The following is a 57,671-nucleotide window of genomic DNA, read 5'->3' as shown; positions in this document are numbered from 1 at the left end:
ATGTCGGCGACGGGCATGTCCAGGACTCGCCGCATCAGGTCGTAGGCCTCGCCGATGAGTTGCATGTCGGCGTACTCGATGCCGTTGTGCACCATCTTGACGAAGTGTCCGCTGCCGTCGGGGCCGATGTGGGTACAGCAGGGCTCGCCGTCGACGTGGGCGGAGATCGACTCCAGCAGCGGGCCGAGCGACTTGTAGGACTCGACCGGGCCTCCGGGCATGATCGACGGTCCGTTGAGCGCGCCCTCCTCGCCGCCGGAGATCCCGGCGCCGACGAAATGTAGTCCGCGTTCGGCCATCGCCTTCTCGCGGCGGATGGTGTCGGTATAGAGCGAGTTGCCGCCGTCGATGATGATGTCGCCGGTCTCCATCGCGTCGGCGAGTTCGTTGATGACCGCGTCGGTGGCGTCGCCGGCTTTGACCATGATCAGCACTCGTCGAGGCTTCTCGAGTGCGTCGATGAACTCGGCGACGCTCTCGGTGCGGATGAAGGCACCCTCGCTGCCGTGGTCACGGATCAGCGCGTCGGTCTTGGCGATGCTGCGGTTGTGCAGGGCGACGGTGTACCCGTGGCGGGCGAAGTTGCGGGCGATGTTCGAGCCCATCACGGCCAGGCCGGTGACACCGATCTGGGCCTTGGTGGCAGGAGAGGACGAGGCGGAGTTGGTCATGTCCCCAGCCTATGGGTAATCGGGTCCGTCGCGCGTTGTCGGGTGACCCTGCCCGCCGATACCGATGTCGTGGATTAGTGATGGGCCGTGAGCAGCCGGCTGATCTCGGTCAGCCAGGGAATTGCGACCGCGAGGGTGGGTACCACGAGAATCGCCACAGCGGTGGCGTAGGCGGCCAGCGCGAGCAGGGGGGTGGGCCGGTCGTGACAGAGACGGTTGACCCGGGTGAGGGTGGTGGGACCGCCGACGGCCATCGCTCCACGCGGGGCGACCGCGTCGGCGCAAGCGACAAGGGCACGACCGAGTGTGGTGGGAGCGGTGGCACGGACGGCCTGGTCGTCGGCGAGGGCCTCGACAAGCAGCTTCACCGCGTCGAGAGCCGAACTGCTGCGGACGAACCGTGGGAATGCCTCATGGAGTGCGATGAATGCCTCAAGGACCAGATCGTGCCGTGCGCGTAGGTGGGCGCGTTCGTGGGTGATCACCGCGATCAGCTCGTCGCGGGTCAGTCGGGACACCACGCCTTCGGAGAGCACGACACGTTGACGCAGGCCGGGCAGGCAATACGCGAGGGGTTCACTGACGTCGAGCATGCGGATGTCACGTGCGAACAGCGGATGGGTGTGGTCGGAGCGATCGCAGGCGTCGAGGATGTCGATCAGTTGGCGGTGATTGGCCCGGCGGGCTCGGGTGCGCACCCCGACGCGGACCACGGTGAACAACAACCGCGCGCCGATCAGCAGGGTGAGGGCGAAGACCGAGATGTAGATCGACCACAGCGGAATGCCGAGGCGTTCGATCTCGTGCAGCGGGTGGGTGGTCGGGGTGCCGTCGGCACCGGGGGCGAGGAGATTCGCTGCGATCGCGAGTCCGCAACTGAACGCCGAGAGCACTGCCGCCAGCGCGATCGCCTGCCACAGTGTCATGGCCGCGCGTGGCGCGCGAATCGGCCACGCGGCGCGGGACAGGGCCTCGGGAACGGGACCGACCAACAGCAACGTCAGGATGCCGAAAAGAAGAGCGGTCATCGTTGGCGGTCCTCGCGGTTGGGCTGTGCGGGCTGTTTCAGGTGAATCTAGCCGGTTCCACGCGGCGCACGGGCGGCTTCGAGCTCATCGAGTGCGTGGCGCAGGGCGGCGGCCTCGTCGGCGCCGACCCGACCGACGAACGAGACCAGCGCCGCGTGGCGGGAGCCTGGGGCGTCGGCTTCACTCAGGGCGTCGACCATCAGCGACGCGACTAGATCTTCACGCGGATGTGTCGGCACGTACTTGTGGGCTCGGTCCTCACGGATCTGGGTCACCAGATTTTTCTTGGCCAGGCGCTGTAGAACCGTCATCACCGTCGTGTAGGCCAGTGACCTGTTCGCCGAGAGCGACTCGTGGACCTGTCGGACCGTCTGTGGGGTGGGAGTGGCCCACAGCGTATCCATGACTGCCCGCTCAAGGTCTCCCAATCCGTTCATCTTCCGCATTTTACTGCTGATTCTCCTCGATGCCGTATCCGACTCGTTTGCGTGCGATTGTGTCGGCTGCGGTGTGTGTGGTTATGGCGTGTGAGCTGGATCTTCACCCAGTGGCACCCCACCGCGCTTGACAGCCGAATAAGGCTAGCCTACATTAATTAATCGTTGGACCGCGCGAGAGTCCTGAGGGCTGCAGAGACCCCCGGTCCACGCCGCGGTAGGTCCCACATCTCCAACGAGATGTGGGACCTACCGGTTCCTCAGGAAGGCTTTCGCCTTACCCCGATTCCCTCGGACATGACACTCTTGTCGTTATGACGAGCAACGAGGAGTACGTGAAGTCGACCGGGTGGCGCGGGTTCGACAGCGAGTTGGGCACGGTCATCGACTCGGTGACGATCGACGGGCTGATCGCCACTGTCGAACTCGGCCCCAAACATCATCAGCCCTTCGGGATTGTGCACGGCGGCGTGTACTGCGCCGTGGCCGAGAGCGCGGCCAGCATGAGCGGCTTCTACTGGTTGCAAGAGACCGGCATCGGGGGCACCGCGGTCGGCGTGAACAACAACACCGACTTCCTCCGCTCGATCAGTACGGGCACGATCACCGCACGTACCAGTCCCATTCACCGCGGGCGGCGACAGCAGCTGTGGGCGGTGGAGATCTTCGACAACCAGGACCGGATGGTCAGTCGCAGCCAGGTGCGGCTGCAGAACATCGAGGTCGGCGAAGGTACGTTGCCACGATGACCGAGCCCACGTCCGCAGCGCGCAGCATCAGCGACCATGCCCGCGCGCGGATCGAGGAATTACTGGCACCGGTGGACGACGATCTCGGTCGGTGGTTTCCCGGGGATCGTGCGGAACCCCAACCCGTGCACACCGTGTACGTCAGTGCCGCCGATGTCGACGTCGACACCCCCCGCCGGTGGGGAACCGCCGCGCTCGCGCTCGAGTCGAGCGCGCCGACGGTGGCCGATCTCGCCGGCGATGAGGTGCGCGAGATCGTGCGAACCCGTTTGGCCGTCAACCCGATCGAAGACCTGCGCATCGACCTCGAGGACGGCTACGGCTGGCGTGGTGACGAGCGCGAGGATGCCGACGCCCGTCGTGCCGGTCAGATACTGACCAGATGGGTGGCCGATCGTCCGCACGCTCCTCGGGCGGCGGGTGTGCGGGCCAAGGGGCTCGGTGCGTACGAGCGGGCCCGCGGCATTCGCACCCTCGAACTCGTTCTCGATGGGGCGGGGGGAGTGCCCTCGGGCTTCGTCGTCACTGTGCCCAAGCTGCGTGACGTCCGGCAGGTTGACGCGATCACGGTCCTCTGCGAGGAGTTCGAGCGCGCGCATGGACTCACCGAGGCATCGGTGCGGGTGGAGTTGCAGATCGAGATCCCGCAGGCCGTGCTCGGCCCGGACGGCCGCGCCACCCTGGCGCAGGCCATACACCGTGGTGGCCGGCGCATCTGGGGACTGCACTACGGCACCTACGACTACAGCGCTGCGTGTGGGATCGTCTCGGCGCAGCAGTCGCTCGAGCATCCCGTCGCCGACCATGCCAAGGCCGTCATGCAGGTGGCCGCCGCGCAGACCGGGGTGTGGATCAGCGACGGATCCACCCAGGTGATGCCCACCGGGGAGCCCGAACAGATCGACGCGGCACTGCGTCGCCATCACCGGCTGGTCACGCGGTCGTTGGAGCGCGGCTTCTATCAGGGCTGGGACATGCACCCGGGGCATCTCGTCACCCGCTGGCTGGCGGTCGTCGGCTTCTATCGGTCGGCGATGCCGGCCGCCGCGAGCCGATTGCAGGCCTATTTCGAGCGGCGCTCCGGCGATGTGGTCGACGAGCCGGCGACCGCGATGTCGCTGGCACTGGTGATCCGCCGCGGCCTGGCCGCCGCGGCGTTCACCGTCGACGAGGTGACCCGGACGGCGCCGTTGTGCACCCTGTCGCGGCTCGACGAATTGTTGGCGGGCGGCGGTGCCCTGACATCCGACTGACTCCTCGATGCGCTCACCGCGCCGAGCGATGCGAGAAGTGGCAGGATGACGGAGCCGGAGTGCACCGCAGGTGCCCCGGAGATGAATTCGGACCCGAGGGCGTCGAATTCCAGCAGGTACCGACACGGGGAAGGACGGAATCGGTGCGACTGTCGCCGCATGAGCAGGAGCGTCTGCTCATCTCCTACGCCGCCGAGCTGGCCCGCCGCAGGCAGGGCCGCGGACTCAGGCTCAATTATCCGGAGGCGGTCGCCGTCATCACCGATCACGTCCTCGAAGGTGCGCGAGATGGGCGGACTGTCGCCGAACTCATGGCGAGCGGCCGCGAGGTACTCACCCGCGACGACGTAATGGACGGGATTCCGGAGATGCTGCACGACGTGCAGGTCGAGGCGACTTTCCCGGACGGTACCAAGTTGGTCACCGTTCATCATCCGATCGGCTGAGGTAGGGGAGTTATCCAGTGGCGCAGCAGAAATCGACGATCGTGCCCGGTGAAGTGATCACCGCCGACGGCGACATCGAACTCAATGAGGGAGCCCCGGCGATCACCCTGACCGTTACCAATACCGGTGATCGCCCGGTGCAGGTCGGCAGTCACGTTCACTTCCCGCAGGCCAATCCGGCGCTCGACGTCGATCGCGATCAGGCGCGGGGACGACGCCTGGACATCCCCGCCGGCACCGCGGTGCGCTTCGAACCGGGAATCGAGATGACGGTGAGACTGGTACCGCTCGGCGGGACCCGTGAGGTGCACGGGATCTCGCTGGATGCGCCCGGAAAGGTGGGCTGAGATGGCGATCCTCGGACGTGACCGTTACGCGCAACTGTTCGGCCCCACCACCGGCGATCTGATCCGTCTGGCCGACACCGAACTGCTCATCGAGGTCACTGAGGACCGTTGCGGCGGTCCGGGTCTGGCCGGCGACGAAGCGGTGTTCGGTGGCGGCAAGGTCATCCGGGAATCGATGGGGCAGAGTCGCGCCACCCGCGCCGAGGGCGCGCCCGACACCGTCATCACCGGCGTGGTCGTGCTCGACCATTGGGGAATCATCAAGGCAGACATCGGAATCCGCGACGGCCGCATCGTCGCCATGGGCAAGGCCGGCAATCCTGACACGATGGACGGGGTGCATCCCGACCTGGTGATCGGGGCGTCGACGGAAATCATCGCAGGCAACGGCAAGATCCTGACAGCCGGGGCTATCGACTGCCACGTGCACTTCATCTGCCCGCAGATCATGGAGGAGGCGCTCGGAAACGGCATCACCACACTGATCGGCGGCGGCACCGGACCCGCGGAGGGCTCCAAGGCCACCACCGTCACGCCCGGCGCGTGGCATCTGGCGTCGATGCTCGCCGCCACCGATCACTGGCCCATGAACATCGCACTACTGGGCAAGGGCAACACCGTCAGCGCCGAGGCCATGCGCGAGCAGATCCGGGCCGGCGCATCGGGATTCAAGCTCCACGAGGACTGGGGCAGCACCCCGGCCGCGATCGACGCCTGCCTGCGCGTGGCCGACGAGACGGGGGTTCAGGTGGCGCTGCACTCGGACACTCTCAACGAGGCAGGCTTCGTCGAATCGACCCTTGGCGCCATCGCCGGACGCAGCATCCACGCCTATCACACCGAGGGCGCAGGCGGCGGGCACGCACCCGACATCATCACCGTCGCCGCGGCGGCCAACGTGCTGCCGAGTTCGACTAATCCGACCCGACCGCACACCGTCAACACTCTCGACGAACACCTCGACATGCTGATGGTCTGCCATCACCTCAATCCGACCGTGCCCGAGGATCTCGCGTTCGCCGAGAGCCGCATCCGACCGTCGACCATCGCTGCCGAAGACCTGCTGCACGACCTGGGCGCGATCTCCATGATCGGATCGGACGCGCAGGCGATGGGTCGTATCGGCGAGGTGGTGTTGCGGACGTGGCAGACCGCGCATGTGATGAAGCGCAAACGTGGGGCGCTCGAGGGCGACAGCCGCGCCGACAACAACCGCGCGCAGCGCTATATCGCCAAATACACGATCTGTCCGGCGGTCGCCCACGGTTTCGACGACGAGATCGGTTCGGTCGAGATCGGTAAGCTCGCCGACCTCGTGCTGTGGGATCCGGCATTCTTCGGTGTGAAGCCGGACCTGGTGATCAAAGGCGGTGCGATCGCCTGGGCGCAGATGGGAGATGCCAACGCCTCCATCCCGACTCCGCAGCCGGTCCTGCCCCGACCCATGTTCGGTGCTGCGGCGCCGACCGCCGCCGACACCTCGCTGAGCTTTGTCGCGCCGGGCTGCGACGAGGATCTGGCCGATCGCATCGGCATCCGTCGCCGGCTGGTACCGGTGAAGAACACCCGCGGCATTGGTAAGGCCGACATGCCTCGCAACGCCGCCACGCCCACCATCGAGGTCGACCCCGACACTTTCACGGTGCGCATCGACGGGGCGGTGTGGGATGCCGAGCCGGTACCCGAACTTCCGATGGCTCAACGGTACTTCCTGTTCTGAGCCGCCGTGACCGATCTCGCTGCACCCGCCACGTCGTCGTTGGCGATGATGCTGACCCTGGCCGATTCGCGCCTGCCGGTGGGCGGCCACGTCCACTCCGGTGGTGTCGAACAGGCGATCACCGACGGATTTGTGCGCGGGGTCGCCGACCTCGCCGCCTTCCTGCACCGACGACTCACCACCAGCGGGCTCGTCGCGGCATCGATCGCCGCCGCGGTGGCCGAGGGCACCCTCGACATACCGGCCGCCCAGATCGAAACCGATGCCCGCACCCCGTCGGCCGCCGCGCGCAAAGCGTCTCTCGCACAGGGGCGTGGCATGGTCCGGCTGGCCCGCCGCATGTTCCCGGCCACTGATTTCTCGGCGCACCTGCCTAGCACCCATCTGCCGGTCATCAGCGGCTCGGTCGGCGCGGCGTCGGGCCTGTCGGGCATGGAGACCGCGCTGGTGTGCGTCTACACGACCGTCAGCGGCACGGCGACGGCTGGGCAGCGGCTCCTGGCCCTCGACCCGGCCGATGTTGCGGTGATGATCGCCGACCTCGGTGCCGCGTGCGAAGCTGTGGCGGCGCAGGCCGCACTCGGACTCGCGGATCTATCCGACCCGATCCTCGACGTGCTCGCCGAGCGTCACGAGACCCGGCCCATGCCCCTGTTCATGAGTTGACCCCCACGGCCCACGAGCCCCATCGACCACCAGCGCCCGACCACGATCCGATCCCCCCCGAGAGGAATGCATGCCCCCGCACCTGATCGACGGCGAACCCCACGATCACGGCCACGACCGGCCCCGCCGCCATCGCGAGCCCGGAGAACCGTTGCGCGTCGGCATCGGCGGGCCGGTCGGCTCTGGCAAGACCGCGCTCGTCGCGGCCCTGTGCCGTCAACTGCGCGATGAACTGTCGGTCGCCGTGTTGACCAACGACATCTACACCACCGAGGACGCCGACTTCCTGCGCCGCAATGCCGTCCTTCCCGACGAACGGATCACCGCTGTGCAGACCGGTGGCTGCCCGCACACCGCGATCCGCGACGACATCACCGCCAACCTTGATGCGATCGACGACCTGATCGCGGCCAATCCTCCGCTGGATCTGATCCTCGTCGAGTCCGGTGGTGACAACCTCACCGCCACCTTTTCCACCGGACTGATCGACGTGCAGATCTTCGTCATCGATGTCGCCGGCGGCGACAAGGTTCCCCGCAAGGGCGGCCCCGGGGTGATCTGGTCGGACCTGCTCGTCATCAACAAGACCGATCTCGCGCCGCAGGTGGGTGCCGATCTGGAGGTCATGCGTCGCGACGCCGCCAAGGTACGGGAGGGTCGCCCGACCGCGATGATCTCACTCACCGACGATCCGGCCGCTACTGATGTGCTGGCCTGGGTGCGTGGTCATCTCACGGCCAACGCCCCGGTGGGTGGCGGGGTGGCCGGGCGGTAGATGCGCACCGAGGTCGAGATCGTCGTCGAGGCCGGTCGCTCGCCGCGTGTGCGTGCCACCGGCGGGCTGGCCGTTCGCCGGACCGGGACGACGCGTGCACACCTGATCGGGACCGCGGCGACACCGCTGGGCGGCGACCACATCGAGGTCCTCGTGCACCTCGCGGAGGCGACCTCACTCGACCTCCGATCGGTGGCCGCGATGATCGCCCTGCCCGCCGCGGATCGGGTGGATTCGACGTCGCGCTGGCGTATCGAGGTCGGCGCGGGCGCCCGCCTGCGCCTCGACCCGCAGCCGACCGTGGTGGCCGGGGGAGCGCACCACGATTCGGTGATCGAGGTGCACGCCGACGCCGACGCGACGATCGATCTGCACGAGTACATCCAGATCGGCCGGTCTGCCGTCGACCACCCCGACGATAATGCCGGACGGTGGCGCGGACGACTCCACGTCGACGTTGAGCGGCGTCCCATCCTTCGTCACGGACTGGAGCTGGGCGCCAGATCTTTTTGTGCTGCAGCGGGTTTCAACGCACTCGCCAGCGTGTTCCGGTATCCCGACGCGAGCCCCGCCCATGTCGACACCGACCATTTCGCCGCGCGGCTCGCCCTCGTCGGTGACGCATCGCTGACCACCGCACTGGGTCGAGGGGTCACTCGGGCGCGAGCTTATTGCGAGGCTCTCGACGTGGCAGCTTGCGCTCAGACCTAAAGCTCAGCCCCTAACCAGCCTCGGCGGCGGAGGCCTTGTCGGCGTCGGTCGTGGTGGACTCGGCGTCGCCGGTGGGCTCCTTCGCGGATTCGGTCGCCGCCGCGCTATCGTCGGCACCGGCCGCCTCGGCCTCCACCTCGGGTACCGACTTGTTCTCCAGTGCCGACAACGCGCCGATGGCCGTGCGCGCATACACCTGCTGTTCGGTCACCGCGAGCTGCGAGCGCCCGCGCGTGCTGAACGCGAAGAACCAGTTGAGGAGCGTGTTCAATCGGTTGCGGAAGCCGACGAGGTATACCAGGTGCAGCGCGAGCCAGCCGAGCCAGGCGAAGTATCCCTCGGTCTCGAACTTCTTCGTGGTACCCGGGATCGGTACCTGCATCACCGCGCTGAAACGCGAGATGGTCGCCATCGAGCCCTTGTCGTAGTAGCTGAACGGCTTGCGCTGATCCGGCGTCTGGCCCTTCTGCTCGGCCTTGATCGCATCGGCGGCATAGCGCCCGCCTTGGATTGCGCCCTGTGCCACGCCCGGTACGCCGTCGACGGCCATCATGTCACCGACGACGAAGACTTCCGGGTGACCGGGGATGGTCAGATCGGACAGCACCTTCACGCGCCCCGCCCGGTCGAGTTCGACACCCGACTGCTCGGCGAGTTGCTTGCCGAGCGGGCTGGCCTGCACACCCGCCGACCACACCTTGCACTGCGACTCGATTCGTCGGGTGCTGCCGTCCTTCTCCTTGACGACGAGGCCGTCGTAGTCGAGGTCGACGACCATCGCGCCGAGTTGGATCTCCACGCCCATCTTCTCCAGGCGTGCGGCGGCCTTGCGGCCGAGCTTCTCGCCGAACGGCGGCAATACCGCGGGAGCCGCGTCGAGCAAGATCACCCGGGCCTCGGTGGGATCGATGTTGCGGAAGGTCCCCTTGAGGGTCTTGTCGCTCATCTCCGCGATCTGACCGGCCAACTCGACCCCGGTGGGGCCGGCGCCGACGACAACGAAGGTCAACAGCTTGGCGCGCTCGGCCGGGTCGTCGGACAGCTCGGCCTGTTCGAAGGCGCCGAGGATACGCCCGCGCAACTCGAGGGCGTGGTCGATGGTCTTCATCCCCGGCGCGTACTCGGCGAAGTGGTCGTTACCGAAGTAGGACTGGTCGGCGCCCGCGGCGATGATGAGCTTGTCGTAGGGCGTTACCGTGACGCGCTCGAGTAGCCGGGAGGTCACCGTCCTGGCGGTCAGGTCGATCTGGAACACATCGCCCATCAGTACCGTGACGTTGCGCTGTTTGCGCAGTACCACGCGGGTGGCCGGGGCGATCTCACCCTCGGCGACGATACCGGTGGCCACCTGGTAGAGCATCGGCTGGAACAGGTGGTGGGTGGTTTTGCCGATGAGCGTGACGTCCACATCGGCCTTGCCGAGCCGTTGGGCGGCGAAGAGACCACCGAAGCCGGAGCCGATGATGACGACGTGAGGGCGTGCCGAAGTCGGGGTGGGGCTGCTCATCGGAAGAACGTCTCCTCATCGATCGTGGTCGACATACCCGCTGGTGGGCATGCATGTTCGATTGTGTCGGGCCGATCTAGGTGCGACCTGATCGCGCCGCACGCCCCTTCACGGTAGTCCTCGTAGCGCGATCGGTCGCGGTGAGGCATCCGAGTCCCGACATCATCGTCGTCGTTGCGGCGAGCGCCGGATCACGCGGTCAGATCGGTCGAGGCGCCCCAACCCTGGTGACGTCGTTGCCAGTCCTCACGGAACAGGTCGTATTCGACCTCGCCGAATCCGCCCGGCGCGTTCTCGTCGCCGACGTGAATGCCGCAGATTCGCATACCCAGCTTCTCCATGACACGACGTGAGGCCGCGTGCGTGGAGGTGGCGCTGGCGAACACCCGCTGCGCGTCGAGGTCGGCGAACGCCAGGTCGGTGACGATCTGCGCGGCCTCGGTGGCCAAGCCCCGGCCCCAATACTCACGCCGCAACCGATACGTCAGTTCCAGCTCCGGGCGGCGGGAGTGTCTTGGCGCCCGTAACGACACCCAGCCCAGGAACACCCCGTAGCGACGATCGATCACCGTCCACAGGCCACCGCGGCCGGTGCGCAACTCGGCCTGAGCGCGGGGCACGACCCACTCCTCGACGAGACTGCGGGGTGTGGCGATGCCGCCACTGACGAAAGCCATCACATGTGGATCGCTGTCGAGGCGCACGAGATCGTCGACATCGCAACGCTCGACCGGCCGCAACAACATCCGCGACGTCTCGACGATCACCCGGCCCCCAATGCCCCTTATGTCCGCATGCGCCCGGATACTCCTGCCACGTCCGGCCCGGCCCGCTCGGGAGTTGAGTGTACGGACAACGCCAGACACATGCCGCCATTTGTGCGCGTGTCCCGGCCACGGGTCGCCGAGTGTGACCGTCGGTACGTGGCGCTAGGCTCCCACTCGTGGACCCCGACAACCAGCCGATCGCACCGACAACTGACGCCGGGGTACCGCCGCCGAATGCGCCCGTGGAGGTCGAGCTCCAATTGCGTTGGGGCGATATGGATATCAACGCCCATATCAACAACGTGCAGTTTGCCCGGCTGTTCGAGGAAGGCCGGGTGCGCGCGTTTTCCCGATGGTTTCCTGATGGAGCCGAACGACTTCCGATCCTGGTGGTGCGTCAGGACGTGGAGTTCCGGGCGACCCTGGACTACAGCCTCGATCCCGTCGTCATGCGATTGGCGATCACGCGTCTGGGCACGAGTTCCTACACGATCGGCGCCACGCTGTCGGCCGCCGACGGCACCCTGAGTGCCCTCGCCCGTACCACCATGGTCGTCGTCGACCCGTCCACCGGCCGGCCGACCCCGATCCCGCCATCGGCCCGTAAGATCCTCGAATCCCACCGGGCGCAACTCCCGGAGCTGCGGCCGAGGGACTGACCGGAGCGAGGCGATATGCTGCGATTACACCGCGCCGAGCGCACCGACGTCTTGGCCGACGCGCTGGCCGACGTACTGGTCAGCGGTGTTCCCGACCCCATGACGAGTGAGATCGTGGCCGTGCCCGCACGAGGAATCGAGCGGTGGTTGTCGCAGCGGCTGGCGACCCGTTTGGGATCGACGGCCACGCTCGGTGACGGAGTCGCCGCCAATATCGGGTTCTGCTCACCGGGCGAGCTGACCGACGCCGTGATCGACGCCCTCGACACCGACGCGCAGACCGCGAAGGCCTGGCGCGCCGATGCGCTGGTTTGGCCGGTGCTCGCGGTTCTCGACGACCTCGTCGACGACCCGCAGATGGCGATGCTGGCCCGGCACATCGGCTCGGCATCCACTGCGGCGGCCGTCGGCGCCGGCACGAACACCACCGAGGTGGACGGACCCGACCCGGCCCGGCTGGGTCGCCGGTACGCCACTGCACGTCACATCGCCGACCTCTTCGAGCGCTACGCGCGCCAGCGGCCGGGAATGCTCGCCGACTGGGCTGCCGGTGGGCAGCGCGACGGTGCCGGTGCGGCTCTGCCCGACGACATGGCGTGGCAGCCCCGGTTCTGGCTTGCCGTCCGCGAACGCATCGGGGCCGCGCACCCGGTGGAGCGACTCGATGCAGTGTGCGAAGCCGTGCGCGCCGACCCCGACGCTGTGGACCTCCCGCCGCGGTTGTCGGTATTCGGGCCGACCCGTATCACCCAGACGTTCCGGCAGGTGGCCTCGGCGCTCGGTGTCCACCGCGATGTGCACCTGTTCGTGCCGCACCCCGGTCCCGCATTGTGGCGTGCGGTGGCCACGACGGCGGCACCCGCTGATTCCCGGCGCACGGCGTGGCGTTCACCGTCGTTGCGAAATCCGTTGCTGGCGGGGCTGTCCCACGATGTGCAGGAATTACAGCTGTCCATCGCCGGGCACCTCGACACCGAGATGTACCACCGGACGGGTGACCGACCGCCGGCGACGGTGCTGCAGATGGTGCAGGCCGGCATCCGCGATGATTCCGATCCACGCGCGGACCGTGGCACATGTACCGCGGACGACTCGATCGAGATCCACGCCTGTCATGGCCCCGAACGGCAGGTCGAGGCGCTGCGGGACCGGCTTCTGCATCTGTTCGACGCCGACCCGACCCTGCAACCGCGCGACGTAATCGTAATGTGCCCGGACGTCGAGACGTTCGCGCCGTTGATCCGCGGCGGCTTCGGCCAGAGCGGTCTGGACCACCCGGCCGCCGCGTTGCGGGTCCGCCTCGCCGATCGCGGTCTGCGTCACCTCAATCCGGTCCTCGACGTGGTGGCCACCGTCGTCGAACTGGCCGTCGGTCGCATCACCGCGAGCCAGGTCACCGACCTGTTGACGCGTGATCCGGTGAGCCGTCGTTTCGCGATGAGTGACGACGACCTGGACTGGGTACGAGAATGGCTCTCGTGCAGCGGAATCCGGTGGGGAATCGATGAGACGCAACGAAAGCGGTTCGGCCTCTCGGGTTTCGGTCAGGGAACCTTCTCCGCCGGACTCGACCGGGTGGCGCTCGGCGTCGTCGCCGAGGAGGACGACGGTGAATGGCTCGGTGCCGCACTGCCACTGGAGGGAGTGGAGAGCACCCAGATCGACCTGGCGGGACGGCTGATCGAATTCGTCGACCGACTGGGCGCGCTCGTGGTGCGCCTGTCGGGGTCCGCGGCGGCGGCGGACTGGGCCGAGAGCCTGATCGCAGTCGTCGATGAGTTGACCGAGACCGCGCCCGGTGACGAATGGCAGACGGCGCAGGCGCACCGATCCATCACCGAGGCACTCGCATGTGAGTCCGAGGCGCTCGCATCTGCTGGTGGGCGTCTGTTGCGGCTCTCCGATGTGCGCGATCTCGTCGCGATGATGATCGCCGGGCGCCCGACGCGGGCCAACTTCCGCACGGGTGAATTGACGGTGTGCACGCTGGTGCCGATGCGCTCGGTACCGCACCGGGTCATCGTGCTGCTCGGCATCGACGCCGATGCCTTCCCGAGGGCGTTGCGCGTTGACGGTGACGACATCCTGGGTCGGGTTCCGCTGGTCGGTGAACGCAACCCCCGCGCCGAGGATCGCCAGTTGTTCCTCGACGCGCTGACCGCCGCGCAGGAACACTTCCTGGTCTTCTACACCGGCGCCGACCCGGTCTCGGGCAGTCGGGTGCCGCCGGCGGTGGTCGTCAGCGAACTCGCCGACACGGTTGCCACCCTCTGCGATATCCGGGCTGCCGAGGTGATCCGCCGGCACACCCTGCACGGCTTCGATGCCCGCAACTTCGAGTCCGGTGGCGTCGGTGGTGTGCCGGGTCCGTTCAGTTTCGATCGGGGACTGCTCGCCGGAGCACGTGCCTTACGGGGTGGGAAGCAGCCGGTACGGCCGATCGCCGGTGCCGACCTTGGGACCGCCGCCCCCGACACCGATTCCGACGTCGAATTGACTTCGCTCGTCTCATTTTTCGCCAATCCCATCGAGGGGTTCGTCCGACAGCGTCTCGGTGCCCGGATGCCTGATGAGGAGCACGACGATTCCGACCGACTCGAGGTCAGGGTTGCGGGTCTCGAGGAGTGGGCGATCGGTGACCGGCTGCTGGCACGTATGCTCGCCGGCGCCGATCTCCGGGACTGCCAGATGGCCGAGATGCGTCGTGGCACCCTGCCGCCCGCCGAATTCGGGCGACGCGAACTGATCCGCATCTCACGTCAGGTCGGTGCGGTGTACGACGCGGCAGTCGGTCTGCGGGACTCAGATGCCCTCACTCGTGACTTCGTGCTCGACCTCCCGGACGGCACCCGGGTGCATGGTAGCGTCGGCGATGTCTTCGGTACTGGCATCGTCGCCGCGACCTACTCGAAAGTGCGAGCCAAACACCGACTTTCGGCTTGGATTCGGCTCGTCACGCTCGCTGCGGCGCAACGATGCGGCGTGGTCGACGGTCCGATGATCGACTCGACGACGATGATCGGCCGCGCCGATCGCAAGGCACCGGGGGTCTCCGTGGTCCGCCTGGCCAGCCCTGACGATCCGCTAGCCTTGCTCGCCGAGCTCGTTGCGATCCGTCGGCTCGGTCTGCACACCGTAGTGCCGCTACCGCTGGATCCCGGTGCCGCCTATGGCATCACACGCGCGAGCGGGAGTTCGGAGAGGATCGCGCTGAATGCCGCGGCCACCGCGTTCGCCGGCAAGTTCGGCGCGCATACCGACCCTTATCTGCGGTTGGTGTACGGCGCCGACGTCACCGCGCCCGTCCAGTTCGACACGTTGACCGCGGTCTGCGCCGCCGATACCGCACCCTGGGCGCAGGTCGGCCTGGTGTCGGGTGAGCCGGTCTTCACCACGCTCGCGCGCCGGCTGTGGGGACCCGTCGTCGAACACGAGGTGATCAGATGACCTTCCCCGCAGCAGGTGTCGCCCACGGCCGGCTCGACGCCCCTCGTCCCTTCCGGCTCGACGAGCCCCTCGCCGAGCTGACCACCGTGCTCGAGGCCAGCGCGGGAACCGGGAAGACCTACGCGATCGTCGGGATCGCGGCCCGGCATATCGTCGAGGGAGTGCCGATCGACAAGCTGCTGCTGGTCACCTTCAGCAGATCGGCGACCGCCGAACTCCGCGAACGGATGCGTGAACGCCTCACCGGTCTGCTCACCGCGATCGACGCCCGAGCCGGCGAGCCGGACCCCGGCGCCGATTCCGCGCAGACGCCCGACGCCGACCCGGATGAACTGCTGACGCTGATGCTCACCGGTGGCGCCGAGACGATTGCGCTGCGCCGGGATCGACTCGCGCGCGCCCTGTCGGACTTCGACGCGTCGACCATTGCCACCACCCACACCTTCTGCAACCGCATGCTCGAGGCGCTCGGGTTCCTCGGTGAACGCGAATTGGTCTACGAGATCGTGGAGGACGTCGACGATCTCGTCGAGGAGACTGCCCAGGATCTGTACTTGCGCGGTTTCGGGCGAGACCCCGACGATCCTGTGTTCAGCTTCGACGATGCGGTGACCATCGCCAAGGAGGCCGTGCGCAATCCGGCCGTCGACCTCGTCCCGGCCGGTGTCGCCGACGCCGAGGGCGCACCGCGGGCCGACCGTGCCGCGACCCGTCGCGTCAACTTCTGTCACCGCGTGCGCGAGATCGTCGAGCGCCGCAAACGCGAGTGCCGGTTGCGGACCTACGACGATCTGCAGATGATCTTGTATCGCATCGTGATCGACGAGAAAATCGGCGCCGACGCGTGTGCGCGTATCCGCGACACTTTCGAGTTGATCCTCGTCGACGAGTTCCAGGACACCGACCCGCTTCAATGGGAGATCCTGCGCCGGTGCTTTCACGGTCAGCGGCGTCTGGTGCTCGTCGGCGACCCCAAACAATCCATCTATGCCTTCCGCGGCGCGGAGATCCTCAGTTACCTCGACGCGGTGCGGGTGGCGGGGCAGCGCCTGGCCCTCGACACCAATTGGCGCTCTGACGAGAATCTCGTCGAGGCGTTATTCAGGATCTACGGCGGCGCCAATCTCGGAAACGACCAGATCACGGTGCACCAGGTGAGTGCCCACCGCCCGGGCAGCCGGCTCACCTCGTCGGAGACCGGCCCCGTTGCCCGAACGCCAGTGCCATCGCTGCGCGTGCGCTGGTTTCGCCACGACGATTTTCCGGTCCTCATGCGCAACAGCGCATTCGCCTCGGTCAACGATGTCCGGGAGGCGGTTATCGCCGATGTCGCCGCCGATGTCGCGTCGCTGCTCGCGTCGGGCATGCGGCTCACCACCGACTCCGGAGTCCGTGACGTGCTCCCAGGTGACATCGCGATATTGGTGTCGGCCAACCGCACCATCGAGCCGTTGCAAAACGCGCTGGGCGCCTACGGTATCGGGTCGGTGGTGGGGACCGGTACGAGTGTGTTTGCCACCATGAGTGCCCGGCACTGGTTGTGGGTGCTCAGGGCGATCGAATCGCCCGCACGTCACGATCGGGTGGCGCTGGCTGCCCTGACACCGCTCATCGGCTGGAGCCCTGAGCGGCTGGCCGGTGCCGGCGACGCCGAGCTGACCGAGTTGGCGGCCGGGTTGGCGGATTTGGCACGGACTTTCGACGACAGCGGTTTCGCCGCAATGGCTCAGCGGATTCTCGGCGACCACGGTGTGGCCGGTCGTGTGCTCGCCGGCGCCGACGGCGAGCGGATGCTCACCGATCTACTGCAGGTCTCGACGGTGTGCAATCGCCATGTGGTGGAGGAGGGCTGCGGGCTCTCGAGTCTGGTGGAGTGGCTGGCCGATCGCATCGCCGATGAATCATTGTGGCGGCGTTCGGAGGAGCAGACCCGCCGGCTCGACCGCGATACCCAGGTCGTGCAGATCATGACGGTGCACGCCAGTAAGGGGCTGCAGTTCCCGATCGTCTACGTGCCGTTCGGCTGGGACGCTGCCCGCAACTCCTCGCCGAAGACCTTCCGTTACCACGACGACAATGGTGACCGGCACCTCGACGTCGGCGGTCTGGACACCACCGGGCGTCCCGAACGCCTGCGTCGCAGCATCTCCGAGGATGCTGGGGAGGACCTGCGCAAGCTGTACGTGGCGCTGACCCGCGCCGGGTCGCAGGTGGTTGCCTGGTGGGCACCGTCGCGCGGTACCAGCCACTCGGCGCTGCATCGTCTCATCTTCGGACACCCGCCCGGCTATATGAAGCCGGGAACCACCGTCGCGGAGTCGGTGCGGGTGCCCGATCCCGACGAATGCGAGGCCCGGCTCGTTCAGCTCGGTGCAGGTACCGACACCATCAGTGTCGAATCCGCCGGCGGCCTCGACCCCGGGCGGTGGGTGTCCGACACCGCCGAGCGGTCGCCGAACGAGCTCTCCGCGGCGGTGTTCGGCGGTCGGATCGACAGCGGGTGGCGGCGTACGTCGTATTCGGCGATCATCGCCGCCGCCGGACACGCGTCATTCGGTTCTGGCGACACCGACCGCGGCAACGAACCCGAACCGGAGGCGCAGTCGGTGGTCGACGAGCCCGTCGAGGTGGTTGAGGAGGCACTGCCGATCGTTGTTACCGACACGCGGGCCGGAACTCCGTCACCGATGAATGGCATGCCGTTCGGTGCGACCTTCGGCACCCTTGTGCACGAGACCCTCGAGTACGTCGACACCTCCGCGCCCGATCGGCGAGTTCATGTGCGCGAACTGTGCGAGCGATCAGCATCTCGATATGGGATGCCGGTGAATGTCGACGCATTGACCTCCGCCCTCGACAAGGTACTCACCACGCCACTCGGATTCGGTGACCTCTGGAGTATCGGCCCGCGAGATCGGTTGGCCGAGATGGATTTCGAGATGCCGCTGGGGACGACCGAGATGGCCGGGGGTGCCCCGGCCGGCGCGGGCGCACCACTGGCCGCCATCGCCGATCTGATGAGTGACCTGCTGCCATCGGACGATCTTCTGCGACCGTATGTGCCCATCCTCGCGGCGCTGCCCGCCCAGCGTCTGCGTGGATTCCTCACCGGCAGCATCGATTCGGTGCTGCGAATCCCCGACGGGCGCTTCGTCGTGGTGGACTACAAGACCAATCGCCTGCACCCGGGGGAGTTGATGGTCGAGGACTTCTCGGCCGAGGCGATGGCCGCGGAGATGATCCGCTCCCACTATCCATTGCAGGCATTGCTGTATTCGGTTGCGCTGCATCGCTATTTGCGCTGGAGGCTGCCCGGGTACGTGGCCGCGGCGCATCTCGGTCCGGTGCAATACCACTTCGTCCGCGGGATGGCCGGACCGGCGACACCGCCGGGGTGCGGTGTCTTCGAGTGGTCGGTACCCGCGGAGCTGATCACGACCCTCTCGGACCTGCTGGCGGGAGCGCCACGGTGACGCCGCCCACACCGGACACCCTCGCCCCGGTCGATGATCTCACCGGCCCGGGCGCTCGCGTCGATGACGGCAGGCGGGTACACGGGGCCCGCGGGCTGCTCGGTGATGCCAACGCCGTCGGAATCCTCGACGCCGCCGACGTGCACGTAGCGACCCGACTGGTCCGCATGTGCGGTGAACCGGTGTCCGAGATTGCCGAGTTCGCCGCAGCGCTGGCTGTGCGTGCGGTGCGTCTGGGCTCGACCTGTCTGGCGGTCCGCGACCTGTCCGACATCGCCGCGCGACCAGAACCCGACTCCGCGCCCGCAGTGGGCGGTGCCGTCGGAGCGGACGGGCGGGCGGTGATGCCGGCACTGCCGTCCGCCGACGAGCTTGTCGACGGGCTGCGCGCGAGTCCGCTGGTCGTCGGCGCCGCAGGCGGCCCTTTGCGCCCGCTGGTCGTCGCCGACACTGTCGACGGGCCATTGATCTACCTGCGCAAGTATTTTCAGCAGGAGCAAGTGATCCGCACCGTCCTCACCGAACGGGCCGCGTCGAGGCCTGTCGTCTCCGCAGAGCGGGTCAGCGGTGCCCTCGACGAGGTCTTCGGCGCGGGCGCCGGCCTGGTACCGCGACAGCGGCTGGCTGCCGCCGTCGCCGCCTCGCGGTGGACCTCGGTGCTCACCGGAGGTCCGGGTACCGGCAAGACCTACACCGTTGCGCGCATCCTCGCCGTGCTCGATCGGCTCGCCTCGGCACGACTGCACATCGCGGTGTGCGCTCCCACCGGCCGGGCAGTCGCCCAGCTACAGGCCTCACTCGACGGAATGAGCCGCGGGCTCGGCCCCGACTCTTCGGTCACGGGCGACTCGGCAGGCAGCCCACCGGTACACGCGGTGACCGTTCACGGATTGTTGGGCTGGCGACCCGGTTCGCGGCCGCGCTATGGGCGGGGTAACCGGTTGCCGCACGACGTCGTGATCGTCGACGAGACCTCCATGCTGTCGGTCACCGCGATGAGTCACCTCCTCGAGGCGGTACGCCCCGATGCGCGCCTGATACTGGTGGGCGATCCCCATCAGCTCGCGTCGGTGGAAGCAGGTGCGGTGCTCGCCGACCTCGTCGAGCGGCACTCCAGCGGCGCAACACACCCCGCTAGCGCAGACCACCCCAGCGGCGCAGACCACCCCAGCGGCGCAGACCACGACAGTGGGACCGCACTCGATGCCGAGATCCTGGCCTTGGTCGACGAGTCGCGGATCACCGCATCCGAACGTCCGCGTGTGGCCGATGGCATCGTCGAACTGACCCGCAACTTCCGCAACCGCGACGGCATCGCCACGGTCGCCGCAGCAGTCAATGACGGTGACGGCGATCGCGTGCTCGATCTCATCGGCTCCGGCCAGCTGGCCGACATCACGCTCGTCGAGCCTGACGATCCCGCGATCCACCGAGACGTCCTCGCCTGGGTCACCGAGCTGTGGTCGGCGGCCCGCGTTGGCGATGCGCCGACCGCGTTGCAGGTTCTCGATTCACACCGGGTGTTGTGTGCCCACCGTGCGGGACGGTGGGGTGTGCAGGGGTGGACGCGCCAGATCGTCGACTGGTGCGGTGAGATCGCCGGGCACTCGCCCGTGACCATCGAGCTCGCGGCGCCACAGCCCGGGATGCCGATTCTGGTGACCGCCAACGATCGGCAGAATCGGGTGTTCAACGGGGACTGCGGCGTGGTGATCGCGCAGGCCGGCGATCCGTCGCCGACCGTTGCCTTCCGGCGCAGCGAATTCAGCGATCCAATGTTCGTACCGCCGGCGCGGCTGGCCGAGACGATGTGGGCCTACGCCATGACCATCCATCGCAGTCAGGGCAGCCAATTCGATGCGGTGACCGTCGTTCTGCCACCGCCGGATTCTCCGCTGCTCACCCGGGAACTGCTCTACACCGCCATCACTCGTGCCAAGTCGCGGGTTCGGATCGTCGGAACCCCGCAGACCCTACGGGCGGCGGTCGGTCGACGCGTGCACCGCGCGAGCGGATTGCGCTCCTCCCCGGCGGGTCAATGATGGTGGAGTCGGCGGTTGACTGCGCGGACAACGGGGTGGCAGCACATTTCTCACAGATCGACGCCGCCGCGCACCAGGTCGCGGCGGATATAGCACTCGGTGCCGAAGAGCCGGTCACGTCGTTCGCGCGGCAGGTTCATCAGGCTCGAGATCATCTGACTGCGTTCCACTTCCGAGCGATGTGAGGCGACCGCCGCGGCCTTCTTCTTGACCCACGCCGACACGTCGAGTTCGAGGTCGATGCCCGAGGATGGCGTACCCGGCAGGGCGTACCGGGAGATCGTCGGGAAGAAGTCGTCGACGACGTCCTCGATCATCCAGTCGGCGATGGTGGCCATGTAGACCGAACGGATGCGCCAGGCCGGTCCGGTACTCCGATGGAGCATGGAAGCGCCCGCGGCATCGGCGGCCGCGAGTGCCAGCCGGTGCGCGTGCACATGATCGCGGTGCCCGTAGATGCCGACCGGATCGTAGGTGAGCAGGATCTCCGGACGCAGACGGCGGATGTGGCCGACCAGAATTCGCACTTGCTTGTCAAAGCTGACGTCGCAGAATCTTCTCGCGCCGGGCGCTGACACGGGGACCCCGTCGTCGGCGAATCCCAGCATGATCGGCTCGCGTGTCACCCCGAGCTCGGTGAGGGCGTTGCACAGTTCACCGTGTCGCGACGTGCCCGTCGCCCAGGTCGCGGTCACCACCGACACGTCGCCGCCGAGTTCGACGTGACGGGCGATGGTGCCGCCGGTCCATAGTGATTCGTCGTCGGGGTGGGCGTGCACGAGCATCATCCGCGGGACCGTCATCTACCGTCGTCACCTCCTCCGGGTCGGCGACCGGGCGCCGTCGATCGTGCGAGACCCTGTTCAGGGTACTGCGTTCACGGCTCGCTAAAATCCGACGTTGTCCCGGCGCGGCGCACGCCCGGTCGGGGATAGGTGATCCAAGAGCATGTGGAGGTCGTCGATGAGTACTGCATCAGAAGTCAGAGAATTTCAGGCCGAGACCCGGCAGCTGCTGGACCTGATGGTCCACTCGATCTACTCCAACAAGGACAGCTTCCTGCGGGAGTTGGTCTCGAACGCCTCGGACGCGCTCGACAAGCTGCGGCTGGAGTCGTTGCTGAACAAGGATCTCGACGTTGACACGTCGGATCTGCACATCACGCTTGAGACCGTGACGCCCGCCGATGACGAGTCGGGTCCGCGGTCGCTGACCGTGCGCGACAACGGCATCGGCATGTCGCGCGATGAGGTGGTCGATCTGATCGGCACCCTCGCCAAGTCCGGTACCGCGGAGTTGCGCAAACAGCTCGCCGAAGCCCAGAGGTCCGGGTCCGACTCCGCTGCGACCGATGAGCTGATCGGCCAGTTCGGAATCGGCTTCTATTCCACGTTCATGGTCGCCGACACCGTCACCCTGGTCACCAAGAAGGCGGGAGAGGCAACCGGTACCAGATGGGAGTCGACCGGGGACGGCACCTACACCCTCGACGAGGTCGCCGACGCGCCGCAGGGCACCGCCGTCACCTTGACGCTCAAGCCCGTCGACACCGAGAACCACCTGCACGATTACACCGACCAGGCCACCTTGCGCTCGTTGGTCAAGAAGTACTCCGACTTCATCGGCTGGCCGATCCGGATGGATGTGGAGAAGACCACCACCACGCCCGCCGAGGACGAGGGCGGTGAGCCGACCACTGTCACCACCGTCGAGCCCGAGACCATCAACTCGATGAAGGCGCTGTGGGCGCGCTCGCGCGATGAGGTCTCTGACGAGGAATACGAGGAGTTCTACCGGCACGTCTCCCATGCGTGGGACAAGCCTCTGGAGATCATCACGCTCAAGGCCGAGGGCACATTCGAGTACCAGGCTCTGCTCTTCATCCCCACCCAGGCGCCGTTCGACCTGTTCATGCGCGAGCGCAACGTCGGCATCTCCCTCTACGTCAAGCGCGTGTTCATCATGGATGACTGCGAAGAGCTGATGCCCGAGTACCTGAGGTTCGTCAAGGGTGTCGTCGACGCCGCGGACCTGTCGCTCAACGTGTCCCGGGAAATCCTGCAGCAGGACCGGCAGATCCGAGCCATCCGGCGCCGACTCACCAAGAAGGTCATCTCGACGGTCAGCGAGATGCGCAGCTCCCGGCCTGAGGACTACCAGACCTTCTGGTCGAGCTTCGGTCGGGTGTTGAAGGAAGGTCTGGTCAACGACGTCGACAACCGCGATGCCGTCCTCAAGGCGTCGGTGTTCGCCTCCACCCACAGCGACGAGGAACTGACGTCGCTGGCCGACTACGTCGGCCGGATGCCGGAAAAACAAGAGTCGATCTACTACATGACCGGTGAGTCGCGTCAGCAGATCGAGAGCTCCCCGCATCTGGAGGCATTCCGCGCCAAGGGGATTGAGGTGCTGATCCTCGCCGATCCGGTGGACGAGATGTGGGTCGGTGCCGGCCTGGAGTTCGAGGGCAAGCAGTTCCGATCGGTGGCCAAGGGCGCCGTTGATCTCGACGCCATCGATGGGGACCCCGACGCCGACGATGCCGACGACGAGAAGGCCAAGGACTTCGAGGGTTTGCTGACGTGGCTGGGCGAGTCGCTCTCCGATGACATCACCGAGGCGCGGCTGTCCAAACGACTCACGGAATCGGCGGCGTGCCTCGTCGGCGACGACTTCTCGATGTCGCCGCAGTTGGAGAAGCTGTATCGGGCCTCGGGTCAGGAGGTGCCCAAGACCAAGCGGGCACTCGAACTCAACGCAGGGCACCCGTTGGTCGTCGGGCTGAACAAGGCGTTCGGCGCCACCACCGATCACCAAGCGCTCATCGACACTGCCCGACTCGTCTACGGCATGGCGCTGATCGCCGAAGGCGGCGAACTCGACGACCCGGCCGCGTTCGCCCGGCTGCTGGCGGCGACGCTCACCGATTCGCTCGGCGCGCAGGATGAAACCACCGCGGGAGCAGACACCGCGGGGGAGTCGCCGAAGGGTGACGCAGAAGGGGTGACGCAGTCGGGTGAGTGAACCCACCGCCACGTGGCGTCGCCGGCCGGGACCAGGATTCCTCGCCGGCGCCGCCACGTTGGTGGTGATCGTCGTTGCCGTGGCGACGACGCTGGTGTTCACCTTTGGGCGTGAGGATTCCACGCCGTCCACCCCGGCCGAGACGGTCTCTGCCTTTCTGCGCGCGGTCGCCGACGCCGACAGTGCCGCGGCGCTCGCGCTGATGACCGAGCCCCCGTCGCGCGAATTCCTGACGTCCGATGCGTTGGCGCGGGCGCACGCCGTCGCCGCGATCACCGACGTCTCCCTACGCGAGCTCGGTTCGGGTGAAAGTACCAGCGGCTCAACGACTCCGGTCGCGCCGAGGACGCCCGGTTCCCGGACCCCGGCCGGGTCCGTCGATGTCGGTGCCGAGTTCCGTATCGGTGGCCATCCGGTCCGCACGACGTACCGCACGGTGCGCGACGGCCGGCGATGGCTGGTCGACGACGGACTCGCCGCGGTGGACCTGGCGCCGTCGACGATTCCCGGTCTGTCACTGCAGGGTCGGCCGGTCGCCGGGATCGGTACCGCGTACGTCTTTCCGGGCCGTCTTGTCTGGGGTAGCAGCAATCGCTACCTCGCCGTCACCGACTCGACCGACGTCACCGGGGGTGCGGTGGCGCCGACGACGGCCGATCCCGGCGTCACTCTCGGTGACGCCGGCAATGCTGCGGTGGACTCGGCGCTGCACGCCTACCTGGATCGGTGCGCGAGTTCGGCCCAGGCCGACGCCTCGACGGATCGGCCGGGATGCACACAACGCCTGTACCGTTCGGCAGAGGTGTCCTCGGTCCGCTGGCGCGCGCCGAGCAGTCTGCACGACCTGGTCCGGGAACTCGATTCGGCAACCCTCACCTCGGTATCGGTGTTCGGTGGGGTCACCTGGCAGGCGCACTACACCGCGACCTACGGTGGCGATGCGGTCGCGGAGGTGGACCAGCCTATGAACGGTGCGGTCGATCTGGACGCACAACCCGTCCCGACGTACTCATCTGCCGGCTGAGGCGCCGCCCGCAGTGGTCGAGGTCACGACGCCGCGTCGAGTGCACCCGACTCGGCGTCTCCGGGCAATGCGACGACGGCGATGTCGTTGGCACGGAACAGCGGTTGCAGTGGGACTCGTTGGCGTGCAGCACATTCGGTGACCATCGACGCCCACCCGCGGTCTCGCGCCGTTACCCCGTCCGCCCCCGGACGCGCCAGTAGAACCGCGAGGGACAATCCGCTGCTCGCGGCGATCACCTGACCGAGGTGCTCCATCATCGTGTCGAGGAGATGGCGATCCGGGGTGTGCGGCAGCGGTAACTGGTTGATCACGGGAATCATGTGCGTGCCGCGTTCGACAAAGGTCAGCCTCAGGGTCGGCTCGTCGAATCCGAGTGGCCCGATCAGGGCGCGCCACCGTTCGCGGAGTTCGGCGGCATCGTAGAAGGGCAGCTGCGCGACCTCGGTCGGCGGGATCGGATCGGTATCTGCAACGGTGCTGGCGGGTACGGTTCTGTCGGGTACGGGGTCGGCCGCCCCGAAGGCGGGCTGAGAGCATGTGGGACTGCGGTGATCGGATGTCATGGGCAGATCCTGCGCCGACGTGGACCTGTGGTGCGCGCTTGCATCCACACCTGTGAGTCCCGCCCTTGACGTACCGGGGCCCGCCCGGCGGGCCACGCCGGTCTCGAGCGCCGGGCCCGTGCCAGACTGGGCGGATGGGCTTACTCACCCCGCTGGCCGTCCGCATCGGCTCGATTCCTTGGATGCCGCGCTATCTTCCGCAGATTGTCAAGTGTGACAACGTGATACGTGCGGTGACCGGCGAGCGGTACGGACTGCTCGACATTGCCGGATTGCCGAACACGACCGTGGTGGTGGCGGGCAGGCGGAGCGGTAAGGAGCGGCAGACGCGATTGCTCGCGGTCCCGCGTTCCGGCGGCCGCTGGTTGATCGCCGGATCGTATTTCGGCGGCGAGAAGACTCCGCAGTGGGTCTACAACCTGCGCGCCACCGACTCCGCCGAGATCATCGACCGTGGCCGGCGCCGTGCGGTGCGCGTCGCCGAACTCCATGACGATCACCGAGCCGCCGCATGGCAGGAGTTGCGGTCGGTATGGCCCAACTTCGACATCTACCAGAAGCGCACCGATCGACTGATCCCGGTCTTCGAACTCACGCCGACCGACTGAGGCCGGATCGCGCAGGCACGACGGTTCGTCAGGATCCGGAGAACCTGGGCTTGCGCTTCTCGAAGACAGCCGCCACGGCTTCGGTGAGGTCGTTGCTCGGCAGGAACGCCGCGTTCCAGGCCGCCACATAGCGCAGGCTGTCGGCCTGAGACGCGGAGCGGCTGTGATCGAGCACCGCCTTGACGCCCTGGACCACCAGGGGTGGGTTGTCGGCGATCTCGCGGGCGGTCGCTCGAGCGGCCTCGAGTGCCCCCTCCGGGGTGGCGAACACGTCGTTGACGAGCCCGATTTTTTCCGCGCGGGCGGCGTCGATGTCCTTGCCGGTCAATGCGAGCTCGCGCAGGTGCCCCTCGCCGATGATCCCGGGAAGTCGGGCCAGGCTGCCGACGTCGGCGACCATCGCCACACGCACTTCACGCACACTGAACCTCGCCTCGGAGCTGGCATAGCGCACGTCGGCGGCGGTGATGAGGTCTACGCCGCCGCCGATGCACCAGCCCGAAATTGCCGCGATGACCGGTGTCCGACAGTCCGCGACGGCAGTGATCGATGCCTGCATGCGACGGATCGTGTCGTGGAAATCGCTGCGTTCCTTGGCTTTCGCGCCGTCGGCGAGAACCGCGCCGAGGTCACCGGCCATCGCCGCGAGATCGAGCCCGTAGGAGAAGTGCGCACCCGAACCGCGGAGCACGATCGCCCGCACCGCATCGTCGGCGTCGAGTTCGGCGACGAGCACCGGGAGCTCCACCCAGAAATCCGGGCCCATCGCATTGCCCTTGCCGGGGCCGATCAGGCTCACCTCGGCGATGTCGTCGGCGACCGCGACGTCGAAGGCCCTCCACTGTGTGTCACTCATGTCTAGCAGGCTACCGAGACGCTGATCGTGCGACTCACCCGCACGTCTGCCGCGGACCGGTGAGTGCAGCGGACGCGGAGGAGGGAATACTTCACCCATGAGTGGATACCTCAGCGCGGTCATCGACCCCGACGACCTCCGTGAGCGCACCCGCATCGCAGAAGATCTCGCCGATTGCGCACGTACTGGAGCGCCCGGTCGCCGACAGGGTGCCGTGGCTCGCCGCGATCGAGGGCCACAATGCGCCGGCTGACCTCCATACCGAGCCTCAACGCCTTGATCGGACTGCACCAGGAGGTCTCGGGTCGGTGGCTCGCGCTGATCCGGGAAATCGATCGTCGCCACGCGGGGCCGACCCCGTGATCGCCGCCATCTGTGACCGCCGGAATCGTTCCTGCTGTCCGAGATCGCCGCGCATGTGTTGATCTTTGCCGCCCACCGGCGTGTTCTCGTCCGGACGATGATGCGCGATCCGGGGGTCGATGTCTCACCCGATCACCGCGACCCAGACCCGATCATGTGGCACCGCAACCGAACCGGAGGACTCTCGTGAGCACTCGATTCCGCTACTACACCGCGACGACCCTCGACGGGTTTCTCGCCGACGACCACGACGACCTCGGATGGCTGCTGCGTCAGCCCATCGACGAGACCGGCCCCATGAATTACGCCGACTTCATCGGCGATATCGGGGTGGTGGTGATGGGGGCCACGACCTATCGGTGGGTGGTAGACCACGAGGTCGGCGGCGGTAAACCGTGGCCGTACACGACCCCCACATTCGTCTTCACCCACCGTGGCCTCGAGCCGGTCGCGCCGTCGATTCGCTTCGTCTGCGGCCCGCCCGCCGATCGACGGCAGACCCTCCTCGACGCCGCTGCCGGCAAAGACATCTGGGTTGTCGGGGGAGGGGATCTGGCGGCTCAATTCGCGGAGGCCCGCATGCTCGACGAGATCATCGTCAACATTGCGCCGGTCATGCTTGGCAGTGGGCGTCCGCTGTTCACCCGCCCTGCCGATCTCCGGCTGATCGACCACGCCCGCAACGCGGCATTCGTCTGTGCCCGTTACGAAGTGGTCGGGCCTGGCGAAGCCGGGTGAGCGCTGTCGGGAGCGACGCCAGCCCGATGATCAACAGAGAAGACCGCGTGATGATCGGGGCCGACGACGTCACCTCGACGTTCGGGAAGACCTCTGTCCTCGATTCGGTGACCGTGCGCGCCCACGGGTGAGATCGTGGCCATCGTGGGTGGTGGGGCCTTGACCCCGGATGGTGGAGACGGGATCGTGGCGGCTACGCCGTCATCCTCGTTGGCATCTGCCGCGCGGTTCCCAACGCAAGGGTGACCGCGCTGGTGTTCGCCGACATGCCAACCGACCCTGCTGGTCGGCCAGGAGCATGATGTTCGGGGAGCAATCGGGGTTTGCGCTCGGCGGTGCGGCGCGCGATGACCACCGAGCGCGGCGACCGGCGGTGATCGCCTTCCAGATGTTCGGACTTCTCTTGCTGCGCATTGTGATCCAACGGCCCGAGATCGTGGTAGCCGATCGCGGCGAGCGAGTGGCGCAGGTCGGTCCGGTCATCATCGACCATCTGAGGGGCGACTTCACCTGTGCGCTACGGCGTTGATTCGTCGGTCTCGGTGTCGCCGGGGGTGTCGCGCTCGTCCCAGATGAACAGGGCGAGGGTGACGCCCAAGAATGCTGCAGGTATCCAGGCCGCGTGGACCCCGATCAGCTGTGTGGCCAGCGCGCCGACCAGAGCGCCGCCGGCGAAGATCCCGACCACTCCGAGATAGATCGCGAGCGGCCGACGAGATTCCTGGTCGCGATCCACCGCCACGCCGTGTGCTGCCTCGACCAGACGCATCAGGTTCCCGGTGGTGGCGATGGCGACGTAGTTGTGCCCGGCGACGTTCCGGAACATCTCGATGTGCATCGCGGCGACGAAGGCTATCGGGATCGTCACCGAATAGTGCGGGGCGCTCGAGGGGATGAAGCCGACGATGGCCAGGATCGCCGCTTGCAGGGCGACGGTCAACCGGATCGGGTGAGGCAGTACGCGATCGAGCCTGCCCTTGCGGATGTGTACCGCCGCCCCGATCCCGACGAGGAATGCCAGGATCGGCCACACATGCGCAAGCGCATGCATCGGGTGTCGCTGAGCGATCTCGACGGCGAAGAACACCACGTTCCCGGTTTGCGCGGTGGCGAAGGCGCCACCGCGCGCGAGGTAGGTATAGCTGTCGAGAAATCCGCCCGCGCAGGTGACGAGGAAGGCGAATCGTAATGAGGAACTGGTCTGTACCGTCGGCATTGATCGGCTCTCCGACTCTCGTTCGGCTCAGGCGGTCCCGTAGATCCGGTCGCCGGCGTCACCGAGACCTGGCAGGATGTAGCCGTTGGCATCGAGCTCACGATCCACCGATGCGGTGAACACCGGCACATCTGGATGGGTGTCGTGGAGCATGGCCAGCCCCTCGGGGCAGGTCAACAATGCGACGAACCGGATCGAACGCGGCCGATACTCTTTGATCCGGTCCACCGCGGCCACCGCCGAATGTCCGGTGGCCAGCAGTGGGTCGACGATCACGACGTCGCGTTCCTCCAGCTCACGTGGCATCTTGAAGTAATACTCCACGGCAACATGGGTTTTCGGATCACGGTAGAGCCCGATGTGACCGATCCGCGCACCGGGCACCACCGTGAGCATGCCGTCGGCGATCGAGGTTCCGCCACGCAGGATCGACGCGAACACCAGCTTCTTGCCGTCGATCACCCGGCCGGTGGTGACCTCCATCGGCGTCGAGACGGTGATCTCCTGCGTCGGGATGTCGGCGAGTACGTCGTAGGCCATCAGGGTGGCGATTTCGTTGAGCAGCCGGCGGAAGTCGTTGGTGGAAGTGTCGGCTTGGCGCATCAGTGTCAGCTTGTGTTGCACGAGTGGATGATTGATGACGTGCACGGTATTCATCAGTGACCCCTTCTTCGATGGTCGGTGGACGTCTGGGTGACCGGGTCAGAACACCGTGCCATCGCTGAGGATGGTCAACGGTGGCAAGCCGCCCCGCAGCTGAGCCGCATATCGGCGCCCGGCGGCCCAGGTCCCGCCTTCGAGGACGCATGCAAGGGGCAATCCCGGGACACCGAGTTCTGCGGTTACCAGTGGTGCGAGTTCGTCGAGCAGAGCGACGGTCAGTGCGCGCCACTCGACGACGAACTCGTCGCCAACCGACCACACCGACTGTGCGGCATCCGGATTCACCGTGGCCAGGACTCCGGCATCGAGCAAGAGGCCGCCGTTGCGATATTCGGGCAACGCGGTCAGATCCTCGAGCCCGCCGACCTCGACCCCGGCCGCCGCGAAGGGTTCGAGGAGCGAATACGTCAGCCACTGCGACAGCTTGTGGAACGGCATCCATCCGTCGGTCGCGCCGGGGCCGTGGACGTCACGATGGCGCCAGCAGTCGCCCAGCGAGATGTCGTCGATGCGGTTGTCCGAGGGCCATATCGGGGCGAAGAGATCGAGGAGTGCGGTGAGGATGTCGTGCGCCCGGATGTCCCGTGTGCCGCCCCCGACGTGGTCGAACAGGTCGCCCGGCCGTCCGGTTCTGAACACCTCCGGCCGTGCCGCCAGCACATCGGCCAGCCGGGTGAGCACCTGCAGCCGACCGCCGAGACCGACGAGCGGCGTGCTCTCGGTGATGCCGAAAGCTGCCGACAGGCGCGCCGAATCCAGAAGGCGCAGACCTTCGGCGTCAACCCGTAGGGGCCTATCGGGGCTGCCGGAGAAGACGCCGCCGAAGAACGCGTGGACGCTTGCCACCGCGAGTCCCTCGGAGCGGGTGAACCGCTGTCCGGTGCCAGGCTCATCGAAGTACCAGTCGGCTCCGGCGCCCGCGTCGAGTAAAACACTCACCACGGCGAGATCGATGTGGGTGCGGGCACGCTCGGCGGCATCGACGTCGCCGAGTCGCGCGTCGAGTTCCGCGCGCCGATCGATTCCGCCGGCCTCGACGTGGCGCCACCGGCTGTGGAAGGGGATGTCGAGGTCGGGGTAGCGCTCGCGCGTCAGCGTCGATACGAACTCGACCACCGCGCCGATGCGGGAATCATTGACGGTGAAATGGGTGGATCGGCCGGCACGGGCGGAAGCGAGGAGATCACCTGCGCGACGCCGGATCTCGGCGGTCGAACGCAGAGCCGCGGCGGGTCCGGCGAGGGTGTCCACCGACGGTGTCGAGGACCGACCAGCGGGTGAGCTCATCGGTACAGCCCCCGACCCTTCACCTGGCGCAGATCGTCGGTGGTCGGCACCGCACCGCTGGTGAAATAGCCTGCGGCCGTCTTCGCGTCGATCTCCACCCGTGCATCGGCCGGGACGAGTGCGGCCGGGATGTCGACGCGCTCGCCGACCTCGATGCCCGAGCCGGTGATGGCGTCATACTTCATGTTGCTCATCGACACCAGCCGGTCGATACGGGTGATGCCGAGCCAGTGCAGGACGTCGGGCATGAGCTCTTGAAACCGCATGTCTTGAACTCCGGCAACGCATTCGGTTCGAGCGAAGTACTTCTCGGCGGTGTCGCCGCCAACCTGTCGCTTGCGGGCGTTGTAGACCAGGAACTTGGTGACCTCGCCGAGGGCGCGCCCCTCCTTGCGGGAGTAGGCGACCAGACCGACCCCACCGCGCTGGACTCCCTGGATGCATTCCTCGATGGCGTGGGTCAGATACGGACGGCAGGTGCAGATGTCCGAACCGAACACGTCTGAGCCGTTGCACTCGTCGTGCACCCGCGCCGTCAGTTCGACGGCGGGATCGGACAAGCCTTGAGGATCGCCGAAGATGTAGATGGTCTGTCCACCGATCGGCGGCAGGAAGACCTCCAGATCCGGCCGCGTCACCAGCTCCGGGTACATGCCACCGGTCTCCTCGAAGAGAACACGGCGCAATTCGGTGTCGCTGCAGCCGAATCGGTCGGCGATACCCGGCAGCCACCACACGGGTTCGACGGCCGCCTTGGTGACCAGCGCCGCACCGGTGGGCAGCAGGACCTCTCCATCGGGCTGCAGGCGACCCTGCGCGATGGCGTCGATGATCTCGGGCAGGATCACGTGGGCCTTGGTAATCGCGATCGTGGGACGAATATCGTATCCGGCGGCAAGCGGTTGCGGGAATGACTCGGCGATGAGTGCGCCCCAGGGATCGATGCTGACGATCGCGTTGCGATCGGCCCACTGTGGGTGTGGCCCGACGACGTCGGTAGGGGAGGTGTTGGTGAGGTCGGCGCGGTGCTCTCGCGACAACGCGCCGGAGGCGACGGCGAGCGCCCGATAGACGCTGTAGGAGCCGGAGTGCGTCCCGATCGCGTTGCGGTGGGCGCGGTCGGTGGTGGTTGCGATGATCGGCCCCCGCTCCTGGGCAGTCGGCGCACCCCAGGTGATTGCCGGGGCACCGGCACCGCCGCTGTGCGAGGTGAGGCGGATGTGCCCGGGAGTGCGCACCTCCGACGGCCGAGAATTCGCGGGCACGGAACTGTCGGATGCGGCAGGCATCGGCGACTCCTTTCACCTACCCCCGGTAATTCGGTGGTACCGGTGTTCCGGATGCCTCCGTCGGGGAAACCGCCAGCATAGCCACTGCCGAGGGCAGCCGCCGGGCGAGCGGGTGGTGGCATCGGAACCGACTCTCAGCGGTCTGCCGGGCGCGAGTGCACCGATACTGCGTAATTCTCGCCGGCGAACGGACGGCGGTCCCAGGTGGCGAACCTCACGACCGGTTCGAGGCCGGCGGCGTGGGCGTGGATGTCGTAGTCGGACAGTGCAAGACGGTCCGGCCGGAGCTGGAATCCGGCGACCAGCAGCCCGCCGGGCCGTAGCCGTGACGCGCACTGGTGCAGCACCCCGGCCTCGGTGCCGGGCGTGAGGAAGATCATCACGTTCCCGGCCAGGACAACGAGGTCGAACAACTCGTCGAGGTGGGCGTCGAGTGAATTCAGATCGGCTCGGAGCCAACGGATGTCGGCGGCCTTGCGGTGGGCGGTCGCCAGCATCGAGGGGTCGGCGTCGACGCCGACGACCTCGAAACCGCGGCGGCCCAGCTCGATGGCGACCCGCCCCGTGCCACACCCGGCGTCGAGTATGCGGCGACCACCGATCCCGCGTGCGAGATCGGCGACCAGATCGGCTTCGCCGTGGACGTTCTCGCCCGCGGCGGCCAGCGACGACCAGCGATCGTCGTAATCTTCGCCACGCGGCGCCGCCGTGCCATCCCATCGGGTCATGAGCCGAGTGTGTCACGTGAAGCGCCCACGTCACGGCGGCGGGACATGAACCAACACGCCCGTCGGTGAGAAACGTGTTGACTCCGCGCGCCCCGGACGATGACACTGGCGCAGGTGAATCGACGGGAGGTCGCCGGCGCCCGCGCCGGCCGCAGATGACCACAGGCCTGCGCCGCGAACGCCCGATGGTGGCGTTCGCGCGATGAGTCATATCCGCGGACACCCGCTCCGCATCCCCTTCACCACCGTGCGAGGTCACCACCCGTGCGGCCGGCCGTCGACGCCGCGCCTGCACGGCGGATCACCCTCGCGCGGTGCGCAACTCCCAGGAGTCCTCCATGCGACCCATGACCGAATCAGAGATCCGCGCATCGTTCGTCAACACCTCGGTGCGCGAACGCAAGGCGATCCCGATGCCCGACGCATTCGACACGATCCGGTGGGACCGGCTCGATTACCTCGGTTGGCGCGATCCCAAGTCACCCGCCATCGGGTACCTCGTTCTCAACCCCGCGCCCGACGCAGGTGACGACCCCGGGGCGGGCGGCGGTGCCGAGCCGACCGGGATCATGCTGCGTGCCGGCGCCGTCCCGGCCCGCACTCGACCGCAATGCGCACTGTGCGAGGACATTTCGCTACCCAGTGAGGTGATCCTCTTCGCCGCGCGACGCGCGGGTGCTGCGGGTCGCAAGGGTGACACCGTCGGAACCCTCATCTGTGCGAACTTCGAATGCTCGGAGAACGTGCGGCGCAAGCCGTCGTCGGTGATGGCCGGTGACGATCCCGAGCGGGTCCGGCAGCTGAGAATCGGTGCGCTACGCGAGCGGGTCGCACGGTTCGTCGCCCGAGTCGGAAGCCGGTGATCCGGTGACACACAGCGATCGGTGAGTCACGACGATCGGTGAGTCACGCGATCGGGGGCACCGACGCGACATGCGCGACGATGCCCCCGATCGGGTGCGATGACCGGTCAGGTCAGTGCAGGTCGTACCGGTCGAGTTCCATCACCTTGGTCCACGCGGCGACGAAGTCGGCCACGAACTTCTCCGTGGAGGTGTCCTCGGCGTACACCTCGGCCAATGCCCGCAGATCCGAGTTCGATCCGAAGGCCAGATCCACACGCGTACCGGTCCACTTCTGTGTGCCGGTCGCGCGATCGGTCGCGACGTATGTGCCGTCATCGGCCGGCGACGGCGCCCACTCGACGTCCATGTCACAGATGTTGACGAAGAAGTCGTTGGTCAGCGCGCCGGGCGTCTCGGTGAGCACACCAAGTGACGAACCCTGATAGTTGGCGCCCAGCACACGCAGACCACCGACGAGCACCGTCATCTCCGGTGCCGAGAGGGTCAGCAGGTTGGCCTTGTCGACCAGGTTGTACTCGGCGGGCAGTGCGTTGCCCTTGCCCTCGTAGTTACGGAAGCCGTCGTAACGCGGCTCGAGGTACGCGAACGACTCGACGTCGGTCTCGTCCTGCGAGGCGTCGGTACGACCGGGCGTGAACGGCACCGACACCGACAAGCCGGCAGCCTTGGCGGCCTTCTCGATACCGACGACACCGCCGAGCACCACGAGATCGGCGAAGGACACCTTCGGGCCGGACTCCTTGTTGAAGGCGTCGGCTATCCCCTCCAGGGTGCTGATGACCTGTGCCAGCTCGTCCGGTTCGCTGGATTCCCAACCCAATTGGGGCTGCAACCGGATCCGGCCGCCGTTCGCGCCGCCGCGGAAGTCGCTGCCGCGGAACGTCGCAGCGGCCTTCCATGCGGTCGAGACCAGTTGTGCCACCGACAGACCGGACTCGAGGATCGACGACTTCAACGAATCGACGTCGGCGTCGGAGATCGTCGGACCCTGCTGTGCGGGAACGTTGTCCTGCCACAGGTAGGTCTCGGCGGGCGCCAGCGGACCGCGGTAGCGGATGGCCGGGCCCATGTCGCGGTGCAGCAGCTTGAACCAGGCCTTGGCGAACTCGTCGGCCAGTTCTTCGGGATGATCGAGCCAGCGGCGGGTGATCTCGCCGTAGATCGGATCGAACCGCATCGTGAGGTCGGTGGTCAGCATCGACGGGTGGGTCTTGCCGTCGCCCTGGGCCATCGGCACCGAATTGGCCCAGCCGTTGTCCTTGGGCTTCCACTGGTTGGCGCCGGCCGGGCTCTTGGTCAGTTCCCATTCGTTGCCGTAGAGGATCTCCAGGAACGAGTTGTCCCACTTGGTGGGGGTGTGGGTCCAGGTGACCTCGAGACCGCTGGTGATGGTGTCGTTGCCGACGCCGGTGCCCTGCGGGTTCTTCCAGCCCAACCCCATCTGCTCGAGGGGTGCGGCCTCGGGCTCGGGGCCGAGTTTCTCGGCGTCACCGTTGCCGTGGGTCTTGCCGAAGGTGTGTCCGCCGACGATAAGCGCGGCGGTCTCCACGTCGTTCATCGCCATCCGGCCGAAGGTCTCCCGGATGTCCTGGGCGGCAGCGAGATAGTCGGGATTGCCCTCGGGCCCTTCCGGATTGACGTAGATCAGACCCATCGTGGTGGCACCCAGCGGCTTCTCGAGGGTGCGCTCACCGGAGTAGCGCAGATTGGTGCCCAGCCACGTCGACTCCGCACCCCAGTACACCTCCTCGGCCTCCCACTCGTCGGGGCGCCCGAACGCGAATCCCTTGGTGTGGAAACCCATGTCCTCGAGTGCGACATTGCCGGCGAGGACCAGCAGGTCCGACCACGACAGCGCCTTGCCGTACTTCTTCTTCACCGGCCACAACAGTCGGCGCGCCTTGTCGAGGCTGACGTTGTCCGGCCAGCTGTCCAGCGGCGCGAAACGCTGCATGCCGGTGCCGGCACCTCCGCGGCCGTCCTCAACGCGGTAGGTACCCGCGGCGTGCCACGACATCCGGATGAAGAACGGTCCGTAGTGGCCGAAGTCGGCGGGCCACCACGACTTCGAGTCGGTCATGACCGCCTTGACGTCGGCGACGAGTGCGTCGACGTCGAGATCGGCGAGCGCGGCGTCGTAGTCGAAGTCGCCGCCGCGCGGGCGGATGACGTCGGGATTATGGGCCAGGACACGCAGATTCAGCTTCTCCGGCCACCACTGGTTGTTGCCACCGCCCTCCACGGGTGGCCGGATGTGCATGGGGCATCCTGAGCCCGACGGCTCTCCGGATGGGGTCTGGGCCTCCCCGATGGGGGGTGCGGCTTGCTCGTCAGACACGACATTCCTTTCGGTGATGGGTGATCCGGGCTGTGATCACGGTCGTGACCCGGGGTGTGAGGAGGCTGCGCACTCTGCGCACAGACCCCAGTAGATGACCTCGGCCTCGTCGAGGAGAAAACCGTTGTCGTCGGCGGCGGTCAGACACGGGCGTTCGCCGACCGCGCAGTCCACGTCGGCGATGGCCCCGCAGCCGCGGCACACCGTGTGGTGGTGGTTGTCGCCCACACGCGCCTCGTACCGGGCCAGGTGGCCCGACGGCTGCAGGCGGCGGACGAGTCCGACGTCGGTGAGTGCCGCGAGGATGTCGTACACCGCCTGTCGAGAGACGTCCGGCAGGTCCGCGCGGGCGGCCTGGAAGATCGACTCCGTGTCGGCGTGGGGGTGCGCATGAACGGCCTCGAGCACCGCCACCCGCGGACGGGTGACGCGGAGTTCCACGGAGCGCAACATGCCCGCGAAGTCCGACGATGAGGTCACGACGCACAGTATGCACGCTTTTCTGGAATCATTCAGAACTTTCGCAAAATGAGACGCGCGCAGAACTGTTGGTGCTGGTCACGCGCCCGAAATGGGGTGCGGTGGCGACGCCGGGCCGCACTGTCCCGACCCCAAGGTGCATGACAAAGTGGAGTGGTGAACGTCGAGGAGCGAGGAGTGGGCGTGGTGCCCGACGCACCCCTTGACCCGATGGCCTCCGCGGTGCTCGCGGAGTCGGTGGCGTGGCGTTCGTCGTGGCATCCCGACGGTTCGCGCCACCTCGTCGACGGGGACTTCGAGTTCTACCTGCACGGTGCCGACGCCACCCTGTTGCGGTTCCACGGTCCCGACGGCGATCCGCGGCGGATACTCGACGACGCGCTGCGGACGGTGTCCGCCCACGGCGCGTCCGGTTTGCGAATCGCGATGGGATTGGGCACTTTTGCCGATCTCGACGACGCCGAGGTAACGCGCCGCGGCGGAACCCTCGTCGCAGTGGTCGACGTCGTCGCACGCGCGGTGGACGCGTCGGTGGCGAATTCGGTACCGGTGCCGACCGAGATCGCGGTGCGCCGTGTGCAGACCGCCGACGACCTCGCGCTGTTCGCCTCGATCTCCGAACGAGCCTGGGGGTTCGCACCACCGGTGCTCGCCGACCCCGGCTTCGACGTCGGCGATCCCACGACGCGTCTGTTCATTGCCGAAAGAGTCTCCAGTGCAGCGTGTTCTGCATCGGCGGAACCTGCCGGCGATCATGTCGGCGCCGGTGGATTCGAACTGGCGGGCCCGACCGCACGGTTCTGGGGTGCGGCAATCCTGCCGGCATATCGCGGACGTGGCGCCTACCGGGCACTGGTGGCCGCACGCCTGTGTGACGCGCTGGGGTGCGGTGCACGACTGGCACTCGTGCATGCCGAGCAGACATCCTCGCCCATCCTCCAACGAATCGGTTTCGCGCGGTATGCGCAGCGCCGGCTGACCTGGTTTCCGGTGCCCGGCCACGTGGATCGGGCGCAGGGGAGTTGGGCGCAGGGGAGTCGGGCGCAGGGGAGTCGGGCACAGGGGAGTCGGGCACAGGGGGAGCAGAGATGACACCTTCCGGGTCCGGGTTGGACTTCGACGAGGTCGCGGACGAACTGTACGGACTACCTTCCGGTGACTTCACCGGTCGGCGCAATGCGCTCGCTCGCCAGGCGCGCGGCGCGGGAGACCGCGATCTCGCCACGGCGATCGCGGCGCTGCGTCGTCCCACCCAGTCGGCGTGGTTGCTCAACCAGTGGATCCGGCGCCACCCCGACGGTGCCGACGAGATCACCGAACTCGCTGCCGCACTTCGGGATGCCCAGCGTCGTGCCGACGCCGCCCGGATGCGTGATCTGTCGGCCCGCAGGCAGCAGGTGATCGCCGAGGTGGCGGGCCGGGTGACACACCTCGCCGCCGATCTGGGCGTGACCGTGTCCGGCGCCGCCGACCGCGAGATCGTCGCCACGCTGCGAGCGGCCGTCGCCGACGAGTCCACCGCAACCCTCCTGTGTCGTGGCCGCATGGTGGCCGCCGCCGAATACACCGGATTCGGGCCCGCCGGGATCGTGGCGGTTCCGGCGCCCACAACCGCCGAAGAGGCGCAAGGCGATACCGGCGATGGCCGGGCCGGACAAGGTGAGGCCGAACGTTCCGCGGCCCGCGAGCACACCCGCGCAGAGCTACGACGAGCGCGCGAAACCGCGACGAGTGCGCAGCAGGGTGCCACCGACGCGCAGGCGACGGCGACGGCCGCTCGCGATGCTGCCGAGGTACTCGCCGCAGACGCCGATCGGTTGCGCGCAGAACTCGCCCGGGTGGAGCAGGAACTGGGTTTCGCGCGCCGACGCGCTACGGCAGCCGAGCATGAATATGCCTCCGTGGCAAAGGAATCGGCTGCGGCATCCGCACGCGTGGCGGCACTCGAGCAGGAATTGGGCGAGCTCGACGATCACTCGTGATGCGAGGTCGGCTCGATGGGAGTCAGACCGCGGGTCCCATGGCCTCATCCAGCACTTCGCACTGACGCTCGAAGAAGCTCTCCGACACCGCGGCCCGTGGCGCGAACATGTCGAACGCGTGAAAACCGCCGGGGACGGTGTCCACGGTGACCGGCACTCCCGCGTCCTTCAGGCGTTCGGCGTAGGCCAGGTCTTCCGCGAAGAACAGGTCACGGGTACCCACCCCGATCCACGCCGGTGGCAATCCGGTCAGATCGGTCCGGCGCGCGGGCACGGCGATCGATGGGTCGGCGCCGCCGAGATAGGACGCCCAGCCGAGCCGATTCGACGACGGGCTCCACACGCGATAGTGCTTCGGATCGTCGGACCCCGCCGTCGTGCGGTCGTCGAGCATCGGATAGACCAGCAACTGGAACACCGGAGTGACACTGCCTGTGTCTCGACCGGCCATGTCCCGGCATCGCAAGGCCAGCGCGGCGGTCAGTCCACCACCGGCGCTGGCGCCGCCGATGAGGATCTTCTCCGGGTCCACATCATCTTGTGCGGCAAGCCAATCGAGGCCGCGATGGCAGTCTTGGACCGGCACCGGGTAGGGGTGCGCCGGCGCCAGGCGATAGTCGACGGCCGCGACCGGAACACCAAGCCGGTCGGCGAACTTCCGGCACAGCGCGTCATCCTCGGCCGCGGTACCGATGACATAGCCGCCGCCGTGAATCCACAGCAGCGCGTGACCGGTTCCGCGTGGGTTGCGCGGGCGATGAAGCCGCACGCTCACCCGATCGCCGAGGTCGACCACCTCGACGTCGCCGGGGATGTGACGCGAGAGCGCACCCGAGAGCACCTGCAGCGGGCGCAGTGTCAGTGAGGTGACCACCGTGCGGGGCAGCAGCCGCGCCGCCAGCGTGAGATCGGGATGGAAGCCGTTCGTGTGGCTGTCGCCCGGATGACTGGCGTCGGGGTGGGTGCTGTGGGGAACCGGTGTGGGCATCGTGCCAGTATCACCCGACCCGCCCGCGGACGGCAGGCGTTCCGGTGGCAACGGTCCGCTCAGCGCGGCACGTACCGAGCATCGACGATGCTGTGGCGGACCGCCTCGCGCAGCCACTCGGGAAACTCGGTGAGCAACTGCTCGTACAGGTCGGCGTCACTCATCGCGTCGACGTCGTCGATCGCGAAGAATCCGGCGTTGTCGACGACTCGACCCGTCAGGGTGTCCAGTTCGGTGAGAATCCCGAATCGATTGCGCCCCAATCCGATGAACTGCCAGAACACCGGCCGCGACGACGCGGTGTGGATCAGCGAGCGGATCGCGGGCACCTTGGAGTGGAATCCGCCGTCTGTGAAGAACAGCACCAGCACCGGTTCGCCACCACCGGCAACGTCGAGGATCGCGTTCATGATCGGGAGTTCCTCGTTGACCCCGCCGATCTGCCGGTCGTAGTCGATCTCCGGGCCCAGCGGTGCGCCGTGGCGGCCCGTGAGATGGATGTAGGTGTCCATCCAGATCTCGGAATCGGCGACGGTGACGTCGGGTAACTTCGCGTATCCCGAGCCGTACAGGTATGCCTCGAGGTTGCCGTCGGAATCGAGTTGGGTCGCAACCGGGATCATCCGTTCGACGACGCGGTGCACGGTCTGTTTCTTGTACAGCTTGCGCATCGACATGGTCTTGTCGATGACCAGCACGACCCGCGCGGTGGCACCGGCGGCGCCCTTGGTGAGCAGTACCCGATGGACCTGCTCCTTGCGGAGGTTGAGTTTCTGGCGCTTTTCCAGCGAGAGTTTCTCCTCGCCCTTGACCATCCGGATGCCGGGTGTGGAACCCGGAGCAGTCGGTGTCGCAGAGACCCGGGTCTGGGATCTCGGGGCGTCGGGTGTCGGGGTCTGAGATGTCGGGGTGTCGTCGACGGTCACCCCGTGCTCGCGCACCAGAGACGCGAAACCGGCGTCCCACCCGGCAGATTCGCTGCGGACCTTCCACTGGGCGTTGCGCCGGTAGATCTCGATCAGCACCGCTGCACGTTCGGAACGCAGCCCCTGCGCCGGCGCGACGATGGTGTCGGCGCCGGCGGTGAGCGTGGTCTCGATGGTCGACTCGCCCAGGGTGGCGGGCGCGTCGACGGAGACGCCGATCGCGATGCGCTCGATCCCGTCGGCGACTCGTGTCAGGTCGATGTCGAGCGTGGCCGGGCCGGTCAGGGTCACTTCGGCGCCGGGACTGCGAGGATTGTTGTAGAAGACGAAGTCGGCGTCGTTGCGGACGCGGCGGTCGGGGCCGAGGACGAACGCCACCACGTCGAGCGCGGGTCCACCACCGGTGGCTGTACCGATCGCCACCGTGAGCCGGTCGGTCGACAGCGGGGTGTTCTCGCCGCGTCCGAGGATGCGTGGGGTCATGCCAGGTCCTCCCGTGGTGTCGGCCCGAGGTGGGCCGTCCGGTCACGACCCTACGTGGACCGCTCGCCGCGGTCCCCGGATGTCGATCGGTCGATGGAATACCGTCGCGGCGGTCCATGGTTGGCACGTACATGACCACCGAGACCGCTCCCGAAGCCTTCGATCCGCGCACACTCATCGCAGAAAGCTCGATCGGGATCCTTGCGACCATCAAGGCCAACGGCGTTCCCCAGCTCTCGCCCGTCACCGTCGTCTATGACGATTCCGCCGACCGCATCTACGTGTCGATGACCGAGGGGCGAGCCAAGACCGCCAATCTGCGACGGGATCCCCGCGCCGCCATCGAATTCACCAGTGCCGACGGGTACACGTGGGCCACCGCCGAGGGCACCGTCACGCTCACGGGGCCGGGGACCGATCCGGACGGACCGGACGTCGACGCCCTCGTCGAGTATTACCGGCGTGGGGCGGGGGAACATCCGAATTGGGCGGAGTACCGCAAGGTGATGGTGACCGATCGGCGGGTGCTGATGGAGTTGGCCATCACCCGGGTGTACGGGGCGAAGTTACGCTGACCCGCCGCCGGTGTCGGCCGGCCACGCGCGACGCGAGAGCAGGCGTAGACCGTTGAGCGCCACCAGAATCGTCGAACCCTCGTGGCCGGCAACCCCTAGCGGCAGGGGCATCGTGCCGACGATGTCCCACGTGACCAGGACCGCGATGACCGACGCCGCGATCACCAGATTGGCGACCACGATCCGGCGGGCGCGTGCGGCCAGGCGCAGGATCGCGGGCACGGCGGTCAGGTCGTCGCCGACAATGACGATGTCGGCGGTATCGAGGGTGACTTCCGAGCCGATGCCGCCCATGGCGATCCCGACGTCCGCGGTGGCCAGTGCCGGTGCATCGTTGACGCCGTCGCCCACCACGGCCACCCGGTGCCCACTCGTGCGAAGATCGCCGACCGCGGCCACCTTGTCCTCGGGAAGCAGACCCGCCCGGACGTCCTCGACTCCCACCCGATGTGCGAGATCGTGTGCTGCAGAAGAATTGTCGCCCGTGAGGAGGATCGGGGACATGCCCGTCAGCGCGCGCAGGGAGACCACCGACGCCCTCGCCTCACCACGTGGTTGATCGCGCAGTTCGATCAAGCCCACCGCTGCGTCATCGACCTGCACCACGACCGTCGTTGCCGTGGTGGTCGCAGCACGAGCCCGGATGCCGGCATCGGCGGTCGGTGCGGAGGCGTTGACGATCTCGACGTCGTGGTCGGCGACGCGCGCTCGAACCCCGTGACCGGGGATCGCGGCGAATCGACTGACCGGTTGCGGGGTCCATCCGGCGTCGGCCGCGGCGGCGACGATGGCGCGTCCGACCGGGTGTTCACTGTGTTGCTCGGCTGCGGCCGCGATCGCCAGTATCTCGTCGCGGTGCCGTCGACGGGGGTTGTCGAGTTCGATGACGGCGGTGACCGCGGGCGCGCCGGTGGTCAGGGTGCCGGTCTTGTCCAGTGCGACACAGCTGATTCGGGCCGACTTCTCTAGGGCTACAGCAGATTTCACCAGTACGCCGTGCCGGCTCGCGGTGGCCATCGCCGCCAGCAACGGTGGCATCGTCGCCAGGACCACCGCGCATGGCGATGCCACGATCATGAACGTCATGGCGCGCAGGAGGCTGGTCCGCAAGTCCTCGCCGAAGGCGAGTGGTACCGCGAACACCGCGAGTGTGGCGCAGACGACCACGACCGAATACACGCGCTCGACCTTCTCGATGAACAGCTGGGTGGACGCCTTGGTCGACGAGGCCTCGTCGACCATTGCCACGATGCGGGCGACCACCGTGTCTCCCGCTGCGGTGTCGACCCGGATGCGCAGGGCCCCGGTACCGTTCAACGTGCCGGCGAACACCTTGTCGCCCAGGGACTTCGGCGCAGGTAGTGGTTCGCCGGTGATAGACGCCTGGTCGACATCGCTGGCGCCCTCGATGACGATGCCGTCGGCCGGCAGTCGTTCGCCGGGCCGGATCGCGACGACGTCGCCGGGTACGAGCACCGACGCCGCAACGGTCTCGAGCGTGCCGTCGTCGGCAACCAGGGTGGCCTGATCGGGCGTGAGGTCGAGCAGTCCGCGGATCGACTCCTCGGTGCGTCGGGTGGCGAGATCCTCGAGTGCGCCCGACGTCGCGAAGATGACGATCAGCAACGCTCCGTCGAAGACCTGGCCGATGGCGGCCGCGCCGAGCGCTGCCACGATCATCAGCAGGTCGACGTCGAGAGTGCGGGCACGCAGGGCCCGCAGGCCGTCGAGGGTCGGCTGCCACCCGCCGCTGAGATAACAGCCCAGGTAGGCGACGGCAGTCACCCATCCGGGCCCGCCGAACACGTCCAGGATCGCGCCCGCTGCGCCCAGCAAGACCGCAACCAGTGCCCAACGGACCGACGACACCGACATCGCGATCGTGTGCCAGGAGCGGCTCGGTCGTACAGTGCTCAGCTCACGCGATGCCACCATTTGCATATGCAGAAGACTACACATGTAGATATGTACATGTAAGTCCCCCATGGTTGAATGTCGCCCATGGGACACGGAGTCCAGGGTCGATCGACCCCCGCTGCCGAACTCGACGCCGCCGCAGCCGCAACGGTCGCCGAGACGTTGCAGGCCCTGGCATCCCCGAACCGGCTGATGATCCTGACCCGGCTGCGCAAGGGGCCGTGCGCGGTGACCGAACTCGCCGAAGCGGTCAACATGGAACAGCCCGCCGTGTCGCACCAGCTGCGCCTGCTCCGCGCGCTGGGACTCGTGGTGGGTGAGCGGCAGGGCCGCAGCGTGGTCTACAGCCTCTACGACTCCCATGTCGCCGCACTCCTCGACGAGGCCGTCTATCACATCGAGCATCTGCATCTCGGTGACCGTGGATCCCGTGATCTCGCATAACCCCGCGTCGGCCGCAATGGAACTCTGCCCGCCCGTAGTGGAACCCCGGTCGTGATGGAACCCTGCCCGTGATGGATCACCGTCAGGTCCCGCTGTATCTCCTCGCGTTGATCGTCGGGGGAGTGATCGGCATCGGTGCGCCGGGCCTTTCTCCCGTGCTCACGCATCTGATCACCCCGGCACTTGCCGCCCTGCTCTACGTCACCTTTCTGCAGGTGCCCGCGAGCGGGGTGATCGCAGCACTGCGTGATCTCCGGTTCCTCGGTGCGGTGCTCGTCGCCAACTTCGTCGCCGTTCCGCTCGTCGTGGGAGCGATGTATCCCTTTCTGCCGGGCAACCAGGCGATCCGCATCGGAATGCTGCTCGTGCTCCTGTGTCCGTGTATCGACTACGTCATCGTCTTCACCGGCCTGGCGGGCGGCGACCGACGCAGACTCCTGGTGTCGACGCCCCTGCTGCTCCTCGTGCAGATGGTGTCGTTGCCACTGTTCTTGATGACATTCCTGGGTGCCGACCTCGCGGCGGTGGTCGACGTGGAGCCGTTCCTCGTGGCGTTTGGCACGTTGATCGTCATCCCGCTCGGACTCGCCTGGGCCACACAATGGTGGTCGTCGGGATATTCTCGGTCGGGACATCCTCGGGGGCAACGTTTTTCGGAGGCGGTGTCGACGACGATGGTCCCGCTGATGATGCTCGTGCTCGCCGTGGTCGTCGCCTCGCAGATCCCCACGGTCGGCGACGCCGCGGGTGCGGTGCTCGCCAGTGTTCCGTTCTACGTGGCCTTTGTCGTGGTGATGCTGTGCATGGGGCTCGTCATCGCCCGATGGGCGCGTCTGGACGTTCCGGCCGGCCGGGCGGTGATGTTCAGCGGCGTGACGCGCAATTCGCTGGTGGTTCTTCCGCTGGCGTTGGCCCTGCCCGCGGGGTTCGAGGCGGCCGCGGTCGTGGTGGTGACCCAGACGCTCGTCGAGGTCCTCGGGATGGTGGCCTGTGTGCGGGTGGTGCCACGGCTCCTGCCGATGCCGGTGTGAGTCCGCGCCGTGCCCGGGCATCTTCCTCAGGTCGCCGTCGATGGCAGCTCGGCCGACTAGAGTCGCGGTCATGGTTTCGACGACGTGGGAGCTGTCGGCCGCCGATGGGACGGTGACGGTGCGTACCGACGTGACGGGTCCGGCCGCGCGCACCGGCCACCGACTGACGATCGAGATGACCGAATGGACCGCGCAGGTGCGGTGGGCCGGCGCCGAGCCGGACTCGCTGACCACGCGGGTCGTCGTCGATTCGTTGCAGGTCCGCTCCGGCGAGGGTGGGGTCACGCCGATGTCCGGTCCGGAACGTGCGGTGGCGAGGGCCAATGCCCTGAAATCGCTCAAGGCGGGCAGGTTTCGTGAAATCGAATACGAGTCCAGCTCGATCATCAAGTCCGACAACGGTTATCGCGTGGAGGGTGCGGTGCGCATCCTCGGCCGCAGCCGTAGTTGCCCGCTGGAGCTGACGGTGACCGACGCCTCGGGTCGGTGGCATCTCACCACCAAGACAGCGCTGGTGCAGACCGAGTTCGGGGTCAAGCCATGCACGCTGATGATGGGTGCACTCAAGGTCGCCGACGAGGTGACGGTGACGGTCGAGGTGGACCGCCCCGCGTGACGTGCGTTGTGCATCGAGACGGTGCTTACCGGCGGGTAAAGTTACTATCCATTGTCGCAGTTACACGCTCGCGAATCACACCGATCCGATGCCCGCGGACCGGTGTGAACTTCTCGGTGTGTCGCGGACGTACTCGCGCGTAGCGAAATCATTCGTAAGAATCGTCCCCGATCGGTTGTCGGCGCGATGCACCTCGTGAAGAGATGGTGGCAGCGCCCGCCGGAGCCACCCCGCGCGATTCGGGTGGGGACGATCGTGGTCGCGTCCGCGCTCCGCGTGCGGACAATCGTTGGGTATGACAAAAGATGAGGAGTCGGTGATGTTCACTCGCATTGCCATCGTGAACCGGGGTGAGTCGGCCGTCCGGCTCATTCACGCCGTTCGGGGCTTGTGCGCAGAAACGGGACAGTCGATCGAGGTCGTCGCGCTGCACACCGATGTGGATCGCAACGCGACCTTCGTCCGTGAAGCCGACATCGCCTACGACCTCGGCCCGGCGGCCGAGCGGCCGTACCTGAACCTCAAGGTGCTCGAGCGTGCACTGCTCGAAACCGGCGCCGACGCGGCATGGGTCGGCTGGGGCTTCGTGGCCGAGGATCCGCTATTCGCCGAACTGTGCGACCGGATCGGCGTCACCTTCATCGGCCCTTCGGCCGAGGCCATGCGCAAGCTCGGTGACAAGATCGGTGCCAAACTCATCGCCGAAGAGGTCGGCGTTCCCGTCGCCCCGTGGAGCCGCGGCGCGGTCGACAGCGTCGAGGAAGCGGTCACCGCGGCAGCCGACATCGGCTATCCGCTCATGCTCAAGGCGACCGCGGGTGGCGGCGGTCGCGGTATCCGCGTGATCACCAACGACGACGACCTGCGCGAGGCATACGCCCGCACCCGTGACGAGGCCGCACGCGCCTTCGGTAGTGGTGTGGTCTTCCTCGAACGGCTGGTGACGGGCGCCCGTCACGTCGAGGTCCAGGTGATCGCCGACGGCCAGGGCACCGCGTGGGCCCTCGGAGTGCGTGACTGCTCGGTGCAGCGCCGCAATCAGAAGATCATCGAGGAGTCCGCGTCGCCGGTCCTGTCGCTCGAGCAGGTTGCCGACCTCAAGGCCTCGGCCGAACGACTCGCGGTCGCCGTCGGTTACTGCGGTGCGGCGACCGTGGAATTTCTCTATCACCCCGGCGAGAAGCTCTTCGCGTTCCTTGAGGTCAACACCCGACTGCAGGTCGAGCACCCGATCACCGAGGCCACCACCGGCTTCGATCTCGTCCGGGCGCAATTGCACGTCGCCTCCGGAAACAAGCTGGAAGGCGAGCCGCCCACCGAGCGCGGCCACGCGATCGAGGCGCGGCTCAACGCCGAGGATCCCGACCGCGACTTTGCGCCCGCGCCGGGCCGGATCGCGCGCCTCGAATTGCCCGCGGGTCCGGGCATCCGCGTCGACACCGGTGTCAGCGCCGGCGACACCATCCCCGCCGACTTCGACTCGATGATCGCCAAGATCATCGCCTACGGCCGTGACCGCGATGAGGCCCTCGGTCGTCTGCGCCGGGCGATGACCGAGACCCGCGTCATCATCGAGGGGGGCGCCACCAACAAGAGCTTTGTCCTCGAACTGCTGAGTCAGCCTGAGGTGATCGACGGCAGTGCCGACACCGGCTGGATCGACCGCGTCCGTGCCAAGGGTGGCCTCGTCGCCCATCGGCACTCGGCGGTCGCGCTGGCGGCCGCCGCGATCGACGCCTACGAGGAAGAGGAACTCGTCGAGCGGCAGCGCCTGTTGTCTACGGCATCGGGCGGTCGCCCGCAGGTGCAGCACGACAGTGGCCGACCGCTGGATCTAAAATTACGTGGGGCGACCTACCGCGTGCGCGTGGCGCGGATCGGTGCGCACCGTTTCCGCGTCGGCATCGAATCCGGCGACCATACCTACAGCGCCGACGTCGACCTGGAACGGTTCGACGAGCACGCCGCTCAATTGGTCATCAATCACGTTCGTTACCGCCTGATCACCGACACTCACGGCCCGGTGCACCTCGTCGACGTCGATGGCGTGACCCACCGCGTCAGCCGCGACGAGGGCGGCGTGGTGCGTTCGCCCGCTCCCGCGCTGGTCGTCGCGACCCCGCTGGAGGTCGGAGACGAGGTAGAGGCCGGCGCCCCGGTGCTGGTGCTCGAGAGCATGAAGATGGAGACGGTGCTGCGGGCGCCGGTCCGATCACGACTCAAGGAGTGCGTGGTCTCCGTCGGCACCCAGGTCGAGACCGGCGCGGCGTTGATGCGCCTGGAACCCCTCGCCGACGACGATGACGCGGACGCGGCCGAGGAGGCCACCGAGGGCGTCGAGCTCGAGCTGCCGTCGATGCCCGCCGACATCGAGCCGCACGAACGCTCGACCCGCACCCTCGAGGACTTGCGCAGCCAACTACTCGGTTACGACGTCGATCCGCACGATCGGACTCGGCTGCTCGATGACTATCTGGCGGTCCGGCACGCGGTCATCGAATCCGGTCGACGGCCGTTGTCTGACGAACTCGAACTGATCACCGTGTTCGCGGATCTCGCCGAGCTGAGCCAGAATCGTCCCTCTGAGGACCAGATGGGCGTCGAGCATGTGCACAGCGCCCGGGAGAATTTCCACACCTACCTGCAGAGCCTTGACGTCGAACGCGACGGGCTCCCGCAGTCGTTTCACGATCAGTTGAGCCGGGCACTCGCGCACTACGGGGTCAGCGATCTCGACCGGACCCCCGAACTCGAGGCCGCTGTCTTCCGTGTGTTCCTGGCGCTGCAGAATCCGTCGGACTCGGTCACCTCGGTTTCGACCCTGCTGCGCGAGTGGCTCGGGGAGCCCACACCGCGTGAGGAACTGCAGGACCGTGTCGGGGTCGCTCTCGACAAGCTCGTCTCCGCGACGCAGCTGCGGTTCCCGGCGATCGCCGACCTCGCCCGTGGCGTCGTTTACTCCTGGTACGGCCAGCCACTGCTGCGCCGTAACCGGGCCCGGGTGTATGGCGAGCTGCGCGAACACCTGCGTTACCTCGACGCCAATCCCGCCGCCGCCGACCGTGACGAGCACATCGCCGACATGGTCCGCTCCACCGAGCCGCTGGTTCGTCTGCTCGGCCAGCGGATGGTTCGAGGGATCGCCGACAACACGGTCATGCTCGAGGTGCTGACCCGCCGCTATTACGGCAACAAGGGCCTGCGCGAGGTCCGTGTGCAGGAGTTCGGCGGTGCGAGCTTCGTCATCGCCGAGCGCAATGGCCTGAGCCTCGTCTCGGCCGCAGTCCGGTTCGACGAGCTCGGCACGGTGCTCTGTGGTCTCGCCGAGATGGCGCGTGGGGTGGTCTCGGTCGACGCCGACATCTACCTCTCGTGGGAGGAGCAGCCCAGCGATTTCGACGCCATGGCCGATGCATTGCATGAGCGGATCTCCGCGGCCTCACTGCCGCAGCAGGTGCACCGGCTGACCATCGCGGTGGCCGGCAGCAACGAGGCGCTCATGCATCACCACTTCACGTTCCGGCCGTCGTCGACGGGCATGGCCGAGGAGCGCCTCATCCGCGGGCTGCACCCATATATTGCCCAGCGGATGCAGATGGAACGGCTGCGCAAGTTCGACCTCACGCGTCTGCCGTCGGCGGATGACGAGGAGGTCTACCTGTTCCATTGTGTGGCCAAGGAGAATCCGTCCGACGAGCGGCTGATCGCCTTCGCCCAGGTGCGCGATCTCACCGCGTTGCGCGAGACCGACGGCAAACTGCTGACGCTGCCTCGTGCCGAGAGCATCCTCTCGTCCTGCGTCGACTCAATCCGTCGTGCGCAACGCCGTTCCAACCTGACCTCGACCACCAACCGCATCGTCATGTACGTCTGGCCGCCGATCGACGGTGCCCGCGACAACCTGCAGACCATTGCCGACCACATCCGCGGCACCGCCGCCGGGGTGGGACTCGAAGAGGTCCTGCTGATCGCGCGCCAGCGTGATCGCGAGAACGGTGAACTGACGAAGGTCGCTGTCCGGTTCGCGGTGAACGCCGCTGGCGGCTTCGACGTGATCGTCGGTGAGCCGTCCGACGAGCCGATCGAACCGGTCGACGCGTTCCGGCAGAAGGTGTTACGCGCCGCGCGTCGCAATACCGTCTACCCCTATGAGCTGGTGGGATTGCTCGGCTCCTTCGATGAGTACGACCTCGACGACGAGCAACGATTGGTGCCGGTGGACCGGCCCAAGGGCCGCAACTCGGCGGCGATCGTCGCGGGCGTGATCACAACTCCCACCGACAAGTACCCGCAGGGCGTGACCCGGGTGGTGCTGCTCGGTGATCCGACGAAGTCGCTCGGTGCCCTCTCCGAACCGGAGTGCGCCAGGGTCATCGCGGCCCTCGACCTCGCCGAGTCGATGCAGGTGCCGCTCGAGTGGTACGCGTTGTCCTCGGGTGCCCGGATCTCGATGGACTCCGGTACCGAGAACATGGACTGGGTCGCTCGGGCGCTCAAGCGGGTCGTCGAGTTCACCCAGGCGGGCGGCGAGATCAATATCGTGGTCGCCGGAATCAACGTCGGTGCGCAGCCGTACTGGAACGCCGAGTCGACGATGCTGATGCATACCAAGGGCATCCTGGTGATGACCCCGGACTCGGCGATGGTGTTGACCGGCAAGCAGTCACTGGACTTCTCCGGCGGCGTGTCCGCGGAGGACAACTTCGGTATCGGCGGATACGACCGGGTGATGGGCCCCAACGGCCAGGCCCAGTACTGGGCGCCCAATCTCGTCTCGGCTCGCGATGTGCTGATGTCGCACTACGACCACACCTATATCGTTCCCGGTGAGCAGACGCCGCGTCGTGCCGAATCCTCCGATCCGGTCGCCCGTGACATTTCCGACTACCCACATGTGTTGTCCGGCAGCGACTTCACCACGGTCGGGCAGATCTTTTCGCCCGCGCACAACCCGGATCGCAAGAAGCCCTTCGATATTCGGACGGTGATGCGGGCCGTCGCCGACCAGGATCAGACCGTCCTCGAGCGTTGGGCGGGGATGGCCGACGCCGAAACGGCGGTGGTGTGCGACGTCCATCTTGGCGGAATCCCGGTGTGTCTGTTGGGCATCGAGTCCCGAGAGGTGCAGCGCCGCGGCTACAAGCCGACCGACGGGCCCGACACCTACACCGCAGGCACATTGTTCCCACAGTCGTCGAAGAAAGCGGCGCGGGCGATCAACGTGGCCAGCGGCAACCGTCCATTGGTGGTGTTGGCCAACCTCTCCGGCTTCGACGGATCGCCGGAATCGATGCGCAAACTGCAGTTGGAGTACGGTGCCGAGATCGGCCGGGCGATCGTCAACTTCCGTGGACCGATCGTCTTCTGCGTCATCTCGCGTTACCACGGCGGCGCGTTCGTGGTGTTCTCGAAGGCGTTGAATCCCAACATGACCGTGCTCGCGATCGACGGGTCGTTCGCGTCTGTCCTCGGCGGTGCACCCGCGGCCGCTGTCGTATTCGCCGGTGAGGTGGGCAAGCGTACGGCCGCCGACGTGCGGGTTCGTGAGGTCGAGGCCCGTCTCGCGCAGGCTTCGGGTGGCGACCGTCCCGCGATCAACGCCGAGCTCGCCGACATCCGTCAGTCGGTGCGTGCGGAGAAGATCAGCGAACTCGCGGCCGAGTTCGACTCGGTGCACAGCATCCGACGTGCCGTCGAGGTTGGTTCGGTCGACGCGGTGATCAACGCCGCGGAACTGCGTCCGCGCATCATCGCCGCCATCGAGAGCACCCCCGTCTGGGCCGGTGCGGGAGACCGCATGGCGACCTCCTGAGCGTCCACTCCGTTCGAGGCCGCGACCCCGCCCTTACCGATTACGGTGACGGCGGGGTCGTGTCGTCCGGTTCACGGGCCTTGGGTGATCCACGGGTGAGCTGCGGGTGTCTGTCTGCATCCTGAAATCGACAGTGACTCAACCGTCTGGCCGCGGGTACCGCCGCCGTCACGACGGCCGCGATGCGTTCCGGGCATTCGACCTCGGTAGCGGTGGCATCGTGATCGCTCGGGGTTCAACGATGTTGCGCGCCGACGACTTCGACGAGCACAGGTGTGAGGACGTGCATGTGGTGGTTCTTGGCATCTGTGTGGCCATGACCGTGGACTTCGACGCCGATGCCGAGGGCGGGCACTGGCCAGCGCGGGAATCATGTGCCCCCAGTTGGTCGCTATCGAGCCTGCGCCACCGTGGACCAGGACGACCGCCGTCCGCCGGGTCGCCGTGCTTCTCGAAGTACAGTGTCAAAGGCATCGCGTCACAGGCATCGTGGTCCTCCAAACCTCGTGCGGATACGATGCCGATACCGACTCGGCCCGACCACGCACTTCATCGTTCCCGGGCCCGTCATTGCTATCGTCGAGACGTGTCGCGCACCGAGCCGGGTCGCAGAAGGTGGAATCACAACATCCACTATCACCAGGTGATCCTTGATGCGCTTCCCGCGCATGCGCGAACGGCTCTCGACGTGGGGACCGGTGACGGGCTTCTGGCCGTCGAGCTGTCCGAACGGCTCGACGACGTGTCGGCGATCGACGCCGATGCCGCAGTGCTGAATCGGGCAGGAGGCGAAGCCGAGGGGGTGGAGTGGATACGCGGCGATGTGATGAGTTGCCCGTTCGGGCGGACCTTCGATGTAGTCGCGTCGGTGGCAACGCTTCACCAGCTACCCGACCTCCGAGCGGGTCTCCTGCGGTTGGCGGACCTCACTGCACCTGGGGGCGTTGTTGCGGTCGTGGGCCTGGCTTACTCCGCACGGCCTACCGACTACGTGCTCGACCTGGTCGGAATGCTCCAACATCGTTGGCTGTCGTGGCGATTCGGATATTGGGAGCACTCAGCACCCATCGTATGGCCCCCGCCGCACTCCTATTCCGAGGTACGCCGGTGTGCGCGAGAACAGTTGCCGGCAGTGCAGTTTCGGAGGCTGGCGATGTTCCGGTACGCACTGGTCTGGCCGAAGCCCGGCGCTGGGTAGTCACTGTCGGGTAGTCATTGCGTGCTCCACGAGCGGTGGCCCAGATCGCCAGATCATTTTCTCCTCGAGCGAAACAGTCGAATGCCGAATCCCAATGCTGAAAAGGAAGTTCCAGTGAGCTACGACCTCTACGTTCTCCCGTGGCACTTGGCCACCGATGCTGCGTCGGCTGAACAGGCAATGCAGGTGGACTTCGGGACCGATCCAGATACTTGCGCTCACTCGATGGGATCGCCACTCACGGATCTGGTCACCCAGATTGTCGAAGGCCAGCGTGAACGTGGAATCGAACATGAAACACCCGAGCCGATGGTGTCGGGTGTTTATGTCACTGCTTCGTGGGGGGATGTCGTACAAAGCCGAATGGTGGTGATACCTCTGGCTGCTGACCACGGCTTCGATGTCTACGACCCGCAGGAGAATCTGTACATCGCCACCGAGCACTCCGTTCCTGTGTCGGTGGCGCATGGCAACCTTGGCCGATTCCCGTTGCTCAGCGCGTGCATGCTGACAGAATTGGTCGACCGGTTGGGGCAACCCGAGCCATACATCGTCATCGAACGCGACACGGAGGTGTACGTGCAATCTCGCGCCAGGGACGACGGGCGCTTCGATCTGGAATACCGAGACGGCTCCGCGGATCGTCACTTCGCCACGATCACTGATGCCGATCGTCTTCCGGAGTTGCTGTGGGCCTGGACCGTGGGTGGTCCTGCCACGCTCTCCGATGTTGAATGGTCGAAGCTACGACTGTGAGATCGTCTTCGACAACCTGTGGCGCCAGGTTGCGGCGCCAGGTGCTACTGGCGTCGTCAGGCATCGGACGCTTTTGCCGAAGTTGAACGCTTTTGCACTCCATCGCCCGAGGGTCTGTCGTGCGGCGATCGGCTCCGGCCACATGGTGATCGGCTGTTCATCTGTCGTTGATGGCCCCGACGGGAGCATGTTCACGCTGTAGATGAGTCTGTTGTTCGGTGATCTTGTCGAGCTCAGGGAGCGGGTATGACGCCGGAGAACCCGGATGTCGAGGATTCGGGTCCTCGGTTGCGCCGCGGTCTTGGCTTGTTCGACGCGGTGATGATCGGCGTGGGGTCGATGATCGGCGCGGGAGTGTTCGTCGTGATGGGCCCTGCTGCGGCGGCTGGGGGGTCGGGACTGTTGATCGGTCTGGCGATTGCGGCAAGCGTGGCGTACTGCAACGCGACGTCGTCGGCCCGCCTCGCCGCTCGGTATCCGGCGGCGGGCGGCACCTACGTCTACGGCAGGCACCGTCTCGGACCCTTCTGGGGTTACCTGGCCGGCTGGTGCTTCGTCGTTGGTAAGACCGCATCGTGCGCGGCGATCGCGTTGACTGTGGGTGGCTATCTCTGGCCCAGCCATATGCACGGCGTAGCTGTCGCAGCCGTGGTCGCGATCACCGCAGTCAATTACCGCGGCATACAGAAATCAGCTCTTCTCACCAGGGTCGTCGTCGCGGTGGTACTCGCCGTGCTGGCCGCGGTGGTGGTCAGCGTGGCAGTGTCGTCGTCGGCAGACCCGGCCCGCCTTGCCCTTGTCGACGATGTTTCTGTCGGAGAGGTACTGCAAGCTGCCGGGTTGTTGTTTTTCGCGTTCGCCGGGTACGCCCGCGTCGCCACCTTGGGGGAGGAGGTCGGTGACCCCGCACGCGTTATCCCACTGGCCATTCCGATCGCACTCGGTATCAGTTTGATCGTCTATGCGGCGGTGGCAGTGGCCGGACTCGCGGCTCTCGGCCCAGCGGGGCTGGCGTCGGCGACGGCTCCGCTTATCGACACCGTTCGGTCGGTCAACGCGGACTGGCTGGTCTCGGTGGTGCGGTTCGGAGCTGCGATCGCAGCGCTCGGTTCGCTTGCTGCGCTTCTCCTGGGCGTCTCGCGCACCGTGCTGGCCATGGCACGTGACCGTCACCTACCGAGTGCTTTGGCCGCAATTCATGACCGATTCGGTGTCCCGCATCGTGCCGAGGTGGCCGTGGCCGTCGTGGTTGCCGTCGTTGCGGGATTCGCGGATGTGCGTGACGCGATTGGCTTTTCGTCGTTTGGCGTTCTGATCTACTACCTGATCGCGAATGCCGCGGCATGGACGCTCTCGCCCCAAGAGGGGCGTCCGCCGCGGGTGATTCCCATGGTGGGCGCAATTGGTGCGCTTGTGCTGGCGGTGTGTTTGCCTGTCGCGTCGGTGGTGTCCGGTGCGGCCGTCCTGATGGGCGGCACGATCGTCTACCTTGTCAGCGCCCGGCGTCGAGCTCGAGTCTGAGTTGTTCCGGTGGCACCCACGTGTCCACCGGAGCCCGCCGATCCGGTAGGGCAATGATGAAGGTGTGAACGATGTCGGCAATGCGGTGGTGCGGATCGGACCGGTGCTCGGGGTTGTGGTGGTTGTACTGGTGGTTGGCGCAGCACTGCTGAACTACTTCGGCGCCACCGGACACACGCGGCAGGTGGTGATTGCGGCCATACGGGCAGCCGGACAGCTGGCCGCCATCGCCGTAGTCCTCGCCGTGGTGATCGGCACGCTGTGGGCCTCGACGCTGTTCGTGGCAGTCATGGCGACGGTGGCCGCGGCGACGTCGGCCGGCCGGATCGGCGGTCGTCGTGCGCCGATCCGGGCCATTGGCAGCACGTTATGGTGTTTACTGCCGGTTGCGGTGCCGACGATCGTCGTGGTGGCCGGCATCGTCGCGCTCGGGGTGCTCCCGGCCACTGGTCTGGCGATCATCCCCACTGCCGGAATCATGTTCGGTGGTGCCATGAACACCACGTCGTTCGCGGGCCGTCGCGCTCACGACGAACTCACCACCCGGCGAGGCGAAGTCGATGCCGCGCTGTCATTGGGTTTCGTGCCGCGCGAGGCCAGGATGGAGATCAGCCGCAGCGCCGCAGCGACTGCGCTGATCCCCGGTATCGACCAGACGCGCTCGGTTGGGCTGGTCACCATTCCGGGCGCGTTCGTCGGCATGGTCTTGGGCGGCGCGTCGGTCACCACTGCGGCGATCATGCAGTTGTTCGTGCTGATCTCGTTGCTGGTCGTAAGCGCCTTCGCGGTTGTAGTCACCACCGAACTCGTTGCCCGCGGAACGCTCTGATCGGTCACCACGCAAGGTGAGGTGTGTTGTCTCCGAGGCGATCTAGAGCTTTCGCGGATGATCCGTGCAGGCAATGTCGTCCAAGCCGACGGAATCCGCAGAGCAGCTTCACGCGCCAGCGATGCTCGATCCATACGCGTGAGGACTTCGATCAGTGTCGCGCTGGCAGTGGCAGGCGCACGATCAAGTTGTTCGGCGGGTACAGGATCATCGCCGCCGCGAGCTCACGAGCCGGTCCCCGGAGCGCTCGATGGACGTTCAGTAGATTCCGCCGTCATCGACGACATCCAGTGCTCGCGCCAACCCACAGTACTGTCGGTGACTTCGAGTAGCTGTTCTAGCTTGTTTGTATAATCAATACTTGAGAATATAAAGTGAGCACTGAAGATGGGGGAGGCCGACCATGACCGCTGGAGAACGGCCCGTTTGGGTCGACGACGAGCTGTTTCCTTTTGACAGCCGGTTCGTCGAAATCGATGGCAATGTAGTCCACTACGTGGACGAGGGGAGCGGGCCGACCCTGCTCATGCTCCACGGAAATCCGACCTGGTCGTTCTTGTGGCGCGATGTGATCCGAATTCTCCGAGGCAACTTCCGATGCGTCGCCCTGGACTACCCGGGCTTTGGCCTGTCCACCGCGAAACCTGGATACCGCTTTCGGCCCGAGGAGCACGCCGATGTCGTTGCCGCGTTCGTCGAAGCGCTGAGCATCAAGAGTGCCACGCTCGTCGCCCAGGACTGGGGTGGACCGATTGGACTGGGGGCCGAGCGGCGTCATCCGGGAACATTCGATCGGCTGGTTCTTGCCGACACCTGGGCGTGGCCAACGAATGGAGATTTCTACTTCGAAGCGTTCTCCCGCATTGCAGGCTCCTATCCGCTTCGTGCCCTGGCACACCGCTTCGGCCTTGTCGTCGATCTCCTTGTTCCGGCCGGCCACCGGCGCCGCGCGCCCACCGAGGCCGAGATGACGCACTATCGACGAGCTCAAGACACTCCCCGGCGGCGACGGGGGTCAGCAATTCTGCCCCGCTGCATCACGGCGAGCCGCGAGTTTTTCACCGCCGTCGAGTCGACTCTCGGCGACGTCTCCGACTTGCCGACTCTCATCCTGTGGGGCGGTGCAGACCGGGTGTTCCGAGATGTCGAGAGAAGGCGACTGGAGGCGGCGCTTCCGCATCACCGGACGGTCATCGTCGACGGCGCCGGCCTCTACGTCGCGTCCGATGCCCCGGACGAGTTCGCTGCGGCGATCGTTGAGTGGTCGGCCGAACTTGGCCGAGTCGATCCATGTTGAGTGTCCGGCATCTAGCCCAGGCTGAGCGTCGCAGCTTTGCGGTCTTCTTGCGTGAGTTGAGCGATGACGACTGGCAGGCACCGTCGTTGTGCGCGGGGTGGACGGTGCACGACGTCGGGTCAAGTCCTTCGGAGTGGTGTACAGGTTGATCTGGAGTGTTCCCGCTTTTGTGGACACGGTTTAAGCGGAGAGTTCCGCCGGACTCCTATATCCTAACTCGTATTCCACGGGCGTCGAATAGTTCAGTGTGGAATGCCTGCGCTTGCGATTGTAGTAGGTTTCAATCCAATCGAATGTTTCGGACTTGACTCGTTCGATCGTGGGCCACGGCTTGGTATGGACCAATTCCTTTTTGAACGAGGCGAAGAAAGATTCCGATACAGCATTATCGTAACAAATCCCGATACGCCCCAGAGAGCGTCGGACCTTGTTTTTCCGGCAGAATGCGTCGAACTCTTTCGACGTGTATTGGGTACCGCGGTCGGAATGAAAGATCACCCCGGCCGCAGGCCGGCGATGGGTGATCGCCATCGTCAACGCGTCGGTGACCAG

Annotated in this window: 51 protein-coding genes (1 of these 51 running past the window's edge); 32 read left to right on the top strand and 19 right to left on the bottom strand. The window is 66.9% G+C overall.

Annotated features, from left to right (window positions below; genetic code table 11):
• The 3 genes from gndA to EF294_RS17090 all read right to left on the bottom strand — a co-directional run.
• Positions 1–671: the beginning of an NADP-dependent phosphogluconate dehydrogenase gene (gene gndA / locus EF294_RS17100; RefSeq protein WP_123932183.1), read on the bottom strand. The gene continues 787 nt to the left of window position 1, outside the view; the window shows 671 of its 1,458 coding nt (coding positions 1–671); its start codon is at positions 669–671; its stop codon lies beyond the left edge, outside the window.
• 74 nt (positions 672–745) lie between these two features.
• Complete coding sequence (locus tag EF294_RS17095) at positions 746–1,699, bottom strand: M56 family metallopeptidase (RefSeq protein WP_123932182.1); 954 nt, start codon at positions 1,697–1,699, stop codon at positions 746–748.
• Between the two features lie 47 nt (positions 1,700–1,746).
• A complete protein-coding gene (locus EF294_RS17090) occupies positions 1,747–2,145 on the bottom strand; it encodes a BlaI/MecI/CopY family transcriptional regulator (protein WP_123932181.1) in 399 nt (132 codons plus the stop codon).
• Between the two features lie 305 nt (positions 2,146–2,450).
• Between EF294_RS17090 and EF294_RS17085 the strand changes: the two genes are divergently transcribed.
• From EF294_RS17085 to EF294_RS17050, 8 genes are all read left to right on the top strand, one after another.
• On the top strand, positions 2,451–2,885 hold the full coding sequence (locus tag EF294_RS17085) for a PaaI family thioesterase (protein ID WP_123932180.1): 435 nt from the start codon (positions 2,451–2,453) through the stop codon (positions 2,883–2,885).
• Complete coding sequence (locus tag EF294_RS17080) at positions 2,882–4,138, top strand: DUF6986 family protein (RefSeq protein WP_123932179.1); 1,257 nt, start codon at positions 2,882–2,884, stop codon at positions 4,136–4,138. The genes EF294_RS17085 and EF294_RS17080 overlap by 4 nt, the downstream gene beginning before the upstream one ends.
• A 143-nt stretch (positions 4,139–4,281) precedes the next feature.
• Entirely contained in the window at positions 4,282–4,584 is a 303-nt protein-coding gene (locus tag EF294_RS17075; RefSeq protein WP_123932178.1) for an urease subunit gamma, read from the top strand.
• Positions 4,585–4,601: 17 nt separating this feature from the next.
• Positions 4,602–4,931 (top strand): urease subunit beta, encoded by a 330-nt coding sequence (locus tag EF294_RS17070; protein ID WP_123932177.1) that lies wholly within the window; start codon positions 4,602–4,604, stop codon positions 4,929–4,931.
• A gap of 1 nt (position 4,932) precedes the next feature.
• Positions 4,933–6,651: an urease subunit alpha gene (locus tag EF294_RS17065; RefSeq protein WP_123932176.1), complete on the top strand. Its 1,719-nt coding sequence runs from the start codon at positions 4,933–4,935 to the stop codon at positions 6,649–6,651.
• Between the two features lie 45 nt (positions 6,652–6,696).
• Positions 6,697–7,317: an urease accessory protein UreF gene (locus EF294_RS17060; RefSeq protein ID WP_185091138.1), complete on the top strand. Its 621-nt coding sequence runs from the start codon at positions 6,697–6,699 to the stop codon at positions 7,315–7,317.
• Between the two features lie 70 nt (positions 7,318–7,387).
• A complete protein-coding gene (gene ureG, locus EF294_RS17055) occupies positions 7,388–8,092 on the top strand; it encodes an urease accessory protein UreG (RefSeq protein ID WP_123932174.1) in 705 nt (234 codons plus the stop codon).
• Positions 8,093–8,803 (top strand): urease accessory protein UreD, encoded by a 711-nt coding sequence (locus EF294_RS17050; RefSeq protein ID WP_123932173.1) that lies wholly within the window; start codon positions 8,093–8,095, stop codon positions 8,801–8,803.
• A 10-nt stretch (positions 8,804–8,813) separates the two neighbouring features.
• On the opposite strand, the gene EF294_RS17045 is transcribed toward EF294_RS17050, so the two are convergent.
• The gene (locus tag EF294_RS17045; protein WP_123932172.1) at positions 8,814–10,310 is read right to left on the bottom strand and encodes an NAD(P)/FAD-dependent oxidoreductase; all 1,497 of its coding nucleotides are present in this window, start codon (positions 10,308–10,310) and stop codon (positions 8,814–8,816) included.
• 191 nt (positions 10,311–10,501) lie between these two features.
• A complete protein-coding gene (locus EF294_RS17040) occupies positions 10,502–11,077 on the bottom strand; it encodes a GNAT family N-acetyltransferase (protein WP_123932171.1) in 576 nt (191 codons plus the stop codon).
• A gap of 176 nt (positions 11,078–11,253) precedes the next feature.
• Here EF294_RS17040 and EF294_RS17035 point away from each other — a divergent pair, with 176 nt between their 5' ends.
• Genes EF294_RS17035 through recD form a run of 4 tightly spaced genes read left to right on the top strand, consistent with a single transcriptional unit; the run spans position 11,254 to position 20,698 of the window.
• Positions 11,254–11,736: an acyl-CoA thioesterase gene (locus EF294_RS17035; protein WP_123932170.1), complete on the top strand. Its 483-nt coding sequence runs from the start codon at positions 11,254–11,256 to the stop codon at positions 11,734–11,736.
• 15 nt (positions 11,737–11,751) lie between these two features.
• Complete coding sequence (recC, locus tag EF294_RS17030; RefSeq protein WP_123932169.1) at positions 11,752–15,183, top strand: exodeoxyribonuclease V subunit gamma; 3,432 nt, start codon at positions 11,752–11,754, stop codon at positions 15,181–15,183.
• A complete protein-coding gene (locus tag EF294_RS17025) occupies positions 15,180–18,656 on the top strand; it encodes a UvrD-helicase domain-containing protein (RefSeq protein WP_123932168.1) in 3,477 nt (1,158 codons plus the stop codon). Before recC ends, EF294_RS17025 begins: the two co-directional genes overlap by 4 nt.
• Positions 18,653–20,698 carry an exodeoxyribonuclease V subunit alpha gene (recD, locus tag EF294_RS17020; protein WP_123932167.1) on the top strand — a complete coding sequence of 682 codons (2,046 nt, stop codon included), beginning with the start codon at positions 18,653–18,655 and terminating at the stop codon, positions 20,696–20,698. Before EF294_RS17025 ends, recD begins: the two co-directional genes overlap by 4 nt.
• 50 nt (positions 20,699–20,748) lie before the next feature.
• Here the strand turns inward: recD and EF294_RS17015 are convergent, their stop codons facing one another.
• Positions 20,749–21,501, bottom strand: coding sequence for a PIG-L family deacetylase (locus EF294_RS17015; RefSeq protein WP_123932166.1), 753 nt, complete (start codon positions 21,499–21,501; stop codon positions 20,749–20,751).
• Positions 21,502–21,661: 160 nt separating this feature from the next.
• On the opposite strand from EF294_RS17015, the gene htpG reads away from it, so the two are divergent.
• Together htpG and EF294_RS17005 are read left to right on the top strand one after the other, a co-directional pair.
• Positions 21,662–23,722 (top strand): molecular chaperone HtpG, encoded by a 2,061-nt coding sequence (gene htpG, locus EF294_RS17010; protein WP_185091133.1) that lies wholly within the window; start codon positions 21,662–21,664, stop codon positions 23,720–23,722.
• On the top strand, positions 23,715–24,746 hold the full coding sequence (locus EF294_RS17005; protein WP_123932164.1) for a hypothetical protein: 1,032 nt from the start codon (positions 23,715–23,717) through the stop codon (positions 24,744–24,746). Before htpG ends, EF294_RS17005 begins: the two co-directional genes overlap by 8 nt.
• A gap of 23 nt (positions 24,747–24,769) precedes the next feature.
• Here EF294_RS17005 and EF294_RS17000 read toward each other — a convergent pair whose 3' ends face one another.
• On the bottom strand, positions 24,770–25,312 hold the full coding sequence (locus EF294_RS17000) for a hypothetical protein (RefSeq protein ID WP_123932163.1): 543 nt from the start codon (positions 25,310–25,312) through the stop codon (positions 24,770–24,772).
• A gap of 134 nt (positions 25,313–25,446) precedes the next feature.
• On the opposite strand from EF294_RS17000, the gene EF294_RS16995 reads away from it, so the two are divergent.
• Positions 25,447–25,920 (top strand): nitroreductase/quinone reductase family protein, encoded by a 474-nt coding sequence (locus EF294_RS16995; RefSeq protein WP_123932162.1) that lies wholly within the window; start codon positions 25,447–25,449, stop codon positions 25,918–25,920.
• A gap of 28 nt (positions 25,921–25,948) precedes the next feature.
• Here the strand turns inward: EF294_RS16995 and EF294_RS16990 are convergent, their stop codons facing one another.
• On the bottom strand, positions 25,949–26,776 hold the full coding sequence (locus EF294_RS16990) for a crotonase/enoyl-CoA hydratase family protein (RefSeq protein WP_123932161.1): 828 nt from the start codon (positions 26,774–26,776) through the stop codon (positions 25,949–25,951).
• Positions 26,777–26,873: 97 nt separating this feature from the next.
• Here EF294_RS16990 and EF294_RS21540 point away from each other — a divergent pair, with 97 nt between their 5' ends.
• The 3 genes from EF294_RS21540 (at position 26,874) to EF294_RS22585 (ending at position 28,406) form a co-directional block, all read left to right on the top strand.
• Positions 26,874–27,029: a hypothetical protein gene (locus tag EF294_RS21540; protein WP_185091132.1), complete on the top strand. Its 156-nt coding sequence runs from the start codon at positions 26,874–26,876 to the stop codon at positions 27,027–27,029.
• A 296-nt stretch (positions 27,030–27,325) separates the two neighbouring features.
• The gene (locus EF294_RS16980) at positions 27,326–27,877 is read left to right on the top strand and encodes a dihydrofolate reductase family protein (protein WP_123932160.1); all 552 of its coding nucleotides are present in this window, start codon (positions 27,326–27,328) and stop codon (positions 27,875–27,877) included.
• A gap of 169 nt (positions 27,878–28,046) precedes the next feature.
• A complete protein-coding gene (locus tag EF294_RS22585) occupies positions 28,047–28,406 on the top strand; it encodes a TetR/AcrR family transcriptional regulator (RefSeq protein WP_342774362.1) in 360 nt (119 codons plus the stop codon).
• Here the strand turns inward: EF294_RS22585 and EF294_RS16965 are convergent.
• From EF294_RS16965 to EF294_RS16945, 5 genes are all read right to left on the bottom strand, one after another.
• Positions 28,395–29,093: a YoaK family protein gene (locus EF294_RS16965; protein WP_123932158.1), complete on the bottom strand. Its 699-nt coding sequence runs from the start codon at positions 29,091–29,093 to the stop codon at positions 28,395–28,397. The two genes, EF294_RS22585 and EF294_RS16965, sit on opposite strands and share 12 nt — an antisense overlap.
• 27 nt (positions 29,094–29,120) lie before the next feature.
• Positions 29,121–29,750, bottom strand: a complete 630-nt coding sequence (gene upp, locus EF294_RS16960) for a uracil phosphoribosyltransferase (RefSeq protein ID WP_123932157.1) — start codon at positions 29,748–29,750, stop codon at positions 29,121–29,123.
• A gap of 45 nt (positions 29,751–29,795) precedes the next feature.
• Positions 29,796–31,043 (bottom strand): URC4/urg3 family protein, encoded by a 1,248-nt coding sequence (locus EF294_RS16955; RefSeq protein WP_246007925.1) that lies wholly within the window; start codon positions 31,041–31,043, stop codon positions 29,796–29,798.
• Positions 31,040–32,332, bottom strand: coding sequence for a GTP cyclohydrolase II (locus tag EF294_RS16950; RefSeq protein WP_123932156.1), 1,293 nt, complete (start codon positions 32,330–32,332; stop codon positions 31,040–31,042). The genes EF294_RS16955 and EF294_RS16950 overlap by 4 nt, the downstream gene beginning before the upstream one ends.
• A 134-nt stretch (positions 32,333–32,466) precedes the next feature.
• The gene (locus EF294_RS16945; protein WP_123932155.1) at positions 32,467–33,060 is read right to left on the bottom strand and encodes a class I SAM-dependent methyltransferase; all 594 of its coding nucleotides are present in this window, start codon (positions 33,058–33,060) and stop codon (positions 32,467–32,469) included.
• A gap of 338 nt (positions 33,061–33,398) precedes the next feature.
• Between EF294_RS16945 and EF294_RS16940 the strand changes: the two genes are divergently transcribed.
• Positions 33,399–33,923 (top strand): FBP domain-containing protein, encoded by a 525-nt coding sequence (locus EF294_RS16940; RefSeq protein ID WP_123932154.1) that lies wholly within the window; start codon positions 33,399–33,401, stop codon positions 33,921–33,923.
• A 112-nt stretch (positions 33,924–34,035) separates the two neighbouring features.
• On the opposite strand, the gene katG is transcribed toward EF294_RS16940, so the two are convergent.
• Both katG and EF294_RS16930 read right to left on the bottom strand, forming a co-directional pair.
• Positions 34,036–36,186, bottom strand: a complete 2,151-nt coding sequence (gene katG, locus EF294_RS16935) for a catalase/peroxidase HPI (RefSeq protein WP_425459445.1) — start codon at positions 36,184–36,186, stop codon at positions 34,036–34,038.
• A gap of 114 nt (positions 36,187–36,300) precedes the next feature.
• Positions 36,301–36,744, bottom strand: coding sequence for a Fur family transcriptional regulator (locus EF294_RS16930; RefSeq protein WP_123932152.1), 444 nt, complete (start codon positions 36,742–36,744; stop codon positions 36,301–36,303).
• A gap of 156 nt (positions 36,745–36,900) precedes the next feature.
• Between EF294_RS16930 and EF294_RS16925 the strand changes: the two genes are divergently transcribed.
• Complete coding sequence (locus EF294_RS16925; RefSeq protein ID WP_246007924.1) at positions 36,901–37,836, top strand: N-acetyltransferase; 936 nt, start codon at positions 36,901–36,903, stop codon at positions 37,834–37,836.
• Positions 37,833–38,726, top strand: a complete 894-nt coding sequence (locus tag EF294_RS16920) for a coiled-coil domain-containing protein (RefSeq protein ID WP_123932151.1) — start codon at positions 37,833–37,835, stop codon at positions 38,724–38,726. The genes EF294_RS16925 and EF294_RS16920 overlap by 4 nt, the downstream gene beginning before the upstream one ends.
• A 22-nt stretch (positions 38,727–38,748) precedes the next feature.
• On the opposite strand, the gene EF294_RS16915 is transcribed toward EF294_RS16920, so the two are convergent.
• The gene (locus tag EF294_RS16915) at positions 38,749–39,714 is read right to left on the bottom strand and encodes an alpha/beta hydrolase (protein ID WP_123932150.1); all 966 of its coding nucleotides are present in this window, start codon (positions 39,712–39,714) and stop codon (positions 38,749–38,751) included.
• A gap of 59 nt (positions 39,715–39,773) precedes the next feature.
• A complete protein-coding gene (locus tag EF294_RS16910) occupies positions 39,774–41,123 on the bottom strand; it encodes a VWA domain-containing protein (RefSeq protein WP_123932149.1) in 1,350 nt (449 codons plus the stop codon).
• 131 nt (positions 41,124–41,254) lie between these two features.
• Here EF294_RS16910 and EF294_RS16905 point away from each other — a divergent pair, with 131 nt between their 5' ends.
• Positions 41,255–41,698, top strand: a complete 444-nt coding sequence (locus tag EF294_RS16905) for a PPOX class F420-dependent oxidoreductase (RefSeq protein WP_246007923.1) — start codon at positions 41,255–41,257, stop codon at positions 41,696–41,698.
• Here the strand turns inward: EF294_RS16905 and EF294_RS16900 are convergent.
• On the bottom strand, positions 41,690–43,639 hold the full coding sequence (locus EF294_RS16900; protein ID WP_123932147.1) for a heavy metal translocating P-type ATPase: 1,950 nt from the start codon (positions 43,637–43,639) through the stop codon (positions 41,690–41,692). The genes EF294_RS16905 and EF294_RS16900 overlap by 9 nt on opposite strands.
• A 60-nt stretch (positions 43,640–43,699) precedes the next feature.
• On the opposite strand from EF294_RS16900, the gene EF294_RS16895 reads away from it, so the two are divergent.
• The 10 genes from EF294_RS16895 (at position 43,700) to EF294_RS22480 (ending at position 57,268) form a co-directional block, all read left to right on the top strand.
• Positions 43,700–44,059, top strand: a complete 360-nt coding sequence (locus tag EF294_RS16895) for an ArsR/SmtB family transcription factor (protein ID WP_014362227.1) — start codon at positions 43,700–43,702, stop codon at positions 44,057–44,059.
• 71 nt (positions 44,060–44,130) lie between these two features.
• On the top strand, positions 44,131–45,090 hold the full coding sequence (locus tag EF294_RS16890) for an arsenic resistance protein (RefSeq protein WP_123932146.1): 960 nt from the start codon (positions 44,131–44,133) through the stop codon (positions 45,088–45,090).
• Positions 45,091–45,160: 70 nt separating this feature from the next.
• The gene (locus EF294_RS16885) at positions 45,161–45,706 is read left to right on the top strand and encodes a YceI family protein (RefSeq protein WP_123932145.1); all 546 of its coding nucleotides are present in this window, start codon (positions 45,161–45,163) and stop codon (positions 45,704–45,706) included.
• A gap of 319 nt (positions 45,707–46,025) precedes the next feature.
• On the top strand, positions 46,026–51,518 hold the full coding sequence (locus EF294_RS16880) for an ATP-binding protein (RefSeq protein WP_123932144.1): 5,493 nt from the start codon (positions 46,026–46,028) through the stop codon (positions 51,516–51,518).
• A gap of 586 nt (positions 51,519–52,104) precedes the next feature.
• Positions 52,105–52,716 carry a class I SAM-dependent methyltransferase gene (locus EF294_RS16870; RefSeq protein ID WP_123932143.1) on the top strand — a complete coding sequence of 204 codons (612 nt, stop codon included), beginning with the start codon at positions 52,105–52,107 and terminating at the stop codon, positions 52,714–52,716.
• A gap of 114 nt (positions 52,717–52,830) precedes the next feature.
• Entirely contained in the window at positions 52,831–53,472 is a 642-nt protein-coding gene (locus EF294_RS16865) for a hypothetical protein (RefSeq protein ID WP_123932142.1), read from the top strand.
• Positions 53,473–53,718: 246 nt separating this feature from the next.
• Positions 53,719–54,993, top strand: coding sequence for an APC family permease (locus EF294_RS16860; RefSeq protein WP_123932141.1), 1,275 nt, complete (start codon positions 53,719–53,721; stop codon positions 54,991–54,993).
• A gap of 64 nt (positions 54,994–55,057) precedes the next feature.
• Positions 55,058–55,822, top strand: coding sequence for an ABC transporter permease (locus EF294_RS16855; RefSeq protein WP_123932140.1), 765 nt, complete (start codon positions 55,058–55,060; stop codon positions 55,820–55,822).
• Between the two features lie 403 nt (positions 55,823–56,225).
• Complete coding sequence (locus EF294_RS16850) at positions 56,226–57,119, top strand: alpha/beta fold hydrolase (protein WP_123932139.1); 894 nt, start codon at positions 56,226–56,228, stop codon at positions 57,117–57,119.
• On the top strand, positions 57,113–57,268 hold the full coding sequence (locus EF294_RS22480; RefSeq protein WP_123932138.1) for a maleylpyruvate isomerase N-terminal domain-containing protein: 156 nt from the start codon (positions 57,113–57,115) through the stop codon (positions 57,266–57,268). Before EF294_RS16850 ends, EF294_RS22480 begins: the two co-directional genes overlap by 7 nt.
• A gap of 31 nt (positions 57,269–57,299) precedes the next feature.
• Here EF294_RS22480 and EF294_RS16840 read toward each other — a convergent pair.
• Positions 57,300–57,671: integrase core domain-containing protein (locus EF294_RS16840; protein ID WP_185091131.1), on the bottom strand; the 372-nt coding region annotated here is incomplete at its 5' end.

The sequence above is a fragment of the Gordonia oryzae genome, from assembly GCF_003797185.1.
Classification (GTDB): domain Bacteria; phylum Actinomycetota; class Actinomycetes; order Mycobacteriales; family Mycobacteriaceae; genus Gordonia; species Gordonia oryzae.
Note: the sequence above shows the minus strand (reverse complement) of the source record. Positions and strands in the feature narration are given on the sequence as shown.

What these genes read in the sequence shown, in the direction of transcription:
- EF294_RS21540 (WP_185091132.1), top strand. Translation starts at nt 26,874, where the DNA reads ATGAGTGGATACCTCAGCGCGGTCATCGACCCCGACGACCTCCGTGAG.
- EF294_RS16910 (WP_123932149.1), bottom strand. Translation starts at nt 41,123, where the DNA reads ATGACCCCACGCATCCTCGGACGCGGCGAGAACACCCCGCTGTCGACC.
- EF294_RS16915 (WP_123932150.1), bottom strand. Translation starts at nt 39,714, where the DNA reads ATGCCCACACCGGTTCCCCACAGCACCCACCCCGACGCCAGTCATCCG.
- EF294_RS16945 (WP_123932155.1), bottom strand. Translation starts at nt 33,060, where the DNA reads ATGACCCGATGGGATGGCACGGCGGCGCCGCGTGGCGAAGATTACGAC.
- EF294_RS17090 (WP_123932181.1), bottom strand. Translation starts at nt 2,145, where the DNA reads ATGCGGAAGATGAACGGATTGGGAGACCTTGAGCGGGCAGTCATGGAT.
- EF294_RS22585 (WP_342774362.1), top strand. Translation starts at nt 28,047, where the DNA reads ATGGTGGAGACGGGATCGTGGCGGCTACGCCGTCATCCTCGTTGGCAT.
- ureG (WP_123932174.1), top strand. Translation starts at nt 7,388, where the DNA reads ATGCCCCCGCACCTGATCGACGGCGAACCCCACGATCACGGCCACGAC.
- EF294_RS16965 (WP_123932158.1), bottom strand. Translation starts at nt 29,093, where the DNA reads ATGCCGACGGTACAGACCAGTTCCTCATTACGATTCGCCTTCCTCGTC.
- EF294_RS16890 (WP_123932146.1), top strand. Translation starts at nt 44,131, where the DNA reads ATGGATCACCGTCAGGTCCCGCTGTATCTCCTCGCGTTGATCGTCGGG.
- recC (WP_123932169.1), top strand. Translation starts at nt 11,752, where the DNA reads ATGCTGCGATTACACCGCGCCGAGCGCACCGACGTCTTGGCCGACGCG.
- EF294_RS17015 (WP_123932166.1), bottom strand. Translation starts at nt 21,501, where the DNA reads ATGACGGTCCCGCGGATGATGCTCGTGCACGCCCACCCCGACGACGAA.
- katG (WP_425459445.1), bottom strand. Translation starts at nt 36,186, where the DNA reads ATGCACATCCGGCCACCCGTGGAGGGCGGTGGCAACAACCAGTGGTGG.
- EF294_RS16995 (WP_123932162.1), top strand. Translation starts at nt 25,447, where the DNA reads ATGGGCTTACTCACCCCGCTGGCCGTCCGCATCGGCTCGATTCCTTGG.
- EF294_RS16990 (WP_123932161.1), bottom strand. Translation starts at nt 26,776, where the DNA reads ATGAGTGACACACAGTGGAGGGCCTTCGACGTCGCGGTCGCCGACGAC.
- EF294_RS17045 (WP_123932172.1), bottom strand. Translation starts at nt 10,310, where the DNA reads ATGAGCAGCCCCACCCCGACTTCGGCACGCCCTCACGTCGTCATCATC.
- EF294_RS16940 (WP_123932154.1), top strand. Translation starts at nt 33,399, where the DNA reads ATGCGACCCATGACCGAATCAGAGATCCGCGCATCGTTCGTCAACACC.
- EF294_RS16860 (WP_123932141.1), top strand. Translation starts at nt 53,719, where the DNA reads ATGACGCCGGAGAACCCGGATGTCGAGGATTCGGGTCCTCGGTTGCGC.
- EF294_RS17095 (WP_123932182.1), bottom strand. Translation starts at nt 1,699, where the DNA reads ATGACCGCTCTTCTTTTCGGCATCCTGACGTTGCTGTTGGTCGGTCCC.
- EF294_RS16850 (WP_123932139.1), top strand. Translation starts at nt 56,226, where the DNA reads ATGACCGCTGGAGAACGGCCCGTTTGGGTCGACGACGAGCTGTTTCCT.
- EF294_RS17060 (WP_185091138.1), top strand. Translation starts at nt 6,697, where the DNA reads ATGATGCTGACCCTGGCCGATTCGCGCCTGCCGGTGGGCGGCCACGTC.
- EF294_RS17085 (WP_123932180.1), top strand. Translation starts at nt 2,451, where the DNA reads ATGACGAGCAACGAGGAGTACGTGAAGTCGACCGGGTGGCGCGGGTTC.
- EF294_RS16885 (WP_123932145.1), top strand. Translation starts at nt 45,161, where the DNA reads ATGGTTTCGACGACGTGGGAGCTGTCGGCCGCCGATGGGACGGTGACG.
- EF294_RS17000 (WP_123932163.1), bottom strand. Translation starts at nt 25,312, where the DNA reads ATGACATCCGATCACCGCAGTCCCACATGCTCTCAGCCCGCCTTCGGG.
- EF294_RS17050 (WP_123932173.1), top strand. Translation starts at nt 8,093, where the DNA reads ATGCGCACCGAGGTCGAGATCGTCGTCGAGGCCGGTCGCTCGCCGCGT.
- EF294_RS16955 (WP_246007925.1), bottom strand. Translation starts at nt 31,043, where the DNA reads ATGAGCTCACCCGCTGGTCGGTCCTCGACACCGTCGGTGGACACCCTC.
- EF294_RS17065 (WP_123932176.1), top strand. Translation starts at nt 4,933, where the DNA reads ATGGCGATCCTCGGACGTGACCGTTACGCGCAACTGTTCGGCCCCACC.
- EF294_RS16920 (WP_123932151.1), top strand. Translation starts at nt 37,833, where the DNA reads ATGACACCTTCCGGGTCCGGGTTGGACTTCGACGAGGTCGCGGACGAA.
- EF294_RS16905 (WP_246007923.1), top strand. Translation starts at nt 41,255, where the DNA reads ATGACCACCGAGACCGCTCCCGAAGCCTTCGATCCGCGCACACTCATC.
- htpG (WP_185091133.1), top strand. Translation starts at nt 21,662, where the DNA reads ATGAGTACTGCATCAGAAGTCAGAGAATTTCAGGCCGAGACCCGGCAG.
- EF294_RS17025 (WP_123932168.1), top strand. Translation starts at nt 15,180, where the DNA reads ATGACCTTCCCCGCAGCAGGTGTCGCCCACGGCCGGCTCGACGCCCCT.
- EF294_RS22480 (WP_123932138.1), top strand. Translation starts at nt 57,113, where the DNA reads ATGTTGAGTGTCCGGCATCTAGCCCAGGCTGAGCGTCGCAGCTTTGCG.
- upp (WP_123932157.1), bottom strand. Translation starts at nt 29,750, where the DNA reads ATGAATACCGTGCACGTCATCAATCATCCACTCGTGCAACACAAGCTG.
- EF294_RS16900 (WP_123932147.1), bottom strand. Translation starts at nt 43,639, where the DNA reads ATGCAAATGGTGGCATCGCGTGAGCTGAGCACTGTACGACCGAGCCGC.
- EF294_RS17080 (WP_123932179.1), top strand. Translation starts at nt 2,882, where the DNA reads ATGACCGAGCCCACGTCCGCAGCGCGCAGCATCAGCGACCATGCCCGC.
- EF294_RS16895 (WP_014362227.1), top strand. Translation starts at nt 43,700, where the DNA reads ATGGGACACGGAGTCCAGGGTCGATCGACCCCCGCTGCCGAACTCGAC.
- EF294_RS16880 (WP_123932144.1), top strand. Translation starts at nt 46,026, where the DNA reads ATGTTCACTCGCATTGCCATCGTGAACCGGGGTGAGTCGGCCGTCCGG.
- EF294_RS16950 (WP_123932156.1), bottom strand. Translation starts at nt 32,332, where the DNA reads ATGCCTGCCGCATCCGACAGTTCCGTGCCCGCGAATTCTCGGCCGTCG.